The sequence below is a fragment of the Anaerobacillus sp. MEB173 genome, assembly GCF_052119505.1.
Taxonomy (GTDB): domain Bacteria; phylum Bacillota; class Bacilli; order Bacillales; family JBJMAU01; genus JBJMAU01.
In genome coordinates, this window is record NZ_JBJMAU010000001.1 from 230474 (window position 1) to 288144 (window position 57671).

Sequence of the window (57671 nt, forward strand, 5' to 3'; positions counted from 1 at the left end):
GCCCCGGCATTAATTGGAAAAAACAGAAAGAAAACAGCAATCGCGGCACCGGCACCAGCATTGATTCCGATGATTCCAGGATCAGCTAAATCATTTCGGGTTAAACCTTGTAAAATTGCACCAGATAAAGCGAGGGCCATTCCTGCTAATAATGTAATAATCATCCGCGGCAAGCGAATCGAAAACAATACAAATTCTTCCTTAAACGTACCTTGTCCTAATATAGTAGGGAGCAGTCGGTCATAGGAGAGAGAGGAATAACCTAAACCCATCCCAATTACACTAGTAACGACAATTAATAAAAATAAAATAATAAGAACAATGCGCTGTTTTCTTAGTATAGCTGGATGAATCATGAGAATGCCTTCCCTCCTTTACGAACAATGAATAAAAAGAACGGCAGCCCCATTACTGCAACTATGGCTACGACTGGCGTTTCATAAGGAGCATTAATTGTACGTCCAACTGTATCAGCGAGCAGCATAAATGTGGCACCAGCAATGACTGACATCGGAATGATAAAACGATAATCCGTTCCAACAATTGCCCGTACGATATGAGGAATCATTAGGCCAACAAATGCAATATTTCCAACAAGCGCAACAGAGGCACCAGCCAGCAAAATAATAACTAGAAAGAGAATGACCTTTATTACTGTTGTATTTTGTCCTAACCCAACCGCAACCTCTTCATTTAAGCTGAGAATGGTCAGCTGTCTGGAAAGGAAGAGTGCAACAACAATCCCTATTACAATAAATGGGACAATGATTTGAAGCTGTCCCCATGATGTACCGATCATACCACCAGCTGTCCACATCGAGATATCCTTTGATACTTTAAAATAAATACCTATGGCTTCGGCAATTGCATAAAGAAAGGCAGACACAGCAGCACCGGCTAAAACAATCCGGAGTGGCGAAAAGCCGCCTTTTTTCATGGCACCAATTCCAAAAACCATAATGGCACCAACTGCAGCACCAAGAAAACAGGCGAGCATAATACCGAAATAATTCGTTGATGGGAAAAAGGCAATCGTAATTGCAAGTGCAACATTTGCTCCAGCTGTTAAACCTAATAAACCTGGATCTGCTAGTGGATTTCGTGTTATTCCTTGCATGACAGCACCAGAAACAGCAAGTGCTGCACCAACAAAAACTGCAGCCACTTCCCGAGGTAAACGGATTTCCCGCACGATCGATATTTTTTCCCCTGATGCATTTGTTGTCAGTGCAAGCCACACATCTTTTACGGATATATCAGCTGCTCCAAATACACATGCAGTAATAAACATAGTAATAAAAAGCAAGAATCCAATAGTTAATTTAAGTGCAAATTGAGTTGAATGTAGGTTTTGTTTTGTCATTAGCCATCATCTTTTCTTTCTTAAAATAGTAGAAGAGGATATCTCAAAAGTGACCGCTCTCCTCAAACGTTTGGTAAATATAGAGGTTACCTTCTATATTTTTAAAGTCGAGGTGACTGTTACTTTTTGCTTTGAGACATCCTCTTCACATCATTAGTTACCTAGAAAATTTTCAATAAAGAATTCTAGTTGGGATTCCAGCGTGATTGGGTCACTGAAAGATGCCCCATTTCCATTAAGTTCAAATACTCGATTGTTTTTAACGGCAGGAATATTTTTGTATGTTTCCGTTTCTTGGAAAGCAGTGTCAGCGTCAGCGTATTTACTAAGAATGATATAATCGCCAGCATATTCAGGTAAAACTTCCGTAGAAAGAGCATAGTACCCTGATTCTAAAGCCATTTCTTGTACTTTTTCAGGCATTTTTAACTTCATTGCTTGATATAAGATTTCAGTTCCTCGAGCCCAGTTATCCCCGAAAACATATAACTGCTTATCGTAGCTTTCAATGACTGTTACAGTAGCATCTTCACCAATTTTTGCACGAATTTCTTCTCCAGCCGCTTCGGCACGTTGTTGGAAGTCCTCAACCCAAGCAACCGCTTCAGCTTCTTTGTTCAAAAGCTTTCCAATTTCGATATGTTGAGTTAAATAATCGACTTGTCCCCAAGTAAATGTTACTGTAGGAGCAATTTCATTTAATTTATCAATGTTGTTAATATTTGATAATCCAATGATTAAATCTGGCTCCAGTTCAAGTATTTTTTCTAAGCTTTCATCTGAAACTTCTTCAACATCTTTTAGCTCCTGCTCAAAAGTTGCACTATTTTTTGACCAAACATCAACACCTACAACATTTACTCCCAGCGAAAGTACATTACCTGTAAATCCAGATAATAAAATAACACGTTGCGGGTCAGCAGGAACCTCGACTGGTCCGTTTTCAGATTCATAAGTAATCGTATCAGAATTACCTTCATCTGTTGGTGCATTTTCCTCTGTTGATGTTGTTGTTCCATTACTGCAGGCACTAATAATCAGAACTAGCACGAGCATGAAGGGTAGGAATAGTTTTTTCTTCATTGTTATTTTCTCCTTTAACTAAGTTGTATGTGATGCACATTGGTTTGTTTGTCCTTGGATCTCGTCCAATTTCTGCATCAATATGAAATACTTTTTTTAGTACGTCATGCGTCATGACTTCCTCACAGCTGCCTGCTTTGACAATCTCACCATCCTTAAGAGCGATAATATAGTCGGCAAAACGCGCTGCTTGGTTTAAATCATGAAGAACCATGACAATTGTTCGTTCTTGTTCAACATTAAGCTTTTGCAGTAGCTCTAATACTTCTAACTGATGAGCCATATCTAGGTAAGTTGTCGGTTCATCAAGAAATATAATCTCCGTTTCCTGCGCTAACGCCATTGCAATCCAGACTCTTTGCCGTTGTCCACCAGAAAGAGCATCAACAGGCCGGTATTTAAAATCGGCTGTTCCAGTTACCTCAAGCGCCCACTCAATGACCTCGAGATCTTTCTTTGTTAAGCGGCCAAACCCTTTTTGATAAGGGAAGCGCCCATACGATACAAGCTCACCAACTGTTAATCCACTTGCACTTTCAGGTGTTTGAGGGAGAATGGCCATTTTTTTGGCAAGTATTTTTGTGTTTTCCTTAGAAATATTTTCGCCGTCCAAAATAACTGCCCCAGATTGGTGAGTAATGATCCGCGTAATGGCTTTGAGTAGTGTTGATTTTCCACAGCCATTTGAACCGATAATTGTCGTCACTTTTTTATCCGGTATTTTTACACTTAGGTTTTTCACAATAAAACGTTCACCGTAACTTATACAAATGTCATCGGTATATAAGCGGACCATTCGTATCCCTCCAAGTTGTATTGGTATGTACTTCCATTCAATTGATACCGATTATCAATATCGCTTCTAAATTTACTATAATTTGAACCTTTCAACCTGTCAATAATAATTTATAAATATTTTTATTGAATAATAAATTTGGTTCATATAAACTATTGCTATTATTATATAGTTAGAATAATAGGGAATTTTCGAATTTAATAGGGGGAGCGGTATTATATATGAAAACAATTAACTTTGCTGATCAATCCATTACAACTGAAGAGGAGTTAAGAGAGATCGTTGGAACTCCGCATAAACTTGTCGAGAAGAAAAGCATTTCGATACTTGATGAGCATTGTAAAGCGTTTATCAAGATGTCACCACTCCTGTTTCTTGCAACTGCAGATGCTGCAGGGAAATGTGATGTGTCACCGAGGGGAGACCAACCAGGGACCGTTCACGTCTTAAATGAAACACAGTTAGTCATTCCTGACCGTCCCGGGAACCGTCGATTAGATTCTATTCTTAATATCCTTTCAAACCCGCATGTTGGACTTGTATTTCTGATTCCAGGTTTAGAAGAGGTGCTCCGAATTAATGGGCGTGCAACGATCATTAAGGACAAGCAAATTCTTAGTGAGATGAAGTTGAAGAATCAAGCGCCTTCAATAGGTATCGGGGTTGATGTTGAGGAATGCTTTATTCATTGTCCTAGAGCATTAAAGGAGTCAAACGTATGGAATCGTGACACATGGGAAAACGAAGAAAATCTTCCTACTTTGATGGAAATTTTTCAAGCACATCTTAAGATTAACGGGATTGAAATGACTAAAGAAGCGACGAAATAGAATTCTTGGCGAAATTTGTTGTCGATAATTTACGAACGAAAACAGTAGTAATCCTTAGGCGATTGTGGGATTATATTACATAGCATAATACATAAATGGAGGGACCTTTTTTGTTTGGTTTTATTAATATCGAAGCTGTACAAATAGCATTTTTTGATGGTTTTTTACCAGTTATCATGATGTTCTTAGTTCCTTTATTGCTGTGGGTTGTATTACCTGGGATCGTTGCACAGTTAATATTCAAACGGAGAATTGCTTATAGTTACGGTGCATTACTAGGATTATTAGGATTATTTACAATTGGACCATTATAAAATAACAATGAAAAGACCACTGCTGACAGTGGTCTTTTTTGTGTTAGCATCGGTAAAGATTGTTGTAGTACTGAAGTACTGCCAAGCATAATCAGTTAACATTAGGTTAAAATAGAGGTACTTTATTATGAAGTATTTTTTGAAAAGAGTGTGACATTGATCACAGTCTTTTCTATATAATAATCTGATAATATAATAACATACATAGTAGAATGTCTCAGAATCACGCTTCTAGGAAGATTTTTCACACAACAAAGGAGGCAAGTAGATGGATAGGATGATCGATGATGAAGACCGGCATAATTCAAAACCTCATGTGCGTTTTGAAGAAGGTGCAACATATTGTCACGTAGACTTTTCTAAGTTCCAAATTCGGCAAGGGGACTTTATAAAAGAGAACTTTGAACGGAAATTCCACGATCCACTTAAGAATTTATCAGATGTTCGGCTTGCATTGGATACAATTGCCTTTATTTCGATTGCTGATATTAGCGGGAACATTACGTATGTTAACGATAAATTTTGTGAGATTACTAGATTTAGTCGAGATGAGCTTATCGGACGTAATCATCGCCTCATTAACTCCGGCTATCACAGCAAAACGTTCTTCGGAGAATTATGGAAAACAGTAAAAGAAGGCCAAGTATGGGAAGGGGAAGTCAAAAATAAAACGAAGGATGGTCGCTTCTTTTGGGCTCAAACAACAGTTGTCCCCCTTTATGAAAATGGTGCTGTTACCCAGTTTGTTGCATTACGAACAGATATTACGGAAAAAAAGGAAATTGAGGAAGAGGCACTTCTGCGAAACGAAGAACTAAAAAATAGTAAGGAACTTATTAAGATCCTTACTGATTATGATTATTTAACAGGCATAAGTAACCGCAGGCAACTTGAAATTCGTTTAAAAAGTGAAATAAAAAGAGCGCAAAGTAATGCCCGTCAATTTGCATTTATTTATTTGGATTTAGATAATTTCAAGTTTGTTAATGATTCTTTAGGTTATGAACAAGGAGACAAGCTAATCAAATTGGTAGCAGCACGGTTAATTGACTACATTGGTGATAAGGGACTTGTTTCACGAATTGGCGGCGATGAGTTTGGATTACTTCTTCCCACTGTGACAAATGAGAAGGAGCTTGAAAAGGAAGCGGAGAGTCTGCTCTCTATATTTATAACACCATTTGTCATCCAAAAACATGAATTATATATCAGTGTCAGTCTCGGAATAACACTCTACCCGTATGGGGGAGAAACGATAAAAGCGATATTTCAAAATGCGGAATTGGCAATGTATCGGGCTAAGGAAGAAGGAAGAAATCAATATAAAGTCTTTCATTATACAATGTATGATGGGAGCTATAAAGCATTTTCACTGCAAAATGATTTAAAGAAAGCGAAATTAAAGGAAGAATTACTGCTCTATTATCAGCCAAAGATTGATGCCAATACGTATGAAATCGTTGGTGCTGAAGCTCTGATTCGCTGGAATCATCCAGAATGGGGTATGGTCCCGCCATTTGAGTTTATTACATTAGCCGAACGGTCCGGGCTTATTATTACCATTGACGAGTGGGTATTGGCTTCGGTTTGCAAACAATTGAAGGAATGGGAGAGACTTGGGATTCCATTAATTAAAGTTTCAATCAACTTTTCAGCGATTGAATTTTTACAAGCTGATCTTGTTCAAAGAGTGAAAGAAACACTAGAAAAATTTGATGTAGATCCGAGTTGGATTGAAATAGAAATTACAGAAAGTGCATTTCTTGATAATGAAATCCATTCCATCAAAATGATTGAAGATTTGAAAAAACTCGGAATCTCAATGGCATTAGATGACTTTGGTACAGGCTATTCTTCGTTATTTTATTTAAAGAGATTCAAATTAGATACGATTAAAATTGATCAATCGTTTGTTAAAGATATTGATTCAAGTACTGAAAGTATTGAGATCACTAAGGCAATCGTTCAACTAGCGAACAATCTAGGAATAAATGTCGTCGCTGAAGGTATCGAAACATATAATCAATTACAGCTACTAAAAGATATTGGCTGTTACCGTACACAAGGGTATTTATTCAGCAAACCAATTCCACTAAATAAATTCGAACAATTATTAGTTGCTAGAAGATGTCCTCCTGAACGAGATATCATAAATTAGATCAAAATTTTAAATAAAAAGCACGGATAAAGAGTGGAGACGAAAAACTCCGCTCTTTTCTATTTTTTTGATATAGTATGAGTACGAAAAAATAGAAAAGGAAGTAATGTTAATGAATAAAAAAACAGCACTGATTGCAGGTGCAACTGGTTTAGTCGGAAAAGAGCTTCTAGCAGAATTATTATTTGGTGGAGATTATGAGAAGGTATATGTACTTGTAAGAAGACCACTTGAATTACACCATCCAAAACTAAGTGAAATCATTTGTGATTTTGACAAACTGGAGGAGGTTCACGAAGTCTTTGATGTTGATGATGTGTTCTGTTGCTTGGGGACAACGATTAAGAAAGCTAAGTCAAAGGAAGCAATGTATAAGGTAGATGTCGAGTACCCAATAACTATGGCTAATCTCTCAAAACAAAAGGGAGTGAAGCATTTTTTAATCATTAGTTCGGTGAATGCCAATGCAAGTTCAAAGTTATGGTACCCAAGAATGAAAGGCTTGCTAGAAGAGCAGTTAAAAAATTTCGAGCTTCACACTTTATCTATTTTTCAACCATCTTTGTTACTTGGTAATCGTAATGAGTTTCGATTTGCCGAAAACATGGCAGCTAAACTGTACGGTGGATTATCATCATTGATGAAAGATTCTTGGAAAAGTCGTTTCGCAATCGAAGCAAAAACCGTTGCCAAAGCAATGTATGAAGTTGCTCAACAAGATATAAAAGGAATTAAGGTATACTCAGCCAACGAAATGGACTATATTGTAAGAGAAAACCGAACAGACGCTATTGAGAACTAAAAGGTTATCCTATCGTAACCATTCAAATCGAAGTTATGGTCAATCAGTCACTGATCGAAATAGATCACAAAATCAAAACCGGCCTCCATTATACGAGGCCGGCTTTTCTTTCATTGTATCTTAAATTGTCATTATTACGCTAACTGTTGGGCTGGTCCAAAGAATTCAAAATGAATTTTTTCTTCAGGTACATTCCATTCAATTAATGCTTGCTTGATCGATTTCATAAATGGTACTGGACCACAGAAGTAGAAGTCAGCACTATTATCCTTTAGGATCGATTGTAAATAAGCGAGGTCAATATAACCTTCTTTATCAAACACATTGTTCGCTCGATCTTCTTCAGTCGGATAATCGTAACAAACATAATAGTTCACATTGTCATGATTGTTAGCTAGCTCTTTGACATGATCATGCATCGCATGGAAGTTGCTGTTAATTGCTGCATGGATAAATGTAACTTGGCGTTCTGGCTGTTTTTCAACTAATGTGTTTAACATGCTGATCATTGGTGTTAAACCAACACCACCACTAATTAAGACAACCGGTTCAGTTTGGTCCATATTTAAGACAAAGTCACCTGCTGGTGCAGTAAGTTCAACAACATCACCTTCATTTATAGAATCATGTAAATAATTTGACACAACACCATCCGGTACGTCTTTATTTGCTTCACGCTTTGTACTGATTCGGTAATAGTCTTTGCCCGGTGCATCAGATAAACTATATTGTCTGATGTGTGTGTATTCTTCACCAGGAATTGTTAGACGAATGCTAATATATTGACCAGGCTTAAAGTCTGAAATTGTTTTACCATCTTTTGCTTTTAAGTAGAAAGATGTAATGACATCACTTTCTTTTACTTTCTTCTCAACAACAAAGTCTCTAAATCCATTCCATCCACCATTTAGGCCTGCGGCTTCCTCATACATTTCTCTTTCAACTTGAATAAATACATCAGCAATTACGCCATATGCTTTGCCCCAGGCATCAATAATCTCATCTGTTGCCGCATCACCAAGGACTTCTTTAATAGCAATTAGTAAATACTTTCCAACGATAGGGTATTGCTCTGGTTTAATTTCTAAACTTCTATGCTTATGTGCAATTTGTTTCACAACAGGGATAATTGCTTCTAAGTTGTCTATGTATTGTGCAGCAGCGTAAACAGTATTAGCTAAAGCTTTTGGTTGGCTCCCTTGTTTTTGATTTGATTGGTTAAACACATTTAATAATTCAGGATGTGCAGCAAACATTCTTTTATAAAAGTGTTTCGTAATCGCTTCACCATGTTGTGCTAATACCGGAACTGTCGCCTTCACCGTTTCAATTGTCTTTGCATCTAATTGTAATGTAGTCGTTGCCATTTTATAAAACTCCTTTTCTAATATATTCACCGTGTAAACATTTATTTTTAATACATGTTTTATTATAAATACACTAATCTGCTAAAAGCAATATTTAAAATACACCTTTAACAAAATAGTCACAATTCAAAATATTTCTTTCATTTTCCTCTTTGTGGTATAGTTAAACGTAATTATTTTACTTCTCTATCTGAAGATGATGGAATTAGGTGATGTTTATGCAATTAACAGCTTTTACTGACTATACATTGCGCGTTCTTATTTATTTAGGAGTACAACCTGAAAACAAACGGTCGAATATAAAGGAAATCTCAGACTTATATAACATTTCATTTAATCATGTAAGTAAAGTTGTATTTGAGTTAGGAAAAATAGGATTAATTAAAACCATTCGAGGGCGTAACGGAGGGATTATGCTTGGTAAAGACCCTTCAGAAATAAATCTTGGCGCATTAGTTCGTCATACTGAAAGTCCGCTGACGATTGTTGAATGCTTTGATGATGAAAACAATATGTGTAAGCTAAGTCCGGCTTGTCGATTAAAAGGAGTTCTGCATCAAGCACTTCAAGCTTATTTTCAAGTCCTTGATTCGTATACATTAAGTGATCTGCTGGTAAATAAAGATGGTTTACATCAACTGCTGAATAGCTGACACAGTAACGAGTACTCATATAGAGTACTCGTCGTTTTGCGTAACTACCACTTAAAAGAGGACAATAGCTTTCGTATCTGCTGCTGGTTATCGTCTGATATTCCCCAGTTTTCAACTTCTTTTTTTATGTCATTAAGTGTTCCTAGACCACGAACAAAAGCATTCAACCTGGCTGCTAACGTAGAATCTACAAAATCTTTGTCAGTTTGGAAACAGCCCCTTATTATTTTGTAAGCAGCATGATACCGTTTCAGATAATATTTTTGATGCTTTTCTTCAGCCAAAAAAAATCTGCGATAGCTGCTTACCTCTGTTTCAATTTCGTAGCCTCGATTTTCCGACCACCTCTTTCTAGATTCGTGTGCAATCATACGTTGCTCCTCACTGTGGTAAAGGAGTAATGATAAATATTGACGGCCGCGATAACCGCTTTGTCTTGCATGGTGTTGCTCCCAAAAGTGATTGACTACAGCTTCATAAGTAATCTGCTCACGGTTAAAATCGATTTGAACCGTTTCAGTATGATCACCCATTTGTCGGTAAGTAGGATTTTCCAATGTTCCCCCGGCATACCCTACACGTGTCCGGATTACACCAGGAAGATGCCCGAACCGAGCATCACTACCCCAAAATCAGCCCATCCCAAATGTTGCTGTTTCTATATGACCTGCCTGTTGCGAATAAATTGAAACCTTTTGTAGTTGTTGTTCGTAACTCATTATAACTACCACCTTAAAAATAAAATGTAAAGAAATAATATCATGAAACGGGAGCCTCAAAAAGCTAAGGACAGAGCTAATGATGAAAAGAGAGGAGAGATGTGTATTGTTTACGGATTTAAATAAAAGCTTACAGGAAATTAAAGAAAGACAATGGAAAAAACGGAAGTATGAAGAACACATCGCAAGAGCGAAGGACTACTTACGGGGAATGCAAAGCAAGGTGTCCGTATTATCAAAACAGCTAGAAAAAGAGCAAGCAGATGTCGCAAAATTAGAACGAGTGTCACTGACAAATATTTTCTATACAATCACTGGTAAGAAACTTGAAAAAATGAATAAAGAACAGCAGGAAGCACTTTCGGCCCAGCTGAAGTATGAGGAAGCGCTTGAAGTGGCTTCTGAATTAGAGGAAGAGATTGCCGAACTTTCACAAAGGCTAAATAAAGTCATCAATGCTGATACAGAATATAAGGAACTGCTCAAAGAAAAGGAACGGCTCATTCAAGATCAAGATTCGATATGGACGGAACAATTGTATGAACTCTCTGAACAACAATCAGAGCTTGCCGCTGTAGTACAGGAATACAATGAAGCGATCGATACAGGAAAACAAGCGTCAAAGGCATTAGCTGCAGCAATCTCATCACTAGAAAGTGCAAAAGGCTGGTCAACATGGGATATGTTTGGCGGCGGAATGATCACAACGGCAATTAAGCACAGCCGTCTCGATGATGCGAAAAGCCAAGTACATATCGCACAAACAAAATTGCGGCTTTTTCAAGAGGAATTGGCTGATGTGACGAACCATGACAAAATTGAACTTCAATTCAGTGGATTGCTTACATTTGCTGATTATTTTTTCGATGGGATTATATTTGATTGGATGGTACACGGAAAAATCACCGATTCCCTGCAGCAAGTGAAAGAAACAAAAGAAAAGGTAGATCAATTGATTGCCAGATTAAATGAACAACACAAGAAACGCCAACATCAATTAGAGGAAACAAAGATAAAGAGAGTTGAATTGATAGAGAGTATGTAACATAAAAAGAATCAAGCAAGTGGCATTTCGTGCTACTTGCTTTTTACATTTCAAACAAAACGGACAATCTTCCTTTTCCTATCTATTGACATAACGTAAAACAGGAAGAGCGTATACATGGTTAACTTTTTGTGAGGTAATGAGGTGATGAGATGAACGATAATCAAAATACACAGTACTGTCCTTGCTGTGAACAACCTTTTTGTGCGCAAACGACTGATGCAGCACCTACGTTTACAGCTGAAGCTTGGGATAATCGAAATAAAAAAATAAAAAAGGTACATCTGGATCAATACAAAGGCAAATGGGTGATCTTATTTTTCTATCCAAGTGACTTTACGTTTGTTTGACCGACGGAATTAGCGGCGGTCGCCGCTATACATCACCAATTAACATACTTAAATACCGACATACTAGCAATTAGCACGGATAGTGTGTATGCGCATAAAGCATTTACGGAAGTAACGCCTGCAGTATCTAATATTGCATTCCCGCTTATCAGTGATCGAACACATGAAATAAGTAAAAGCTATCGGGTTTTTAATGAAAAAACTGGAGCGGCATATCGTGGAACAATTATTATTGACCCAGATGGAATGATCGTATCAAAACAGGTGTATCCATTAGAAATTGGCCGCAATACGTTTGAAATAGTCAGATTAATTCAAGCACTACAACATGGCCGCAAGACAGGAAAGGGTGTACCAGCGAATTGGATGCCAACGGAATTAAGGTATTATTAATATATTTTGCACGTCCTACTTTTTTAGCAAATATTTATAAATAGATTGGATTTGATAGAGGAAAAGTCAATGGTGTTGTCGAAGTTATTATTCAGAATTATAAGCATATTGATATAGTAGTAAAAAATACTAGTAAGCTAGGTGATAATCTCTTAGTCAAAATTTAATTAGCAACTGATGTGAGAAGCAGGTAAATGGCGGATTTAGTGATTTATTGTAAGGAGTAGTACATTTTAAAACAAAAGGGTGATCTTCGTGAAAGGTAAGATGTACGGCATTTCAGAGGCAGCTGACCAACTCGGCATGCAGAAATCAATACTTCGAAACTACGTGAGATTATTAAAAGAACAAGGCTATTCCATTGCAGTGAACGAAAAGGGATATCACAAGTTGAGTGATACCGATTTAGAAGTTATTAAAAAAGTACAAAAAGAATATGAAAGTTCGATGGTAAGTGTTTATGCAAGTGTAGAAAAAGTAATAGGGGACCAAGATAATTCTTGTGTTTCATAATAATGTTGTAATCCCCATGGAAGCATCTGTCTTAACAAATGCTTCCATGGGATTTTTTTGCGAAAAAGTGAGATAAAATGAGGAAAGCATTGATGTCATACGCTTTCATCAATAATGTTGTCGTTTTCATTAACGAAAACCGCTTTTGTTAATTATTAGAAAGAGGATCATAATAAGGATACATTCAATTTAATTATTAATGAAAGAAGGAATTCGAAATGAAAAGATTACTTCGATACTTTGAAGAAATTATTCACGATTACCGCGAACTACGTGATCAGGCAGAAAAGATTATGAAGCGTAGCATGTTTAGATAATATATATTCAAAACGAGCAACCAATAATGATTGCTCGTTTTTTTGTTTTTTTACTTCAAAAATTCTCTCATTTCATTGACATCGAACACAACATATGTAAAATAAAAAATAGAAATTAGCACTCAGTATGGTTGAGTGCTAATTGGTATGTTATGCAAATTTGAAAGGAGATGCACAGTATGACGACAAAGCAATTTAAAGCAGAATCAAAACGTTTGTTAGAGATGATGATCAATTCAATTTATACACAGCGGGAAATCTTTTTAAGAGAATTAATTTCAAACTCAAGTGATGCCATTGATAAAATTTACTATAAGGCGTTAACGGATGAAAATTTACGCTTCGACAACGAGAGCTACTACATAAAGATTAAAGCAGATAAGGAAAACCGGACGTTAACGATTACTGATACTGGAATTGGAATGACTGAGGAAGAGCTGGAAAATAACTTAGGTGTAATTGCAAAAAGTGGTTCCCTTGCATTTAAGACGGAAAATGAAAGCAAAGACGGTCATGATATCATCGGGCAATTTGGTGTTGGGTTCTACTCAGCGTTCATGGTTGCTGATGTCGTAACAGTGATTAGTAAAGCTCTTGGCAGTGACCAAGCTTACAAATGGGAATCAAGAGGAACGGATGGCTACACAATTGAGCCGGCAGAAAAAGAAGACGTTGGTACTGAGATTATTTTACAAATCAAAGAGAATACAGAAGAAGAAAGCTATGATGAATTTCTTGAGGAATATCGTCTCAAATCTATTATTAAAAAATACTCTGATTTCATTCGTTATCCGATCAAAATGGACGTATCGGTTAAGAAAGCAAAAGAAGACAGTGACAATGAGTTTGAGGATGTAATTGAAGAAGAAATCATCAATAGTATGGTTCCAATTTGGAAAAAGAACAAAAACGAGCTAACTACCGAGGACTATGAGAACTTTTATCAAGAAAAGCATTACGGTTTTGACAAGCCGCTTAAGCATATTCACATTACAGTTGATGGTGCGGTACGCTATCATTCGATACTTTATATTCCGGAAAATATTCCATTTGATTACTATTCAAAGGAATTTGAAAAAGGCTTAGAACTTTACTCAAATGGCGTACTCATCATGGAAAAATGTGCGGATCTACTTCCTGATTACTTCAGTTTTGTAAAAGGGATGGTCGACTCTGAAGACCTTTCATTAAACATTTCTCGTGAGATGCTTCAGCACGACCGTCAATTAAAGCTGATTGCCAAAAACATTAAGAAGAAAATTAAGAGCCAGCTGCAAAGCATACTGAAGGAAGAAAGGGAAAAATATGAGCAATTTTACAAATCTTTCGGCCGTCAGCTAAAATACGGCGTGTATAGTGATTTTGGTGCAAATAAAGAGGAATTGCAAGACCTGCTTATGTTCTATTCATCTAAGGAGAAGAAGCTCGTAACATTGGCTGAATATGTGGAAAGAATGCCTGAGGAGCAAAAATACATTTACTATGCTTCAGGGGAATCGAATGACCGCATTGCCAAGATGCCACAGACAGAGCTTGTTGTTGATAAAGGATTTGAAGTACTGTATTTCAGTGAAGATATTGATGAGTTTGCGATCAAAATGCTCATGAATTACAAAGAGAAAGAATTCAAATCCGTTTCAAGCGGTGACTTAGGAATCGAATCTGATGAAGACAAGAAAGAGATCGATGAAAAAGAAACGGAAAACAAAGAGCTGTTTACGCAAATGAAAGAGATTCTAGCTGGAAAAGTGAAGGATGTCAGAGTTTCTAAACGCTTGAAGACACACCCTGTATGTTTGGCAACAGAAGGGGAAGTCACAATTGAAATGGAAAAAATCCTTCAAGCGATGCCAGATAATCAAAATATTAAAGCAGACAAAATCCTTGAAATTAACGTCAATCACGATGTGTTTACAGCTTTAAAACAATGTTTCGAGAACGATAAAGAGAAGCTAAACCTTTATACAAATCTATTATACAACCAAGCGCTTCTGATTGAAGGATTGCCACTTGAGGATCCTGTTCAATTTACAAAGGACATGTGTAAGGTAATGATTTAGTTATCAAACAAGCCGAATTCACAAACATGTGAGTTCGGCTTTCTTATTTTAATTATTATAAAATTCAGAAAGTATATTTTAAATTGATATCGATAGAAACCGGGAAAATAATGGTAGACATTAAAGGTATGGTAATGTAATATAAAAAAATAATTATATACATATTCTAGACAGGTTGTTGTGCATTGAAGAATGTATAGCTTAAAAGGGAAGTTCGGTGAAATTCCGACACGGTTCCCGCCACTGTAATCCGGAGTAACTTGCACGAAGTCACTGCTTTAATAGCGGGAAGACGCAAGAAGCGACGATGGTAAGTCAGGAGACCTGCCTGTTTAGAGAACACAATGTGACCTGCGGGATATAGGGAGGTGTTTGCGAAGACGAAAGTAATGTATGCATTTTTTAAGGCAGAACATACCATTGTTTTTTGTGAGCATTTAAACCTAATAGGTTTAAATGCTCTTTTTAGTATGTAAAAAGAGGGGGAGAAGGTTTTGGAAAATGTTTATTTCAGAAAATACTATGATGCATTAGGAGCAACTCTGTTAATCTACGCTTCGAAGCGAAAGGTAGAAAAAGAATACATCGAATTAAAATCAAAAATTATCGATGATAAAAGTAATAGAGTAGATCGAGAAGAAGAATTGCAGGCGCTTAATAAAGCTTATCAATCGATTGTGTGCTTTTTCTCTTAATGCTTTAAAAAGCATATAAGGATGTGGTTCAATGTCGTATACGATTATAACGAATCAGAGGGAAATTTTAAAAATATTACAGAAACTTCATTTTCATTCTAATCTAAATCGTTTTCGTGATTCAGATAAACAACAAGAGGCGATGCTCATTGCGATGGAGAGTGATGATGTATTAATGGCCCTGGCATTAAATAATGAAAACATTATTGGATACGCGATTATACTTTCACCAGAAAGTGATGAGAGGTGGATACGATTAAATTATCTGAAGATGTTAGGCGTAATTGAAGTAGCACCAGAATTCCGAAATCAAAAAGTGGGACAGAAATTGTTACAGGCTTTGTTTAGATTAGCTGAAACAGAAAACTACATTATTATTTCATTGGAATATTGTTGGCATTGGGACCTAGACATGACAAATGGGGATCCCATTCTATATAAAAACATGCTTAAACATGTTCTGGAGTCAGTTGGATTTGAGGAATTTCATACAAATGAACCAGACATCGCCTGTTATGATGTGAATTTCATGATGGCCAGAGTGGGTTCTAAAATAACACTTAGTCAATTGTACGATTTTGCTAATCTAGCCATTCAATCGAATGTTGACTTATAAAATAATTAAGTAAGAGGAGAGGGGAATTAATTTGGCGACTTGGGATTTATCAACAACTAAGCATCATGTATTAATTTGTAATGGAAGCAGTTGCAAGAAAGCAGGAGCTGAAGACTTGACACTGGCTATTCGTAAAGAAATTTCAAATCAAGGGCTTGATCAGATGATCCATACAACAAGAACACTTTGTAACGGTCGTTGTCAGGATAAATGTGTATTAATAACTTACCCTGATGGAAAATGGTATAAAAATATTTCGGCAGAAGATGCTCCGCAATTCATTGAATCATTAATGTCAGGACATGACATTGAAAGTTATATCAGTCATTGTTTTAATGGGACTGGATTTCAAGCGTTAGGTGAAACGGTGAAAGGAACAATAAAAGACGAACATATTGTTAAAAAAGTTTCTAAAGGGTTATAGCCACTTAATGCACAAAGGTTTTACATTCCCCCACATCCATGAGTCGTAAATCCTTGACTTGCTGAATATGATGTACAAGCGACTGGTTGTCTCATGGAGGTGTTTTATGGCTGTATTTTTCAGTTACATATTACTTGGATTATCTTTGGCTGCACCGATCGGGCCGGTCAATGCAGCGCAAATTGACAAAGGCATTAAAGGTGGTTTTTTTCATGCATGGCTCGTTGGATTAGGTGCGACAATTGCTGATGGATTCTTTATGCTACTTGTTTTTTTAGGACTTGTTCATTTGATCGAGATTCCTTTTGTTCAGGCTTTTCTATGGTTATTTGGCTTTTTTGTTTTAGTATATACAGGCTATGAGAGTTTATTTAGTGCAAAACAGCTTTCAACAGATATGATGAGAGGCGGACAAGAATCACATCTGAAATCATTTCTCACTGGTTTTATTATGTCGTTATTTAATCCTATCACGATTCTATTTTGGCTTGGGATCTTTGGTTCGATTTTAGCAAAAACAATAACATCATATGACACGAACACATTAATTATCTACTGTTCAGCCATTTTTATCGGCATTTGTCTTTGGGATGTAACTATGGCAGTACTAGCGAGTGGAATGCGCCGATTCTTAACAACTAAGCTTTTAACAACGGTTTCTGTTATATCAGGAATATCGTTAATTGGTTTTGGGATTTATTTTGGAATCCAAGCGTGTAAATTACTATTCTAATCTCGTAAATAAAGTACTTTTATCTTCATTTCCTTTATTCTTTTTCCAAAAGTGCTGCATGATAAGCGTAATTAGTCCAACAACGACTATAAATATTAGGCTAACAAAAAATCCTGGTCGACTTGTATGATGAAAAGTCGTTCCAATGACCGCAATGAGAACAAGGAAAAACCCGATGAACCGTTTTACGTTGTCTTTTGCTGTTAGTTTTGAGAGCCGTCCGTATGAACCGATAATGAAACACCAGTTATACAAAAGCATTAGTCCAGCAGCAGTTGTCACATATTCATAAATACGACCGGGCATGACCCGGGATAAGATAATCGAAATAATAATTCCTCCTGCTGTAAGGGTAATCGCTGGCAAGGCGATTTTCTTTTTCGTTTGTTTTGCAAAAATTGCTGGGGCATCCTTATCCTCGGCTAACGTAACAAGTATGCGAATAATCGCAAACAATGAAGCGACCATCGTAGAGAACCCGGCAATAATGAATACGCCATTAAAAATATGCTGGACGTACTGAATATTATAATTGTTTAACGCGGTAACAAAAGGACTTTCATCGGTTGTTATGTTATTCCAAGATACAATTAGTAAGGCAAGAGCAACTGATGTAATATAGATAAGTGCTAACACAAACAGCATCACTTTTCCCGATTTCATTGCATCTTTCTTTTCTTTCAATCGAACTGCAAGTAACCCCATAATTTCAATTCCGGCAAACCCATAAAATCCGTAAATTAATGCTGGCATAAAGCCGCCTAATCCATTTGGAAAAATTTGTCCATATGTCCGGGGTATCGTTATTTGTTCATTTCCATTACCAAACACGCCAAATAAAGCAATGATTGCAAGTATGATAAACATCAGAATGGCGGCAATTTTTAATACTGCTAACAGGTTCTCAACTCGATCAAATCCTTTAGGCCCAATTACGATTACCAAAATACCTAGTGCTCCATAAATACTCGCAAATATCCATAATGGGATACCAGGAAACCAAATACGGGTGAAAATGGACAATGCCGTCAATTGACTGCCTGTGATTAGCATTTCTGACATAAAGTAAACCCAGCCGCTTGCAAAACCAGCCCAGCGTCCATAGGCTTTTTTTGCATATGTACGGAAGGAGCCTTTTTGTGGATCGGCAATTGTCATCTTCGCAAGTGCTTCATAAACGATATATGTCCCAATCGCTGCAATAGCAAAGGCAAAAACAACAGAAGGTCCTGCCATACCAATGGCAATGCTAGACCCAAGAAAAAAACCAGTTCCAATCGTACCAGCTACTCCTAAAAGAGACAGCTCCCACCAGCGTAAGAGCTTTTCTGTTTTCTCGCCTGAATTTGCTGCCATCGATCTGTCACGCTCCTTATTTTCTCTTCATTATTGTTTGAAAAAATAGGTTGTTTATGTAAGATGTTTCATCACAAAAAAATAAGAAAGGATCTGTTCCTTTCTTATTTTTCATGTTCGCTTTCTTCACGAACGAGTGGAAGAGTACAGCAGCGAAATGATCCGCCGGATTTAATAATTTCAGTGATATCAACTTCAATGACATTAAAACCACGCTGACGAAGCTGAGCGTTAACATTTATATTAACTGGAAGGCTGAGTATTCTTTTGTCCCCAAGAGAGAGGACGTTTGTTCCTAATGTAAATTGTTCTTCTTCCGATACCTCAATTAAATCATAATGATATTTAAGGATTTCCTGTTCTTTATTTGTAAATGCAGCAGGAAAATAGAGAGCTTCATGTGGTGAGATGATATTAAAGACACAATCAAGATGTAAGTATTTTTCTGTAAATGGAATCGTAATCACTTCATAACTAGGTAGAAGAGAACGCATATGTTCTATGGCCTTTTTGTTTGTTCGATCACTTTCACCGATAAAAATTTTGTTGCGATCAATGATGACATCGCCACCTTCGATCTCATCACCAACTAAGTTATAATAGGAAATTTTTTCTTCCTCAAGCCATTCCTTTAAGACATCTTCCTCTCCTTGTCTTATGTCAGCAGCCATATCGGCAACAAATATCGTTTGGCCGAGTGTGAAGCCGATATCTCGTGTGAACACTTGCTCTGGGAAACGTTGTTGAGCTGGTAATAATATTACTTCAACATCATGAGAACGAAGTGTTGAAACGAGTTGTTTGTGCTGCTCCATTGCAAGCTTAATATGAATTCCTTCATCCTTAAAATGTTTTTGTGTTTCATTAATCATATCTTTTATTGTCATGTATTGAGGTTCACAGAGAATGACACGCTTAAGTTTATCGTACTCACTTGAGCAAAATGTTTTGGGTTTATCCTTCAAAAAAGAAAACATATAGCTTCCTCCTGTTTGTTGTCTTACATCATAGAATGTCCTAAATAGGATTGATCTGAGCATGTAAAAGTTGGATAAATAAGCGTTATTTCACGATCCTCTAATGCGAAAAAAACAAGTCATCCAAGAAGAATAACTTGTTTTCCTAATAATATCATTTTCCATTTTCTATCAGCCGGTCATTTTCCCATCTTGATTTTCCCTCAGCCAATGGCGATGTTCAGCAATAGCGACAATAAACTCATTGTTAAATGCCTCAAAGTCTGACGGATTACGAACAGTGACAACTCCTAGATGAGTTGTGACTTCTCCTTTAGATTCAGTCAATGCAAGATTTATGTTCTTAACTTCAGCATTAGTAAGAAGGTCGATACCTTCATTTATCGCACCGATTGGTTTAGCGTGGGCAAATGCATCATTAATAAAATCTTTTGCTTCCTTATGCATCATCATATTGTTAATTGACTGCTGACCTCCGGGGATAAAGAGGGCATCATACATAATTGATGAACTAATCGAATAGCTTTTGTTTACTTCAATTTGCTGCCCTTCAACACTTGCGATAATTCCTAAGGTTCGGCTAATAATGTCAACATGTACACCAGCACCTTCTAACGCCGTCTTTACTTGCATGAGCTCATCAAATGTAAATCCATGATCAGCAAGAACCGCTACTTTTCTCGTTCGTGCATCTTTGATTGTATTATCCTGGCTAACAGCAGGAGAGCTTTCAGTAACCCCTGTTCCGCCTGGATTAGCAGGTGGCATGACACCAATTCCTTTGGAAATCTCAGCTGCAAGAAAACCGTCCACATTATTAAACATTTCAACAACCTGCTGTTTAATCGTTTTGTCTTTTACATTGCCAACTTCAAAATGAAAGGCCTTAATGATATGTCTCTTTTCAGCATTTGACATACTGTTCCAAAAGAGTGTTGCTTGACGGTAATGGTCATGGAAGCTTTCACTGCGTTTTCGTATTTTTTGTCCTTCCACCTTTTCAGCGTAGTGAACATAACCATTTTCTTTGTCAGAGGCAGGCTGAGGCGAATTACCTCTTAATGTATTTGGTGAATAGCTTACTTGTCCTTTGTCAATCGTCATCCGGTGGAAGCCATCACGTTGATTATTGTTAACAGGTGCGATTGGACGATTTATCGGTATTTCATGAAAGTTAGGTCCTCCCAAGCGCAGAAGCTGTGTATCTGTATAGGAAAACAGCCGTCCTTGTAAGAGAGGATCATTACTAAAGTCAATGCCGGGAACAACATGACCGGGATGAAATGCAGCTTGTTCCGTTTCAGCAAAAAAGTTATCCTGATTACGGTTCAATGTCATTTTCCCGATAATTTTTACTGGGACGATTTCTTCCGGCCAGAATTTTGTAGGATCAAGAATATCAAAATCAAACATAAATTCATCTTCTTCATCAATCATTTGTACACCAAGTTCAAATTCAGGATACTCTCCCATATTGATTGCTTCCCACAGGTCTTTACGATGAAAATCCGGGTCCTTCCCAGCTAATTTTTGGGCTTCGTCCCAAACGAGAGAATGGACACCCAGCTTTGGTTTCCAATGAAATTTTACAAAGCGGGCTTTCCCTTGATCATTAACAAACCGAAATGTATTCACTCCAAAACCTTCCATCATACGAAAGCTTCTCGGAATGGCTCGATCAGAGAGTAACCACATAATCATATGAGCGGTTTCTGTATTGCTCACGACAAAGTCCCAAAACGTATCGTGGGCAGCTGAAGCCTGTGGAATTTCATTATGAGGCTCTGGTTTAATCGCATGAACGACATCAGGAAACTTAATCGCATCCTGAATAAAAAAGATTGGAATGTTATTAGCAACTAAGTCATAATTTCCATCCTCAGTATAGAATTTTGTTGCAAAACCGCGTACATCACGAACAGTATCAGCAGAACCACGTGAACCGACAACCGTCGAGAAACGAACAAATACAGGGGTTTGTACAGATGGGTCCTGCAGGAACTTTGCTTTTGTAAACTCTGTCATCGATTCATATACTTGAAAGTAACCGTGTGCCCCAAAGCCACGGGCATGAACAACCCGTTCAGGAATTCGTTCATGATCAAAGTGTGTCATTTTTTCACGAAAATGAAAATCCTCCATTAACGTTGGACCGCGATCACCAGCCTTAAGTGAATCATCCGTATCCGAAACACGCACTCCTTGATTGGTTGTTAGCTTCGTATTATTGTGATCAACTCGAAAGCTCTCCAATTGCTGATATTTTTTACCATTTAAATTCATCGGATCATTTTGTTTCTGTTCATCATTCATCTTTTTTCACCTCATCTATCAAAATTAATTTACTATTTTTTGTTATATAGGTAAAAGTTAATTCTTATGGAATAGTCTGCTTATAGCAATACGATTTATACACGAATAAGCATAGAAAAGAGCAGATACTTTAAGATCCGCTCTTTTCTATGCTGCAATATTCAGAGGCTGTATTATTGCATATTCATATTGTTGTTCATTGAAGTAGAGTTCATTTGATTCATTGTGTTCACAGTATTCATTGTATTCATAGGTTGATACATGCCCATCATTTGGTTTGTCTGAGTGGCAGAGAAGGTTGGCGGCTGGTAGTATCCATTTTGATTCATCCAATTCCAAAGCTCATAGGCCATTTCTTGACATTGGTTAGCCCCGTTTACGTGATACATTCGAATCTGTGGATCGACACATTCATTTGCCCACTGCATTCCCATAACCGCACCGGATTTATGCGTATTTAATAATAATGTTGCAATCGTTTGATCTGAAAGGGATTGTGTATTTGCCATAGGTGAGGCCATTTGCATTTGATTTTCCATGCCAATCGTTGGATTTGCTTGTTGGAAATTAGGAATTTGATGTGTGATTTGTACTCCTTTTCCTTGCATAAGGTTAATCCCTTGCTGATATGATGTTACCATAAGCTGTTGGTGCTTTTTAATGATTGCTTTTAATTGCTGATCATTACATTGATAAGCTAAAGCTCCATGCTGTTCTATTTCGGCTGCTTTTGTTCGTAATGCTTCTGATGTTTCTAATAGTTCATGTGCTGCAAAATTCATCCTGTATCGCCTCCAATTCGTGTATTGGGATTGTCCCATGGAGTAGTTTATCTAAAAATTTTTTTTACATACTTAAAATTATTGTTCAGATTTTCAAATCGTACATTTGTGTTAATAATCTATGAATTACTTGAGGGGGACAAGTTGTTACAGTATAATTCATGTACAACAATACTTTAGACATGGGGATTATAGATGAATCTCGATTATATTATTTTTAGCAGTAGTGCAATAACTATTTTGTTAATTATTCAGTCCTTTGTAAAACAAAATGGAAATAAAAAATATATGGGTACATTGCCATTATTGATGTATGTATTAATTTTTGCCTTATTAGTTACCGGTTGGTTTTTAGTAGAAAATGAAACAACTAAAGTCAAACAGGATATTATTACACAATTAAGTCAACTTGCGCCAACGCTTGCTTATGAGTTACAACACAATGGTCATGACAAACTTTCCCTAAATACAAAGGAAGATGATCATCACTATATTGCCATGATAAATAAAATGGTCGATTGGATGAACATTAATCCAGCGATTGATAGTTTATATACGTTTCGAAAACTTACAAATGGGGATATCGTCTTCGTCCTTGGACCTGAAACCGATTATAATCGCAACGGGATCATTGATCATGAATTAGAAGAACGGGTTCCACTTGGTGAACGATATGATGAAGATATTCCTGAATTACACGATGCATTTGAAGGAACAGCCACTTATCAAACACAAACAGAGGCTTATACCGATAAATGGGGAACTACAATTAGTGCATTTTCGCCAATTTTTAACGAGCAAGGGGAAGTTGATGGTGTTTTAGGTATAGATTTATTAGAAGAGACTTGGAATGATCAAATTGGTCTTGTTAGATTTAAAGCGTTCGGTTTACTAAGTGCGATTTATTTTCTATTTGTTTCTACATACTGGGGTATGTTCCATTTTCGTCGGGCCGAGAGTCGAGTGCGAATGAAAGAACAACAACTCGTTGAAAGTGAAGAACGTTACAAAAGTCTCGTAGAATACTCTCCAGAAGCTATTATTGTTATTCAGAATAATATCATTAAATATGTAAATCCTGCAGCAATCACTTTACTCGGGGCAACAAAGAAAGATGATTTAATTGAACAGGATGTCTTCCAATTTTTAAGCAGACGAGATCATACGAAGCTCAAACAAATGCTGGATTTCATACAGGTGGAAGGGAAAGAAATGAAATCGGTAGAAGAGAGCTTTATTATTGAAGGAGTTCAACAGATTATTGTTGAAGTTACAGGCTCACCTATCATTTATTTAGGAAGACTATCAGCACAATTTATAATTAGAGATATTACAGAAAAGATTGAGCATGAGAAAGCTCTTCATTATCAAGCATACTTCGATCATTTGACAGGACTTCCAAATGGATTACTTCGAAATGAAAGGTTATCAGAAGCCATTGCACAGGCAAGAGCAATTGAAGATACAGTATCAGTCATCATGCTTGATCTTGATGGTTTTAAATATATCAATGGTTCAGTCGGTCATGATATTGGTGATGAACTATTAAAACTCGTCGGTCAACGGTTACAGTATGCATTATCTCCTGAAGATACTGTAGCACGATATAGCGGTGATGAGTTTTCAATTATTCTTCCTCAAAAAGGAAAAGCGGAAACAACGCAAATTATTGAGGAACTTTTGGATGTTTTGAATAAGCCATTTTATATTGGTCGTCATGAAATTTATGTTACGACAAGTATGGGAATCAGCTTCTACCCGCAAGATGGGGAAGATGTAACAATGCTTATTAAAAATGCAAACATAGCCCTTGACCAAGCCAAAACCAATGGAGATAATAATGTTCAATATTATCATCCAAATATGAGTGTTAAATCAGAAAGAAGACTCGAACTTCAAGCGATGCTTCATAGAGCATTGGAGCGGGATGAATTTGTGATCTTTTATCAACCGCAAGTGGGTATGACAACGGAAAAAATAATTGGCGTAGAAGTGTTAATTCGCTGGCTGCACCCTGAGAGAGGGTTAATTTCACCGGCAGAGTTTATTCCCGTTGCCGAAGAGACAGGTCTCATTATTCCAATGGGGGAATGGATTTTACGAACAGCCTGTCAGCAAATTTTACAATGGAACACCTTTTTCGATACTCCGTTGCGATTAGCGGTAAACCTATCTGCCGTTCAATTTAGAGATAAAAATATCGTGAACACCATTATTTTAATTCTTAAAGAAACGTCTTACCCGCCTGAACGATTAGAGCTTGAAATTACCGAAAGCATGGCAATGGATGTTGAGAACACGTTACTGAAGCTAGAACAGTTTAAAAATATCGGTGTTCAAATTTCGATTGACGATTTTGGCACAGGTTATAGTTCACTAAACTATTTAAAGAAATTTCCAATTGATCGACTTAAAATTGACCAATCATTCGTCCGTGATATCCTCGATGAATCAGATGATTGCTCGATTGTATCAACCATTATTTCAATGGCTCATAACCTTGGACTAGCAGTAACCGCTGAAGGAGTGGAGACAAAACAACAAGTGAATGTTTTGAGGAAGCTTTCATGTGATGAAGCACAAGGGTATTTTTTTAACAAACCGTTATCTGTTAACGAATTTGAAACAAAATACGTAAAGATCTAGGAGGGGATGTCTCAAAGGAACAGTCACCTCGAACACAAATACGGTAGCCGATCGATGATCTAACCTCTGTATTTTGTATTCGTTCGAGGAGAGCTGTCACTTATGTGACATCCCTTTTTCGTTATTTTATAACCAACCTATGAGATAGAAACTGTACAGAACAGATGTCAAGACAATTGCCAATATAGCCGAAAAGCTTAAGTTTTCTTTGATAAGCACCTTTGCCGGTTGCTCCATTAATTTTGAAGCCATTAGTACTTGGCCGGAGAATGGTGAGATTTGTGTGCTTGTTGTCCAGGCTATAAGGAGGACCAGAGCCATATATTCCGGACTCACGCCAAATTTCATTGGTGATAAGGCGCTTCCAATCCCTGTTACAATAATAATCGGATGAATTCCAATTTGAGCTAATAGAATTGCAATAATCACAATGAAAATCGTCAATAAATAGACTGAGCCAAATGAAGCCGTAAATAAAAGGCTTGAGATTTGGACCCCAATATCCGTTTGTGAGATCGCCATCCCAAAGTATCCTGCACTAATAAAGACAGCAAATTCATTTTTTAAGCGAAGAAATGAATGCTCAACAAGCTCAACTACATCGTGGATGTATGAACGTATCATCTTCGTTGCACAAGCCCAGATAATTGGGAGAACAACCGCCATTAGTGAGACAATTGTAATCATATCTAATGTTAGGTTGTAGTAGAGTAAAAATGACATAAAAACAAGCACAAAGCTAAATAGAAAAAAAGGAAGTAGCGATTGATTATAGTACGATTGTTTATTGATCTGTTTTTCATTTTCAACAATTGGATCATTAAAAAACGAAATCCTTTTAAACATGAGCCATGCTATCATCAAATAGAAGAGTGCTAGCAAAATGCTATAACCGGCAATGTCGAACCATGATAAGTTAAAAATAACGAGCACAAGACCAACATTGACGAAATAGGGGGACCAGAGTAAACAGAATCCAAACGCCCGCATAATGTTCAATGTTATTCTTTTATCCTTGTAAGATGAGAAACTTTCTTCAGAAATCCGTTTCACTAATGCCATCGCCCCGAAATTTAAAATGGCGCCGATCGAAGCTGTTAAAAAGAAGCTTAGGCGATACGGATGCTGACCTCCTTGCCGCTCTTTTTCCTGTACTTTTTCTTTTAAAGCTGATAAGTATCCAGCTGTTGACATAAATGTACCGATAAGTGGGATTAATAAGAATAGCGCTAGAAGATTGGCATTTTTACCAAAGCCACTTAACGCAGTATTCAAAGATACCCCTTCGAAATAAAAACAAACGCTACCGACGATTAATAGTATCGAAACAACGAAACGGTTCACATTGGAAATAAACAAAAAGGCACTAATGAGTAAAATCGCTCCAAATACGCTATACGTTGTAACGAGCAAGTCACTCGGGTAAAAACGCTCAATTAAAAATAAAATTGTCGTTAAGTAGCTTAACGCGCCAATCATTCGAAGTATTGGATGAAGTTCTTCTCCTGTAGTCACCTTAAAAACTCCCTTTTATTGATTTGCCCGACATAGATTGTAAGACTTAAAGATTTCCTCTTTTTGCTATTTTACCACACCTAAATTTAAAATATTGAATACTACTCATATAACGTAAAAATAATACGGAAGAAAAGAAATGTTGACATGTAACCAAAAGGTTTCGTATACTGATTACGAAACCTTTTGGTTACATAAAAATATGGAGGTAATCTTTAATGAGTAATAATGCAGTTACACCGGATATTCGAAAACAGGTTGTATTTAATGCAACAATAGAAAAAGTATGGAATGCTGTAGCTACCTCGGAAGGCATTGATTCTTGGTTCATGCCAAATAATTTTAAACAAGAGCTTGGCAATGAGTTTACAATACAGTCACCGTTTGGACCAACTCCTTGTAAAGTTGTAGAGCTTGAACCACCATACCGTCTTGCCTTTTCATGGGGAGGAGCTGGCTGGAAAGTCACTTTTGAACTTAAAGATGTGCAAGGTAAGACCGAATTTACGCTCATCCACTCTGGATGGGGTGAGCCTGACGCAGTGTTACCTGGACAAGGTCCTGGAAAAACAAATGCTGAGATTAGGGATACGATGAATAATGGTTGGGAGTCGATCGTTAACGAAAGATTACGTAAAGTAGTTGAGGAATAATGTCTGCTGCCCAAAAGCATGATGTTTTTCAAGCAATTTCCGATCCGAATCGCCGAAAAATTTTACGAATGTTAGCTGATCAAGAACTACCCGTGACCATGATCAGCAGTCATTTTCCGATCAGTCGCACTGCGGTCTCGAAACATCTACACATCCTATCAGAGGCTAAGCTTGTGACTGCAAAGAAAGTAGGCAGAGAGAATCGCTATAAGCTTCAGCCGGAAGCTTTACTCGAGCTTAAGGAGTGGCTTTCTTTTTACGAACAATTTTGGGACAATAAGCTCGCGATGCTAAAGCATGTAGTCGAGAATGAGGAATGATGGAAGCGAAGCACCTTTTGTAAGGTGCTTTTATTTGACAGTTTTTGTCGAAGAATCATAAATCGTCAATGAGTGAAAAGAAAAAAATATTGAAGTCATAATTATTTCATATTACTATTACTAAGTAGATTCAAAGTTGAAAGTGAGTGGTAGTATGGGACGTAAATGGAACAACATTAAAGAGAAAAAAGCGTCAAAGGATGCAAATACGAGTCGTATTTATGCAAAGTTTGGTCGTGAAATTTATGTTGCTGCAAAGCAAGGTGAGCCTGATCCGGTAGCGAACCAAGCGTTAAAGGTTGTCCTTGAACGCGCGAAAACGTACAGTGTACCAAAAGCGATTATTGACCGCGCGATTGAAAAGGCGAAGGGTGGATCAGAGGAAAACTATGATGAGCTTCGCTATGAAGGTTTTGGTCCAAATGGGTCAATGATCATTGTCGATGCTCTTACAAATAACGTGAACCGTACGGCAGCAGAAGTACGGGCAGCCTTCAATAAAAATGGAGGGAACATGGGTGTAAGTGGGTCAGTGACATATATGTTTGATACGACAGCAGTTTTCGGTATTGAAGGGAAATCAGAGGAAGAAGTGCTCGAGCTTTTAATGGAAGCAGATGTTGACGTACGTGACATTATTGCAGAGGACGATTCTGTGATTGTCTATGCAGAGCCAGATCAATATCATGCGGTACAAGAAGCATTTAAGAATAACGGAATTACAGAATTTACTTTGGCAGAACTGACGATGCTTGCTCAAAATGAAATTACACTCTCTGAAGATGCTCAAGTACAATTCGAAAAATTAGTTGATGCGCTAGATGACTTAGAGGATGTGCAACAGGTTTACCATAACGTAGATTTAGGTGAATAAGTGGATAAACGGGGATGTTTCATAAGTAAAATAACAGTCACCTCGACCACAAAATCTAAAAGGTAATTCGTATGTAACCTTAAGATTTTGTAAGTTCGAGGAAAGCTGTCACTTATGAGACATCCTATTTTATTATTTTCGAAAAATCATTCTGTTTTGTCATTATTAAAAAAAATGGTAAAGTATTACTTAGACAATTCAAAAATAGGACGGCGGAGCTAGATGAAGAATAATTGGAGTGTAAAAAAATGAATGCTTACCAAAAAGTAAATCATCAATTGTTCTTAGAGAAAATTATCAATTGTATTAATGACTATATTTTTGTAATGGAGGTTGGGGAAGGACCAACTTTTACGTTTATTACAGTTAATGAACGTGCCAAAATAGCGTTAGGTGTTAATGATGAAGTACTGGGAAAGAAAATTGAAGAGGTAGTATCAAATGAAAAAGCTGAATTTTTAACAAATATTTATAAAGAAGTACTTACAAAAAATGACAAAGTGATATTTGAGTTTAGTGATAAAGAAGGACGATTCGAGGAAACATCTTTAAACCCGTATTTAAATGAGAACGGTGACATTACACATATCGTTGCGGTTGTCCGTGACATTTCAGAACGAAAACGTATTGAAAGAGCTTATGGTATTGTTAAAGATCATACTGTTGAACAAGAGATTTTTGAAAATGTTAAATCTAATGAGCTCTATTATCGAACATTAATTGATCGTTCTCCAGATCCAACTGTCATTCATCAGGACGGCTATATTCGTTATGTGAATTATGCCTATGCCACCTTACTTGAATCATCAAGCCGTGAAAAGCTAATTGGCAAGGCTATTGAAGACTTTTCACCCATTTCACAGCGTGAGTATTTACGTGAAAAAATTCAATATTTTTATGAAGAACAGGATAGTATGTCGATGGAGGATAAAATTATTACATTAACCGGTAAAACAAGAGAAGTCGAAGTATTCGCTACAAAAACAACTTATAAAAATAAGGAAGCTGTTTATGCTGTGTTACGTGATGTTACTGATAGAAAAAAGATTGAGAGAAAAATCGAAAATATGGCTTTTTACGATTACTTAACTGAGCTGCCGAATCGACAATTGTTCAAAGAGTTACTCGAAAAAGCGATTGAAGATGCAAAACGCTATAAAAAGAATTTTGCCTTATTGTATATTGATGGAGACAAATTTAAAGATGTTAATGATACAATCGGTCATCAAGGTGGCGATGAATTCATTAAAGCATTTGCAAAACGTATTCAAGATAGTGTTCGAAAAGTAGATACCGTTGCCCGTGTTGGTGGCGATGAATTTAATGTATTGCTGATGAACATACAAAATAATAAAGAAATCCTTCATGTCATTAAACGAATTTATCAGAATTTGGAAAAAGAATGGAGCTATGATGAGCAAGTTTTGCCAATGTTAATGAGTGTAGGTGTTGCCGTCTATCCAGAAGATGGCGAGGATTTTAAAACACTTGTAAAAAATGCGGATGAAGCTTTATATGCGGCTAAGGAAAATGGAGGGAATATTTATCAATTTTTTCATGAAATTAAGTAAATCGGGTGTTTGTCTCAATAACACAATAATTACCCACCTTGTTGAGTGGATAATTATTGTGTTATTTTCTAGTTACGACCTGCACTTTTTGATAAAGAATCAGCATTTTTACTATCAATGTGGCCATTTTTACTCATGCTTTTTAAGGATTGAATATTACTTTCAATTTTTTGCAGCTCTTGGTCTAGCTCTTGAGGACTGTTTACAAATTTCTGTATACGTTGTCCAGACGTCTCGATCTCCTGTGCAACTCTGTTGATTAAATCGATATCCATTTTTCTACTCCCTCCTTACATTAACATTCATTATTTAGTATGTCCTGATTAGCGTCTTTTTTTGTATGATCGAAAATTGACGATTAAAATTTCAGAATATATAGACGAAACAGTTGCTTTCATTAGTGATTTTGGATTATGATAGATGTATAGATGGTATACAAAATACCGAACTTTTTTTTCTGAAACTTATTCTGTATCCTAAACAATTTATTAAATAAAGCTTGTAAGAAAGGTGTTGAAAGTATGAAATGTCTCGATATTCAAGCATTTAACAATAACAATAAAGAATTTACTGTAAATCCCGAACCAGGATTGTCTATACTCGAACTAGTGAATAGTAACTTTCAAGACCCTAAGCGTGAAGGAATCCCATTTATTTGCAAAAAGGGATCATGTCGCAGCTGTGTAGTAAAAGTTGTAGATAATAATGAACTATTAGAAGAAGCAAATAGAGCCGAAAATTTATCATTAGCTGTAGGGAAGACAACGATTAAAACTGGTTATCGTTTAGCCTGTTTAGCTAAATTTAAATAACTGTGCTCCTCGATCAAGCAACAGATATTACATAACCTGCCGGAAAATCGACGGGTTTATTTTTTATGCTTTTTTATTTGGAAACATTTCATTGTTATAAGAGTGACGATTACCGCACAATCCTAAATTATCGAACTTTTACCGGTAATGAGGTGATGAATAATTAGAATTCGTGCGTTATTATGTGTACTCCTTGTCGTATTACTATCTGCTTGTACACAGTCTGATCAACTTGAGCAAAAATATGACGGACAAGCTATTCCTGAATTCAGTCAGCAAGAATCGGAGTTTATACGGGATCGCTTAATGAATCATGGTAGTAAATTTCAGGATAATAGGAATTCATCAAGCGGTAATAATGCATTAAGTGAAAATCCATTGATGAAAGTAAAACTCATCAATTATGTCGGGAATGTGAAAGAGCTCTCCGTATCATTTTCAGGATCATATCGTGTAGAGGGTGCTGGGACAATCCTTCCAAACCAAACATATCGTGTAAGTAATGAAAATGGTTTAATTGTCTTATATAATGGTCAATCCAAATTACATGAAGGCAGCTCGATTACATTTACCACCGCTGAATTCAGCGAGAAAAATCAGATTCGTCTTAATAATCGGCCATATCTAGGATCGATGCAATTTATTAATGAAAACGGCTTTGTAAGACCAATCAACACGTTACCAGTAGAAGATTATTTAAAAGGAGTGATTGCTCATGAAATGCCGGCTTCATGGGCGATTGAAGCATTAAAAGTTCAAGCAGTTGCTGCAAGAACATATGCGTTGTCACATGGTACGAAGCTGATTGATGACAGTATAAATTACCAAGTTTATGCTGGTTACGTATGGCATCCTAACAGTACAAGAGCTGTTAATGAAACGGCAGGACAAGCCTTGCATCACAATGATAATCTAGCGTTAACCGTGTACTCATCAAGTAATGGTGGTCAAACAGAGTCTAACTCAAATATTTGGGGAGGAACAAGTTTGCCGTATCTCCCGGTCAAAGATGACCCCTATGATCCTGTCCATCCTTGGAGTTTTTCTTTTCATAAGCATCAGATGGATCTAAGTAGTCTAGACATGACTAACCCTGATAGTTGGTGGGTACAAACGAAGGAAGCAGATGCTACGATTACGAATAATATAAAAGCTTGGCTTTCTAGAAACGGCTATCCAAATAGTGAGCTTAAAATTGTTTCCGTTCCTCATCTCACCTTTTCTGCTCAGCGTACGAGCGGTGGGCGTGTAACAAGAGGAGACATAACAATTCAATTTCTTGTAAAGTCACTTACAAATCATACCTATAGTAGAAATGGGGATGGCTCCATCCGGATTCATACTCTTGAGCTTAAAGATACAACAGCTTCACAGATCCGTTCAATTATCGGTATTAACTTAGTTCGAACCTTTCTAGTTGATAATATAGATGATAACGGAGTAAGCTTCACTGTTTCAGGAAGAGGATTCGGGCATGGCGTTGGCATGAGTCAATGGGGAGCAAAACGGATGGCCGATCTAGGTTTTTCCTACCGTGATATTTTGCAATTTTACTATCCAGGAACCACAATCGTTAATATACAAGGAATCCAACCGGTCGAATTAGATAGAGAACCCTCTTATCATATTCTATTAACCGTTGAGAGCAAACGAGCAACTGTTGATGGAACAGAAATACAACTAACGGAGGCCCCTTTTATCCGAAATTCGAGAACACTAGTCCCACTCCGTTTTGTCAGTGAACAATTAGGCTCTACTGTTCATTGGGATAGCAACACGCATGTAATTACAATTAATTCCCCAAATAGAGTATTGCTATTAAAAGGGGGAAGTCGCACAGTTTCAGTAAATGGAACAAATATGACAATTGATGTCGCACCTGAAATCATTAGAGGAACAACGTTTGTCCCGTTGCGTTTTATCTCTGAACAAATCGGTGCCCAAGTTGACTGGAACTCGGCAAACCGGACAGTTACGATTAAAAGATAATTGCGAAAAGGCAGCGATATCACGCTGTCTTTTCTCTTTAATAATTTACGTTTAAGACATAAGTAAAGTAAAATAGACAAATAATGTAACATATTGATTGTCAAAAGGGAGAGAGGTACATGAGTTACCAAAAACAATTAGAGGTAATTTTTGAGGAAAATCGCAATGAAGATTTAGCAATTCCAATGAGTAAATATATGAGAGAACTGTTCCCTTTTCTCGGAATCAAAACTCCACAAAGAAGGGAGCTGTTGAAGCGTTTTTTTAACGAGAGCAACATTATCAATGAACCTTTTCAATCAGACTTTGTTCGAGGTTTGTGGGCAAAGGAAGAAAGAGAGTACCAATATGCCGCATTGGATTATATGGTAAAAATACATAAAAGGCTGGAAAAGCAAGATCTCCCATTACTTGGGCAATTAATTATAACAAAATCATGGTGGGATACCGTCGATGTTCTCTCACCAAAGCTAGTCGCAACGATTGCCAAGCAGTATCCAGAAGTAATTGGTGAAACAATCGAGGGCTGGGCATATGGAGAAAACTTATGGCTTCAACGTTCAGCTATTTTGTTCCAACTGAAATATAAAGATAAAACGGATGAAACCCTGTTATTTCGCTACATCTTGCAAAATGCTACGAGCACCGAATTTTTTATCCAAAAAGCAATTGGCTGGGCATTACGTGAATATTCAAAAACGAATTCAGCATCAGTGAAACAATTTATTGAAACGAATACTTTGCCAAAGCTAAGCATTCGTGAAGGAAGCAAGTATTTGACTTAAAACACACAAGTACACTGACTAAAAATTTGATGTCAGCCAACTGTACAAAAAATTGAAATTAAGAAAAACACTTGCTGCTAAAAAATCAGCCCGACATGTCTTCTAATTTGAAGACATGTCGGGCTTTCGTTTTATATTTACATGTGTGATTGATATCATATCACTTGTTTTCCTAAAGGAGCAAAGGATACAACCGCTAATTTAAAGTGAGCCAAGCCAAAAGGGATCCCGATGATCGTAAGACAACTCGTAATTCCAGCACAAAGGTGAGCAAAAAATAACCAAATTCCTGCAAGAACTATCCATAAAAAATTTGCCAAAGCCGTTCCGAAGATTCGTTCCTTTCCAACTGAACGTTTGTCAACTAATTCTTGACCGAAAGGAAACGCCGCAAAACGGGCAATTCTAAAGGCAGCATGGGCGAATGGAATACCGATAATTGTTATCATCATAATCAAACCAAACAAAAACCATAAGATACAAGCAACGATCCCCCCACCTAAAAAGAACCACAAAAGATTTCCGATTAATTTCATCCCATCACCTCCATAACTATATATTGAATCCAAAACACATCTATAACCAATAAATTTCTGAATATAGTGAAAATTTCACGTACCGTATTCTTTTTAGATTAAATAATTAAAAAAAACAATAAAGAAAGCCTACCATATTAATATGTAGGCCCTCAATAACAATCTGTTTATTTTATAATTTTTCACTTAGTTGTAACGCTGTTTCTGTAATTTTCATATCCGTTGCTATTTGTTCGCCTAAGTCATGAGGGTGGTATGTTCCTTTCTCAATCATATAATTGGTTATTCTTTCATGTGTCTGTACAGCATGTTTTAATTCTTCCCGTAACAATGCTCTTACCTCTGGAGAAGCACTTTCGGTGATTGCAAAGGCGATATTACGGATACCGGCTTTTGCGGAAATTAGAAAGTCGGTCGCTATCACCTGGTCGGTCATTCCACCCATACCAACTAGGCTTTTGATAATGTTATTCATAACTTGCTCCCCCCTTTATTGACCATATCCTGTAAAGCTCGAACAAATTTCACACTAGCTTGTGCATCATTCAAGAGAATTGTTTTTAGTTCTTCATCTTGAACTAATCCGCCCATTAGCAATGACTTCGTTAAGCATAAATTTTTAAACACTAACAACTCATGCATTTCCAACGTTTCATGTAACCCATTATATGTGGTCATCATTCATTCCTCCATAAGTATTGTTATAGTTACATTTTGTACAACCTCACTCGTAAAAAAGGTGGTAGTTATTGTAATTATCCATATGATGAAATTCTGCATAAAGGCGATAAAACAAGGTAAATTAACACTAGAATTTTTTGTTTAATGCTCAGTTAAAGTAGGAGGTAGGAAATATGGGACATGAAAGCTTAGGATTCCATGAAACAATGGATACCCATGAGATGCTAAACTTCAAAACAGCATGCTTAATGAAATCAAAAATGATCCAAGGAATATGTTTTGATAATGACCTTAAAGCACTCTTAGAAAAGGATATAAAACAGTCGGTAAAGGACCTTGAGGAGCTGCAAACCCTTTATAAAAAAGCGCAAACAAATTAGAAAGAGGTGTAATTCATGAATGAGGATTACTTGGATCCGAAATACGCAGAAGGGATGCCGAAAATGGCAGATGCGGCGTTTGCCTTAGATTTCTTGTTATCCGTAAAAACAGGTATCCGCTATTATGCAGTGGCATTAACCGAAACAGCTACATCTGAGCTGAGGGAAGCATTATATCGGCAAATGGATGCGGCAATTGATTTGCATGGTGAGCTGACCGAACTAATGATGAACAAAGGCTGGTTATATCCGAACGATATCGGCAAACAAATTGAGTTGGATTTGAAGTCAGCAGATATGGCGATTGCCATCGCTAATATGAATCTTTTCCCATTAGATACAGACCGACTTGGAACGTTTGCAACCCCTTTTAAATAGTAAATGAGGAGGAAATTATATGAAAGCAGTTACATACCAGGGCATTAAAGATGTTGCTGTCAAGGAAGTGTCAGATCCTAAAATTGAAAAAGCAGATGATATTATCGTCAAAATAACCACTTCTGCGATTTGCGGATCTGATCTCCATTTAATTCATGGAATGATTCCAAATACGCCTGAGAACTTTGTTATTGGTCATGAACCGATGGGAATTGTTGAAGAAGTTGGTACAGAAGTCACAAACCTGAAAAAAGGGGATCGGGTAATTATTCCTTTTAATGTAAGCTGTGGCGAATGTATCTATTGCAAAACAGATTTAACGAGTCAATGTGATAACTCCAATCCTCATGGTGAAATGGGAGGATTCTTTGGCTATTCGGAAACAACTGGTGGCTATCCAGGTGGCCAGGCAGAATACATGCGTGTCCCATATGGCAATTTTACCCCTTTTAAACTCCCTGATGATTGTGAGGTTGAGGATGAAAAATTAGTATTAATTGCTGATGTTGTCCCAACAGCTTATTGGTCCGTCGATAATGCAGGTGTTAAGGATGGCGATACGGTCGTTGTGCTAGGATGTGGTCCAGTTGGACTTCTTGTGCAAAAATTCGCTTGGCTTAAGGGAGCAAAACGAGTCATTGCGGTTGATTACATTGATTATCGTCTTCAGCACGCCAAACAAACAAATCATGTGGAAATCGTCAATTTCGAACAAGAAAAGAACGTCGGTGAGTATTTAAAAGAAATCACACAGGGTGGGGCGGATGTTGTTATTGACTGTGTTGGAATGGATGGAAAAATGTCTCCTCTTGAATTTTTAGCTACAGGATTAAAACTTCACGGCGGCTCAATGGGTGCAATTGTGACGGCAACACAAGCGGTTCGAAAGGGTGGGATGATTCAACTTACAGGTGTATATGGAATGAGATATAATGCCTTCCCACTTGGTGACATCTTCGAGCGGAATGTGAACATTCGTTCTGGTCAGGCTCCAGTTATTCCGTATATGCCTCATTTATACAAGCTGATTGCTGAAGAAAAAATTGATCCAAGCGATATCGTGACTCATGTTATTCCATTGGATCAAGCAAAACAAGGTTATGAAGTATTTGATACAAAAACGGACGGTTGTATAAAAGTCCTGTTAAAGCCGTAACCGTTACGAATTAGCCCACAGTAAACTACGAATGATTTAGTGGGCTATTTGATATTCTCTTTTCAAATCCAAAATGGGTAAAATTCTAACTTGAATAGCTTACTTTTAACAGCCAGATAAAATCGTTATAAACAACAATATTTTAAATCTTGGTTCATGATGAAATATACTTATTATCGTATAGATTATGTTTGGAGGGATGATGATGATCGATTCTCGTTTAGACAAATTAGCAGATGTTCTAGTTAATTACTCCACTAAGGTACAAAAAGGAGAAAATGTTCTTATTGAAGCATTTGGAATTGATAATGCATTAGTGAAAGCGATCGTTCAACAAGTACATAACGCTGGCGGACACCCTTTTGTAAATGTTCGTGATCACCAAATTACTAGAGAATTATTATTAAATGCTACAGAAGAACAAATTGCAACATGGGCTGAATATGATGCAAAACAAATGGAAATGATGCAAGCTTATATTGGCATTCGCGGCGGCCATAATATTTATGAAACATCCGATGTTCCTGAGGAAAAAATGAAGATTTACAATACATTATATAATCATAAAGTACACTCTACGATCCGCGTGAAGAAAACGAAGTGGGTTGTTTTAAGATACCCGAATCCATCAATGGCACAGCTTTCGAAAATGAGCACTGCTGCGTTTGAGGATTTCTATTTCAATGTTTGTACAATGGATTATCAAAAAATGTCCAATGCCATGGATGCTTTAGTCGAGCTTATGAACAAAACTGACAAAGTAAGACTAACTGGAAAAGATACAGATTTAACATTCTCTATTAAAGATATCCCGGCGATTAAATGTGATGGTGAGATGAATATCCCAGATGGGGAGATCTATACGGCACCAGTTCGTGATTCAGTTAATGGTGTCATTACATATAATACTCCAAGCCCGTACAACGGTTTTGTATATGAAAATGTAATATTACGGTTTGAGAATGGAAAAATCATCGAAGCAACAGCAAATGACAGCGAGCGAATTAATAAAAATTTTGATACGGATGAAGGAGCAAGGTATGTTGGTGAGTTCGCAATCGGAGTAAACCCCTTTATCGAAAAAGCATTTGGGGACATCCTGTTCGATGAAAAGATACATGGAAGTATTCATTTTACACCTGGGCAATGTTATGACGAAGCGTACAATGGCAACCAATCGGCTATTCATTGGGACATGGTGCTAATTCAACGTCCTGAGCATGGTGGGGGAGACATTTATTTTGACGATGTTTTAATTAGAAAAGAAGGGCGGTTTATTCTACCTGAACTTGAGCCGTTAAACCCAGAGAATTTAAAATGATGTTATGAAAATAAGCTGCTTTTCATAGCCAAATAGATACAGCCTTATCCTCAAAAAGTACGGGGATAAGGCTGTCACTCATAGTTATGATGGGTCAACGATTGTTCCCATAAACAGAATCGTTTCTGTTGCTTCATCATAAACCATAATGAAAAAGGGACGATTAACCGTCATTTGAAAATCATACACCGGTGCCGATTCCTCAACAATTTCCACGGAGGTAACTCCAGCAGCTTCCGTTCCTTCTTCATTTACTTCTAGAAATGTTTTATGCTTTACATTTGCAATATAAAGGTTCGGTGGAATTTCTCCCATTTGCCCGAAGTTCGCCTGTTGATCATCAAAAGCTATTTCCATCCCTAAATCTTTAAGTAGTTCATTTAAAAGTTTTTCATATTCCAATTTAAATTTTGGCAGTTGAATTTCACCTGCTATTGTTTCATATTGACCTAACCAAGTTCGCCAATTCTCCTCGGTAAATTCGTGATGGAACTCTTCAAGAGTAATAGACTCACTTGGAAGAAAGACGTACATGCCAATCTGTTCATCACCATATGGAAGGCGAATCGATTGAAACAAATGATTCTTAAAGTAATCATAGTCCCCAACAGAGGACATAAGAGGAATTTGAACCGAACTCCCATCTAACAAATGAAAGGTATCTGGTCTCGTTCTACTTTCTTCAAACGGTTTGCTCCAATCACCTTTAAAATAGATAGCATTAATGAGAAACATAACTGTGTTCGGGTCTATATATTCATCAACAATCTCTTCGATTTTTCCTTCTGTTTTCTCTTTTACCCAAGAATTAATAATATCTGAAGCTTCATCATCATTAAAATTTAAAGTAGTAATCATCGCGTCAAAATACTCTTCGTTTCTCTGAAGAAAACCTTTGTGAAAGATACGACCTTCCCGTCCCCATAGGGAATTAGCAATATTTAATTGAACACTTGGATCCCCAAATTCCAAGATATTTTGCAGCACTTTAAAGGATTGATTTACATCTTCCAAAGACAGCTGCTGAAACGACAACGTTTCAGCCATCGCTTCTTTTGTTTCTTTGTCGGCACCGTTATACGTCATTGCCAGTGCTGCTGAAATACTATACGGAGAAATAAACACATTTTTTTCCCCGTCTTCTTCAACTAATTTTTTGTACAGTGAAAAAGCAAAGTTTATGTTGGCAGCCGCTAAGCGAGGATCAAGGTCATCATTACTGTAATGTAGCTGACCATCAGAGTGTGAATTCGACTGATCATGATTTCCTTTTTGAGAGCAGCCAACTATTAAGAGCAGTATTACAGCGATGAAGATTGGTAACAATATTTTTGAATCTCTATACATAATGAAACCCCCTCATTTGAGTTATGACGTCTTTACTAAATTAGACGTATAAGCCCACAGTTTCGTTTCACCAAATGAGGGGCATTGAATACTATTTTTTTAAAAAATATCATCCAATTCAGTATCAGAATAAACCGAGATTAAAATTACAGCTTTGCCCTCGCCAATGTTTTTTACGTAATGGGGGACACTCGCATTCCAGCTAAAGGAATCACCTTCTTCAACGATATAGGAATCTTCACCTTGCTCAGCGAGAATTCTGCCTTCCAATACTAAGTGACATTCTTCGCCTTCATGTGAATGTGGTTCGCCAATGGATGCCCCTGGGGGCGCTTCAACAATCATCATCCTTAAGCCGCCCTTTGAGGTTAAGTGCTCAATTTTTAAATTGTTAAACGTAGAATTTGTTCTTTCATTTTTACGAACAACCTTCATATGTTGTTTTTTTTCGAGTAGTAAATAAGGGAGGGGAACACCGAGAAACTTTGCTATCGTATTTAATGTACTAATTGATGGTGACGTATTATTATTTTCAACGTTACTAATAAAACCTTTTGAAAGCCCAGTTGCTTCACACATCTGTGCAATTGTTATTTTTTTTCTATTTCTTATCGCGCGAATTTTTGTACCAATATCCAATTTGATCACCTCGTAAGTTTCCTAATATAGAACTTAATTATATATTAGCAAATAATTCATTGACATACTATCATTATATTGTTATCTTATAAGTATATAATATTCATATTACAAAACTTATTGATATTCTATTAGTTATCCTTATGGTTACGAAATTCGAAGACTTTATATAAAAAAATATACAAATAATAATAAAAAATGGATACAGGAGGCAAAAAATTATGATACCAACACTGTTTATTGCACACGGAGCACCGTTACTTGCCATTGAGAATAATGAGTACACACAGTTTTTAGAATCGTTAGGTACGACGTTACCAAAACCAAAAGCGATTGTTTTGTTTTCGGCACATTATGAATCAGCTGCGCAAAAAGTGAGCAATGTTGAAGAATTTGAGACGATCTATGATTTTGGCGGATTTCCAAAAGCATTATATGAAATAAAATATCCTGCAAAAGGCGACGAAACAGTAACAAACGAAATTATAGAATTGTTTACAAAACAAGGGATTCCTTATGATATTGATACAAGACGCGGTTTAGATCATGGCGCATGGGTGGTTCTCAAAATGCTTTATTCTAACGCTGATATTCCAGTGATTTCAATGTCTGTTAATCCTAAACTTACACCTGATAAACAATATGAGATTGGAAAAGCATTAGCACCATTACGAAAGAAAGACGTTTTGATCATCGCAAGTGGAGGAACTGTTCATAATCTAATGGCATTAAAGATGGGGAATGATGATGGCAGAATTGATGAGTGGGCACTTGGTTTTGATCAATGGTTAGAACGGCATATTACAAGTTGGGATCTTGATTCATTATTCAACTATGACACTCTGGCACCAGCGGCAGAACTAGCAGTACCGCCATATGGAAATGAGCACTTTATCCCACTATTTTATGCAATGGGTGCTGCAGATCAAGAAAAAAGCGCAACATTAGTGCATCGCAGTTATCGTTATGGAAATCTTAGCCACAGTGTATGGCAATTTGGGAGCACAGAATAAAAAACTTATCATGAATAGGTTAATGATAAAATGGAACGACTTACTGTTAAATCAATAGATTTGTCCAAAGTACGAACATTTTAATGTTAAAATAGCATAATACACTGCTTTTTACGAAAAATCAGTAAAAAAAACGTAATTTTTTTAAAAAGAAAGTTGAAGTTTACAGATTAATTTGATAATATAGAAACAAATCAAAAGGCTATGTGTAACTGGCGAGACACGGATCACCGTGAGGGAGCACATAGTGTCGAAGCCGTTCGCCTGGGCAGAGGTAAAGGAATTTAACCTTTACCTCTTTCTGTCTACTAGGAGGGGATACCTAAAGGCGAGAATATTTATCTAGTAATATAGTTAAGTTAGATTTATAATAATAAAAATAATCTAAATTTTTATTACTTAAGCAATTTTTAAAAAGAATAAATATATACAAAGAGGAGAGAACGATATGAGCACAGTAGCCTTAGACAAAGTGAAGACAATCAAAACGTTAAACAACATTGCAGAAAGAGGACTAAATGTTTTCAATAATGAAAACTTTACAATCAACAACGACAGTGAAAATCCAGATGCGATTGTTTTACGTAGCTTTAACATGCATGCAATGGAATTTGGGGATAATCTAAAAGCAATTGCACGTGCCGGAGCAGGGACAAACAACATTCCGGTTGACAAATGCACAGAGCAGGGAATTGTTGTATTTAATACGCCTGGTGCAAATGCTAATGCGGTAAAAGAAATGGTCCTTACAACATTAATGGCATCTTCACGTAATCTTTTTGCTGGTATCGCTTGGACGAAGACTTTAGAGGGTGAAGGTGATCAAGTTCCTAAGCTTGTTGAAGCGGGGAAAAAGCAATTTGTCGGAAAAGAAATTAAAGGTAAAACGCTCGGTGTAATCGGCTTAGGAGCTATCGGTGCCCTTGTTGCAAATGATGCACTTGACCTGGATATGGATGTTATTGGATTTGACCCATTCATCTCAGTTGATACGGCTTGGAATTTATCTCGTAATGTTCAACGAGCAATGACAATTGAGGAATTATTTGCAAACTCTGATTATATTACAGTACACGTTCCACTAACAGATGACACAAGAGGAATGTTCAACCAAGAAACATTCGGCATTATGAAAGAAGGCGTTCATATTCTGAACTTCTCTCGTGGAGAACTTGTGAACGAAGATGATATGGCTGTTGCACTTGAAAATGGCAAAGTAGGTAAGTATATCACTGACTTCCCGAATGAAAATACGTTAAAAATGAAAAATACAGTGTCAATCCCTCACCTTGGTGCATCTACTAATGAATCAGAGGAAAATTGTGCGGTAATGGCTGCTCGTCAAGTGAAGGATTTCTTGGAAACAGGAAACATCAAAAACTCAGTCAACTTCCCGAACGCTTCTCTTCCTTATACTGGGAAGCGCCGTGTTGCTGTATTCCATAAAAACGTACCAAACATGGTTGGTCAAATTACTCAAGCAATTTCTAGCTATCACTTAAATATCGCTGACATGGTAAACAGAAGCCGTGGTGAATATGCATATACAATGGTAGACATTGACAATGAAGTAAATGGTGACATTATTCCTGGCTTGTCTGAAAAAATAGCACAAATTAACGGAATCGTTACATCTCGCGTTATTTAAATCCCTTTGATAACAAATGCCAGCCCCTGTTTTAAAGTAGGGGCTGGCATATTTATTTTAAAATGAGAGAGCAGGGCTACAATCTTCTTTTATGAAAAGAGACCTTCCATGAATTTGGAAGGTCTCTTTTCTTTGCATTGCAAGATAATAACACGCTCTGTTCATTAGTGTGTGTAGCTTATTTCTATTTTGGTTAGATAGATGAAGATAGTTATATACTAATTATGAAAAGAAAGCGAGGTTGTATCATGGCAAATAAATTTTTTTTCCTTATTCTCTTGATAGGTTTACCTTTATCAATAATCGGGAGTTTGTTACACTGGCCAACCGTGTTAATGTTCGTCGTTTACTGTATAACAATTGTCGCGTTAGCAGGTTATATGGGCAGAGCAACGGAAAGCCTGGCCATCGTTTCAGGTCCACAAATTGGTGGTTTATTAAATGCAACATTCGGAAATGCAGTTGAGCTAATCATCTCCATATTTGCATTGAAAGCTGGTTTAGTAGGTGTTGTTTTAGCTTCCTTAACAGGATCAGTGCTTGGAAACTTATTGTTAGTTGCAGGACTCTCTTTCTTCGTAGGCGGAATAAAATTTAAGCGTCAAAGTTTTAATGTTTATGATGCTCGTCATAATTCAGGACTGCTTATGTTTTCGGTCATTGTTGCATTTGTTATTCCAGAGGTTTTTTCGATGACTATGAATGAAACGAAGACTTTTGCTTTAAGTATCGGAATCTCAATCATTTTAATTTTACTTTATCTTGCTGCTTTAATGTTCCGGTTAGTAACACACCGTGGTGTGTATCAGCATAAAAATAAGGAAACTGTAGAACATGAGGAGCCTGAATGGGGAAAATGGAAGGCCGTTATCATATTAGCACTTGCAACAGCTGCGGTGGCCTATGTTTCAGAAGCACTTGTACATACGTTTGAAGAAGTAGCAGAAACATTTGGTTGGACTGAATTATTTATTGGTGTCATCATCGTAGCTATCGTTGGGAATGCTGCAGAACACGCTTCAGCTATTATTTTTGCATTTAAAGATAAGATGGATATAGCCGTAGAAATTGCTATAGGCTCTACACTTCAGATTGCTATGTTCGTTGCACCTGTATTAGTGATCATTTCACTATTGTTTCCTGTGAGTATGCCGCTCGTGTTTACTTTACCTGAATTAATCGCAATGGCTTCAGCCGTCTTATTAACTACTGTCATTGCAAATGACGGAGAAACGAACTGGTTTGAAGGTGCAACCTTATTGGCTGCTTACTTTATAATGGGAATTGGTTTTTACTTGCTGTGATATAATACGAAACCTGCCCGCTTAGAGTCACTAATTCTAAGCGGGCAGGTTTCATCTCATTTCAGTTTATTTTTGCTATTCCCTTACTTTAAAAAGATAAAGTAGGAAAGGAAAACAAAAAACAACACATACATAATAGGGTGAACGTCTTTCGCTTTTCCTTTTACAAGCATCGTCACTGGGTACATGATAAAACCGATGGCAATACCTGTAGCAATACTAAAAGTTAAAGGCATTGTAATAACCGTTAAAAATGCAGGTACAGCAATTTCAAACCGTTTCCAATCAATAAGTGCTAATGATGAAGCCATCATTACACCAACAATAATTAACGCAGGTGCTGTGACTTCTGCCGTTACGACAGCAAGTAAAGGTGAAAAGAATAGAGCAACAATGAAAAGACCGGCTGTAATGATTGAAGTAAATCCAGTTCTCCCCCCAGCAGAAATTCCTGCAGCTGATTCGATATAAGACGTTGTCGTTGACGTTCCAAGAATCGCCCCAATCGATGTCGCAGTTGAATCTGCAATCAATGCTTTGCCCGCACGAGGGAGCTTATTATTTTTTATAAATCCAGCCTGGTTTGCTACCGCATAGAGAGTTCCTGCTGTATCAAAAAAGTCTACAAATAAAAATGTTAAAACAACGATGAGTAATTGAAACGTTAAGATTTGATCAAAAGTAACTTCTGTAAACAAGACACCAAATGTAGGGGCTAAACTAGGTACTGCCCCAACGATGGCTGTAGGCATAGGGATGATTTGAGTCATGATTCCAGCAATCGATGTTAAAATCATTCCATAAAAAATGCCACCTACAAATCCACGTAACATAAAAATAAAGGTAACAACCAAACCAAAAACGGTTAACAATGTTGGACCAGCGGTCAGATTACCTAACGTGACAAATGTTGCTTCATCTCCTACGATGATTCCAGAGTTCTTAAAGCCAATAAAGGCAATAAATAATCCAATACCGGCTGCTGCAGCATATTTTAATTCAGCAGGTATTGCATTAATAATCGTTTCACGAATCTTAAAAATAGTAATGAGGATAAAAATAATCCCTGATATAAATACACCTAATAATGCCACTTGCCAGTCAATACCCATCCCTAAGACAACTGAATAGGCAAAAAAGGCATTTAATCCCATCCCAGGAGCTAATGCAATTGGATATTTAGCTAATAGCCCCATTATTAATGTCCCGATTGCAGCCGCCAACGCTGTTGCGGTAAAAACAGCTCCCAAGTCCATTCCTGCATCAGCAAGGATGAGCGGGTTTACAAATAAAATATAAGCCATCGATAAAAACGTTGTCACACCAGCAATTGTCTCTTGACGATAATTTGTTCCATGTGCTTTAAAATCGAAATATCTTTCCATTTTTTGTGACCCCCATGAATGTGATAGTAAATAATGAAAGTAACAAACAAGCTAGCAACCTTTAAACCTTTCTTCAAAAAAACGCAGCAACACTTGTTTACAGCAATTCATTGTAAAGCCACATTAAACATCGTCTTAATGATCATTTAAACGTTTTAGAGACAGTAGCGACAAATTCACATTCATTATATTCAAAGGAATTTTTTTATATAACTAGTAAAGAAAGTAGTGGTTGATACATTTAAGTGTTTAGATTGATGAATTAATCACTTCTTGGTAGTTTGCTAAAAATCACCCCAAAATGTTCAATCTTTAGAAAATGTAAACAAAACGATAAATTAATAAATAAAGCCTCTCTCACAGTAGAGAAAGGCTCGAGGATCTGAATCACAATACTTGAATTTTTTTAGGTTTCCTGTTTATGCTATTCAAGTAGGTTTGTTAATAATAGGAAGGAGATCAAAAAAATTGACAACAATCGCTGAACACCTAAGTGTCGATGACCAGCTATCCAAATCCGAAAAAAAGAAGATCATTTTTCTGATTTGTTCTGTCTTATTATTTTCTGTTATGAATGGCACAATGTTCATGATTGCGGTCCCAGACATAGCTCTTTCATTTTCTCTTACACCCTCACAAGTAAGCTGGGTGGTCACAGGGTATATTATCCTTTATGCCATCGGAGCATTAATGTACGGAAAGCTTGCTGATATTTACCCTTTAAAAACATTGCTGACTATTGGACTTAGCTTGTTTGCGGCAGGGTCAATTTTGGGGTTCTTTTCACCAAATTATTTAATGGTCATTCTATCACGAATGATTCAAGCTACAGGGGCATCCTCTATCGTCGCATTGGTTTTTATTGTACCAACAAGGTATTTTCCTGAAGAGAGAGGGAAAGTATTAGGGATTGTTTCAAGCACAATGGCCTTTGCCTCTGGAATTGGACCGGTTATTGGTGGATTTATTGCAGGTACGCTAAACTGGCAATATTTATTTTTAATTTCTGGGCTTGTATTACTTACGATACCGTTTTTTCGAAAATGGATGCCTGAAGAGAAAAAGAAGGAAGGGCAAGTTGATATACTAGGAGCTGTCTACATTGCCATTGCAGTCGCTACTCTCATGCTCTTCATTACAATGGTAAATTGGTGGTATATCTTCTTTAGCATTATATTCTTTAGTTTGTTTACGAGGAGAATATTCACAGTCGATAACCCGTTTATTCATCCAAATTTATTTCGTAATACCTCATATCGAACAACGATTATTGCTGGATTTTTAGCCATCATGACAATGTTTGGAATGATGTTTATGATGCCTTTAATGTTAAGTGAGATCAATGGATTGAGTTCATTGTATGTAGGTCTTACACTGTTCCCTGGAGCAATGGCTGCTGCTTTTACTGGTAAATGGGCAGGAATATTAACTGATTCACGCGGTGGAAGGCAAGTAATCTTTATAGCGTTTGCACTTATGATCATTGGCTTATTTTTAATATCGACCTTTATCGGTAGCGCTGCTTGGATCATAAGTATAATGATTATTGTTACATATGTTGCTTTTCCATTTCTTCAAACCGGAACAGCAAGTCTAATCGCAACAGCTCTCCCAAGAAATGAAATCGGGGTTGGGATGGGAATTTATAACCTCTTCAATTTCATGTCAGGTGCATTCGGGGGAGCCATTATCGGAAAAATTTTAGATTACAACAGTTCCGTCGTGTTAAATCCAATGGCTATTGCCTCTGGAAATGCAATCATCTATAGTAATGTATTTTTTGGTTTAGTCGTACTGACTATTTTAAACGGCTGCTACTTTTATGTTGCATTTAAAAATTCAGATACTCTTTTAAATAAACGTAGTAGTTAGTGCAAGATTGTTGCAAAACAAAAAACTGGCTTAGAGATGTGTTCTTTAGGCCAGTTTTCATTAAAAAATTGATTTAGTACCGTACATCATTAAATGATGAAAAATGTAATGATTGAAAGTAGTATAGACGTGATCCCCATCGCAAACAAAGGACGTAAAGCCTTTGTCCGTACATCTTTCAAATTCACATTCAAACCAAGTCCTACCATAGCTGCTGTCAAACACCATGTTGAAAATGTCGCTACACCGTCCATAAAGCCATCAGGCACTGGAATTGAAGCCCCAAAGACATAGCTTCCTAAAATACTCATGACAATAAAGCCAATTAAAAAGTAAGGAAAAGGAACTTTTGACTGTGCTGATTCTTTGCCATCACTTTTACGCTTCATCCAGTACATCAAGATAAAGCAGAGGGGCACAAGTAGAAACACCCTGCCAAGTTTGGCTAACAGACCCATCGCTAAGGCATCTTCCCCGCCGGGAGCAGCTGCAAGTGCGACGTGAGCGATTTCGTGTAAGCTAATTCCAGACCATATTCCATATTCAACATCAGCCATTGGTAAAATTGGTCGTAATATCGTGTACGTAATCGCAAAAATCGTACCGACAAGTGCAATAATACCAACACTTAATGCTGTATCCTCATCCTTTGCTTTAACAATCGGTGCGACCGCTGCAATTGCCGCTGCCCCGCATACTCCAGTACCAACTCCAAGAAGAAGGGAAATATTTTTATCAGCTTTAAACCGTTTTGCGAGCCACAATGTTAGTAAAATAGCAAAAATGATCACACCAACATCTCGAATCAGTAATCCAAGTCCGTCGGAAATGACGATGCCAATATTTAATTTGAGACCGTAAAGGATAATGGCCAACCGCAGGATTTTCTTTGCTGAAAAATCAATACCCGAACGAATCTTTTCTGGATAATCAAAGAGCTGGCGATACAAGATCGCGATCAAAATCGCTGATGCTAACAGACCAACTTGATTAAAACCAGGTAGCTTTGCCAGGAAAAAGCCGAGCAATGCAATAAAAAAAGTAAATGCCACTCCACCTAGAAATAGGAGCCATTCCGATGACTTTGGTTTAGGTTCTTGTTCTGGTTCTATATTACTAAACTGTTCATCATATTGCCTCGCTTCGTACGGTGACATGTAATCCCTCCTGAAATTGTAGTGGTAATGTAAGAATAAGGGATTTTCTATAATAAGAAAAATAAATATTTATGATGCTTATCATAAGTAAACCCGTATAATAGAAGATAAGATAACAAAGCGAGGTGAGTGAAATGGACCAACAATTGCAAGTATTTGTTGCCGTAGCAGAGAAGGAGAATTTTTCACGTGCAGCTGAAGAACTGCACATGACACAGCCAGCAGTCAGTCAATATATCCGACAATTAGAACAAACGATGGGAACTAAATTGCTTGAGCGAACAAATAAATATGTCCGTTTGAATAAGGCTGGGGAAATTGTTTACCATCATGCGAAGGAGATACTAGGTCTTTACACAAAAATGCATTATCTAATCGACGATCTGACGAATAATGCGAATGGACCTCTTTCGATTGGAGCAAGTTACACATTTGGTGAATACGTTCTTCCCCACATTATTGCAAAAATGGAGAAGGAGTACCCGCTTATTACACCAAATGTGACGATCGGGAACACTAAGGACATTGCTGAATTAGTGTTAGGTCACCAGTTAGATGTCGGCATCGTAGAAGGGCAGTATGAGAACAAACATTTAATCATCGAACCTTTTTCTGAAGATTCCATGTACATTATCGCAGCAAATGATCATCACCTTTCTCAACAACAAAATGTTGAATGGGAAGACCTCATTAATGAAACATGGATCATCAGGGAGAAAGGCTCCGGAACAAGAGCAGCTGCAGAAAAAATGTTTCAACAATACGATTTCTCACCTAAGAAGACATTGGATTTTGGCAGCACACAATTAATTAAGGAGTCTGTTGAAGCGGGGCTTGGTATTACACTTCTTTCCGATTGGACTGTACATAAAGAAATTGCCTCAGGAACACTTTGTATCATACCTGTGAAAGGAATCGAGATTAAACGGCAATTTTCTACGGTACTTCAATCACCATTCCAAACGAAAGCATTACGGGTGTTTCTTGACATTGTTACGAACAATCAAGCACTCACCGAAGTGAAATGGAAAAATCAATAACAAAATAATTATTTATAATAGTCAGAATTGCTTTTCCGTGATAACATATGCAGAAAAGAGGTAAAGGAGGAATTTATTTGAATATTTTAGTACATGGTGCAGGTGCATTAGGTGTTTATTTTGGCGGGAGACTGCTTGAAACAGGGGAAAACGTATCCTTTTTTGTCAGAGAAAGACGAGCAGCTCAACTGCAACAAGAAGGTCTAAAAATCAACAGCCCTGAAGGAAACTTTGAGCAACAAGACATTACCGTCTACACAAAACCTGAAGAAGTCAATGATATTGATTTGCTGATCCTAGCGGTCAAAGGCTACCATCTTGCTGATGCTCTCCCACAAGTTCAAACGATTGCAGAACGAACAGGAGCATATGTAATGCCGCTATTAAATGGGATCGAGCATGTAGAGGCTTTAAAACAAGCCGTTGGTGAAGAAAAGGTGTTAGGGGGGTTTGCTTCCATTATCGCAACGCTGAATGAACGGGGACATGTCGTGCATTCGAACGCGAATAGTTTGTTAAAATTCGGTGCCCTGCATCCCGAACAACATAACATTTGTGATCAGCTAGAAGCAGTACAAGCAAATATCAAAACTAAACTCAAAAGAGAAGAACACATTTTAAAGCATATGTGGAAAAAATACATATTCATCACAGCCTTCTCTGGAGTCACTTCAGCCATGCAGCTTCCATCTGGATACATGGCAAGTAATGATGCGACATTTACCACTGCTAAAAAGGTAGTCTTTGAAATGGGCATGCTGGCTGAAAAAGAGGGAATTGCTTTATCTACAGAGGAAAAAGAAGCGATCGCAAACAGCTTAATCAGCTTTCCAAAGGAATCAACCTCTTCTATGCATCAGGATATGCGAAAAGGACTTCCATTAGAAGTTGAGCATTTACACGGCGGGGCACTTCGTATTGCACGCAAACACGGTGTAACAACCCCTGTAATTGAAACGATCTATGGAATTTTGAAGCCATATGAAAACGGAAGACCTGAGTGAAGAGAGTACTTTTTATCAGGTTAAATGACTTACCATGTCAACATGGAGAAAATATTGACAAAATTGAGAGGACCGAAACAAAAAATGGGAAGGTGTTAGCAAAAGCACCTTCTCATTTTTCTTAATCATTTATTTTGTATACGATCAATAAGTTTCCTGCGATCGAAGTTTTTTAGAGATGGTTCAGACGAAGCATGAACAAAATCCTCATCATCTTGATAATCAGATGGCTTAGATTTTCCTACAGATTGATATCTGATGTGAACCTCCTCAGTATATTCTGGGATTAATTCGGATGAAGATGACTTTTTCATACCTGCGATCCAGTTCTCAAGCTTATATGTTCCTCTGTCAATAATTTGAGACAAATCTTCAAGAGATTGAACCAGTTCATTTAAACAATCTAATCCATTACGTAACACGACTCTTCCTTTTTTGGCTGCTTTTTGAACGGAGTGTTCTAGTTTATAAATCTCATTCTTGTACTGAAATTCAATATAACAGCTGGTGCGATCATAGTTAAACGTAAAGTCTTCAATCTTCAAACGTCTCATGATTCTGACAAGTTTTCTTTCACAAGTTTCTTCTTCCTTATATGGCATCCATTTGAACATATTAATCCACCCCTTCTTAATTATGTCGAGTTCTGTAATGCCTTTTACTATGTATCTTGATTTCTACAAAATCCATCATTCCCCTTTTGTTATCGTTTTACATTAATCGACTTCTCTTACAAAAAAATACTAATTATATTTTTATTAAAACAGCCAGCACCTATGACATATCTAGACTCATCGTTATCTTGCACCCGAAAAAATCCTGTCCTAATTTGTGGCGTCATGTCGATAAAAATATAGCGATTGCGGTCAATAATTGAAACGGAACATGTTCATAAATAAATAAGCATCGCTAGAATGATAGAAAGTCAAAAGGACTACATCTAACTAAGATGCAGGCCTTTTTTATGGTGATGATTGATAGGAATTGAGTACTTGTTCTTTACTTGTTTCAGTAGCAATCATTTCTTTTAACCGCTGCAATCGCTTTTCCTCCGTTGAACCTGTTTCCCGATTTTCAAAGTATTTCGAAACCTGACCGTAGAAAAGGTGAGGGAATAAGAGACCGGCGACTAACACAGTATGCTGATCCTTTGTCAATGGAAAGACAGTCTCATACTCATGCAGCATCTTCTTTAAAAGCTTAAGGTCCCATTTTGTTTGTTTTTTCATCACTTTATTTAATATTTTTCTTATGTCACGCACTGGCAAATCAATCGTCAAGGAATCCATATCAAACACATGGAGGTTGTTGTTGCGATCTAAGGCTAAATTACCGGCTGCAAAATCCTGGTGACAAACGTTATGATTTGTTGTTGTTAGTTCTACCCAATCGTCGTAGCAGGAGTCCTTCAACATCTGCAGCGATTTCCGACATTGATTCAAAAATTGATCAACATGGAGGAGGAACAACGAATCAAATTTACTTTTTTTACGATAAGTTGAACACAAATTTTTCCATTTTATTAATTGCTGATAACGTTTTTCGTACTCTTCCTTCCATGTTCCAAGTAAGTAGGAAGGCTTGCTGTTTACTGGTATCTCAATCCCTGTTGATGCTTTATGAAAGTTCGCCAACCCACGCATAATCGAAGCCAGCTCTTTGCCCTTCTTATAATTAGGCTTTCTCCCTGTAATCGCTTCAAATAAAATGTAATACTCACCATTAAACAACACATATGGCTCATTACTGTTTGTATACATGACTTCTGGTGTGAGGACACCGTTTTTTCTTAAAAATCCGATCGCATGGGCCATGAAATTTAGGCGCTCTTTCTGCATTGGTACTTTTTTTAATATGAATTCACCCGAATCCGTTTTAATCAACCAAACAGCTTTTTTTCCTTTATCGGATAGTAAAGACATTGTTTTTATTGTTATTGGATAATTGAGTAACACTTTGTTAGCACCGTTCATCATGATTCTCCTTTTTTACTAAGCTATGAGGAAGATGAAAAAAATGTATAGGTGAATGTAGGGGATAGGGATAGATCCTTTTAAACATATTCATAGTTTTATAGGAATAAAAATGAGTAAAAATAGTAAAGGATGGGGTACAATTGAACAGGTAATATGCCGACAACAGTGAAAGATATGCTTGGAGAATATGAAATTAAAAATAATCAACGCCACGTGCTGAGCTTATCACTTTCCAATTATACGTATCATGACAAGGCAGCACACGGCATGACATATATAAAGTCATTAACGTTCGATCTGAAAGAAGGAAAGCGTTGTGGGCTGAAAGATTTGTTTATGCCTAATAGCGACTATATTAAAAAACTTTCAAGCTTAATTGACCTGCAAATCAAAGAGAGAAATATCCAGTTAATTAGTGACTTTACAGCCATAAAGCCAAACCAAGACTATTATATAGCCGATAAAGTGATCGTTATTTATTTTCAGCTCTATGATATTACTCCATATGTGTTTGGATTCCCACTGTTTCCAATTTCAGTATATGATGTAGTGGACATTATAAATGAAAACTGTCCCCTCGGTCGAATGGCAGTTAATAATTGACTTTCATTCGGATAGTATTGTGAAAAATAGGTAACGAATATAAGATAATAGTAAATATATGAACCCGATTTTCAAAGCGTTAATATAGTAGAGGTGTTTTACGGTGAAAAAATGGACAAAAGACATTGAAATAGATGCTTCAATTGAACAGGTTTGGACTTTTCTCGATAGTTCTTTAGAAAATATGCAACAAATCATGCCTCAAGTCGTTGAACATAAGCCAGTTAACGTTACGGAAGAAGTAGTTGGAAGTGTATATCGCCAGAAATATAAAGAAGGGAAGCGTACAGAAGAATATGATGTAGAAACATTAGAATATATAAATGGAACTGACGAGAAAAAACTAAAGGTAGGATTTACACTTGCTAATATGTTTGAAATAACAGCACTTTATGAATTAAAAAAAATTAATGATACAAAAACTTTCTTTAGATATACAGTGACAAATCGACCATTAAAGTGGTTTGTGAAATTATTTTTATTATTTGCAACTGAAAAGGTAGTCGTTCAGTTTTTAGAACGTGTCAAACATGTAGCTGAAACACAAAAGAGGTAGATGATCATTGTTTTTCTATTTCAAGCTTGGTTACTCTATGAAAAAAAATCACCCAGTTCTAATTAAAGGCAACTGAAAAGTCCCTAAAAAGCAAAAAAGTATAGTTCCTCATATTAATTTTAGGGAACTATACTTTTTTGCTGTATAATTTCAGTATCAACTTCAAGTGGTTGAATACGATGACTCAACATCAACAATCAATGAACATAAGTCCTTAATTCGATGTTCCAAAAGATAACCTATTAAATGCTTAAAAAATTACATTCATCTTTAAGTCTAGCAATTACAATTGGTCTCACACTTATTTCAGGGCGCTGCAAGAAATTGAAGAGGGAGACTTTTCACCTAAAATGATTAAAAAGTTGAATATTGGGAGAGGGTTTCATTGCTGTACTGGGTAATAGTATGGTTGAAAGAATGGCTTAGAAAGAAAGAGAACATCAGATTATTATTTATTATCAATTTAGTAGGTACTATATATGGGTATATATGGTATTTGCCTCAGTTTGTCCAAACAACTAAGTGGTTATGGCCATTTGTACCGGATAGTCCTACAGCCAGTTTCTTTTTTACAATCACTTTATTAAGCTTTTTATTTGGTAGAAGATGGCCAATCATTGAAGCACTTGGCGCCGTAGCTTTATTTAAATATGGAGTATGGGCCGTAGTAATGATTGTGTTAACGGATGCGGCTGGCGGAAGCCTTAACTGGACAAGTTATATGCTGATCATTTCTCATTTAGGGATGGCGGCACAAGCAGTATTATTCAGCAATGTTTTTAGCTTTAACGTAAAGCATCTTGCCATTGTTACAGTATGGACAATTGCAAATGATGCATTGGATTATTCGTTAGGTATATTTCCGTTACTTTATCAAGGGTTACACCCATACTTAGGATATATTTGTACATTTACGGTTAGTTTGAGCTTGCTTAGCATATTACTTTTCTATTTCCTAGTCGTGCGTGGGAAACGGCATAATTTTAACTATAATTGTTAAGGACGTTTTAGAGGGAAGACGTATGAACAATGGAGTTAAACTTCAATGGGTTTAATGTAATATTTTCATAGAATAGTTATTTTGAGCACAAATGAAAAAAATCCCGAGGTTTAACTCTAAATTTGTTATATAGAAATAGCATTTCAATTCAATTAATCCTAATTTACGATGATCAATCATTATGGTACGTAAAGGCGTACCATATAACAAAATTCAGTTAAACAGATTGGTAAAGCATTTAGATGTATGATTAATCATTATATGAATTCGAAGTAAGAGGAAGATGTGAAATCGTTTTTTGAAGTAACTCCAAGAAAAAAGATTATTACGTAAAATAATAATTTGATGTAATAAAATAGAGGAATATTTAGTTTCATCTAGAATAATACCTATTGAGGTGATTTTTTTGACAAACGATGCACAAAAACAACATTATCTTAAACTTCAGCAATTACTTATGGAATTACCATGGTATGTAGATGAATACATTACATTTAAAAAACGAAAACTTTCTGCAGCTTCATTATTGAATTATGCTCATGATTATAAAATCTTTTTTTCATGGCTTCAAACAAATAACTCACATTCTGGTCACATTAAAGACATTTCATTAGATCTGTTAGAAACGCTAACCGTTCAGCAGGTCGAGGAATTTCTAAGCTATCTTCAGTATGAATTAGACAATAAACCCGTTACTGTAAATCGAAAATTATCAGCATTAAAGTCCCTATTTAACTACTTACAAAACATTGCCGAAACCCGTGATTTAAAGCCCTATCTCAACCGAAATGTGATGGCAAAAATAGAATTTAATGACTTGAAAGAAAGTATGGAGACGATCGCCAATAAGATGGAAGGCAAAATTCTTCTTGGTGATGAATATGAAAAATTTCGGATGTTTATTGCTCATGAATACGGTCAACTAAATAAGGATAACAAAAAATTATCCAATTTTCACACGCTAAATCGCGAACGAGATACAGCAATTGTTTCGTTGATCCTCGGTTCTGGACTTCGTCTATCAGAGATCGTTAATTTAGATTTAGAAGATATAGATACGAATAAATACTGTGTGCGAGTGATTCGTAAAGGAAATAAAGAACAATATGTTTTTTTTAGTAAATTAGCAATGGATGATCTTAAGGAGTATCTCGCAATACGCTCAAGTAGATATCATGTTGAAGCAAACAATAAAGCATTGTTCGTATCTGCACCAATGGGCCCAAAAGGAAAATCACGAAGATTAACCGCTAGAGCCATCGAAAAACTGATCGAAAAATATGCCACAGCATTTGGGAAACCATCATTATCAGTACATAAGCTGCGACATTCATTTGCAACAAGATATCACGCAGAAATTAACGATGTACCAAAATTACGACGCCAACTCGGTCATTCATCCATTCAAACAACAATGATCTATACACATATCCGAAATGATGATTTAAAAAGCGCTGTAGACAGAATGGATATACCAAAGGATGACATTGAATGATGTCATCCTTTTTAAAAGGAAGTAAAAATTCTCCTCCTTCTAGTTTACATAATATTAATTATGTAAACTAGATAAAAACAAACAAAAATCGTCTCAATTGCTAAGTATACTTTAGAAAATGAGACGAAATAAATTTTTTCTTATTAAATAAACTTACATTTGCTGTTGATTGTATAATAATGCCTGCGCAATCCCGACAAAGTATTCGGATTCACGGATAATATGATCAATAACCACTTTTGCTGTAGGATTTGCGCTAATCACGGCACTTTCAGTTTTAATCGTTTGACAAAGCTTTATAAATTGTAAGCTCTGCTCTAAACAATATGCGACTAACTGGATCACCTGTTGCCATAATGCCGGTGTAATCATATAGCCTGACCTTACTACTGTCTGAATATATCGTAATACTTGCTGGTGTGTCTCGCTAAGTGCTGCCTCCCACTGTTGTAAAGCTTCGACATATTCTGCTTCCAAATTTGGCACAAGCTCCCTAATGACAACCGTATGTTCTTCCTCCTGATGCTTCCAAAACTCTGCTTCATCCAAAATTCGTAATGGCATTTGTTGCCCGTAATAAAATTGCAACCTTCTCCCTCCCCTTTCGTTTCTCTTATCAATATATGGGAGGGTTATCCAATTTATGTTAGGTCGGCTATATGATATAACTGGTGCATTCATCACTTGTTCTAGCTTTGTGTAGCGTTGCTTTTCTCCAATTCATTGTATTAATACGTTTATATCATCTAATATAACACTCTTATTAATTGGTTTATTTGAATTTGCCATGTCATAGGTTGCACGAATATTATTATTTTCATCTACTAAATACATCGTTATCGAGTGATACAATACTGTACCACCTTCTTCTATTTGATATTGCATTTGAAACTCATTCGCAATTTGCTTTGTTTCTTCTGGTGTTCCTCTTAACCACTTCCACCCATAAGGATCTGCATGGAACGAATTTGCATAGTTTTTTATGATTTCCGGTTGATCATTTTCAGGATCTAATGAAATCGCGATTAGTTCCACTCTATCGCCAAATAAATTTTTCTTCTTCAATTCTGACTGTAAATCTTTAAAATCCAACATTGTTAATGGACAAATATCAGGACATTGTGTGAAAAAAAACGTAACTAATTTTACTTTTTTATTATTGGATTCGTATCTGTCCCCATGAATTTCCTCTAATGAAAAGGCATCTGTGATATTTAAGATCGGTAATCTTTCATTTTCAGGCCATAACCAGTTTACGAGCATAAATCCACCTAAGATAATGCAAAGAATTAACCATTTACTTGGTTTATTCATTTACCCCACACCTGACATTATTTAAGTTTTCCTTTCTTATTT

General features: G+C 36.7%; 57 protein-coding genes, 2 pseudogenes and 2 riboswitches (2 of these 61 running past the window's edge). Of the genes and pseudogenes, 35 read left to right on the forward strand and 24 right to left on the reverse strand.

The genetic code is table 11. The features are described 5' to 3' along the window. The 4 genes from ACJ2A9_RS01125 to ACJ2A9_RS01140 form a co-directional block, all read right to left on the reverse strand. Window positions 1-356 carry the start of a FecCD family ABC transporter permease gene (locus ACJ2A9_RS01125; RefSeq protein WP_441419762.1) on the reverse strand. Its footprint begins 652 nt before the window's first position, so 356 of the gene's 1008 nt are visible here — the first part of the coding sequence; its start codon is at window positions 354-356; its stop codon lies beyond the left edge, outside the window. Then, a complete protein-coding gene (locus tag ACJ2A9_RS01130) occupies window positions 353-1363 on the reverse strand; it encodes a FecCD family ABC transporter permease (protein ID WP_441419763.1) in 1011 nt (336 codons plus the stop codon). The genes ACJ2A9_RS01125 and ACJ2A9_RS01130 overlap by 4 nt, the downstream gene beginning before the upstream one ends. A gap of 153 nt (window positions 1364-1516) precedes the next feature. Continuing rightward, on the reverse strand, window positions 1517-2446 hold the full coding sequence (locus ACJ2A9_RS01135; RefSeq protein WP_441419764.1) for an iron-hydroxamate ABC transporter substrate-binding protein: 930 nt from the start codon (window positions 2444-2446) through the stop codon (window positions 1517-1519). Continuing rightward, on the reverse strand, window positions 2394-3242 hold the full coding sequence (locus ACJ2A9_RS01140; protein ID WP_441419765.1) for an ABC transporter ATP-binding protein: 849 nt from the start codon (window positions 3240-3242) through the stop codon (window positions 2394-2396). The genes ACJ2A9_RS01135 and ACJ2A9_RS01140 overlap by 53 nt, the downstream gene beginning before the upstream one ends. A 221-nt stretch (window positions 3243-3463) precedes the next feature. Here ACJ2A9_RS01140 and ACJ2A9_RS01145 point away from each other — a divergent pair, with 221 nt between their 5' ends. The 4 genes from ACJ2A9_RS01145 to ACJ2A9_RS01160 all read left to right on the forward strand — a co-directional run bounded on the left by ACJ2A9_RS01145 (window position 3464) and on the right by ACJ2A9_RS01160 (window position 7346). Then, window positions 3464-4072 carry an MSMEG_1061 family FMN-dependent PPOX-type flavoprotein gene (locus ACJ2A9_RS01145; protein ID WP_441419766.1) on the forward strand — a complete coding sequence of 203 codons (609 nt, stop codon included), beginning with the start codon at window positions 3464-3466 and terminating at the stop codon, window positions 4070-4072. 110 nt (window positions 4073-4182) lie between these two features. Then, entirely contained in the window at window positions 4183-4386 is a 204-nt protein-coding gene (locus ACJ2A9_RS01150) for a hypothetical protein (RefSeq protein ID WP_441419767.1), read from the forward strand. Between the two features lie 268 nt (window positions 4387-4654). Continuing rightward, entirely contained in the window at window positions 4655-6544 is a 1890-nt protein-coding gene (locus ACJ2A9_RS01155) for a putative bifunctional diguanylate cyclase/phosphodiesterase (protein ID WP_441419768.1), read from the forward strand. A gap of 112 nt (window positions 6545-6656) precedes the next feature. Continuing rightward, window positions 6657-7346: an oxidoreductase gene (locus ACJ2A9_RS01160; RefSeq protein WP_441419769.1), complete on the forward strand. Its 690-nt coding sequence runs from the start codon at window positions 6657-6659 to the stop codon at window positions 7344-7346. Between the two features lie 134 nt (window positions 7347-7480). Here ACJ2A9_RS01160 and hmpA read toward each other — a convergent pair whose 3' ends face one another. Beyond that, the gene (gene hmpA / locus ACJ2A9_RS01165) at window positions 7481-8713 is read right to left on the reverse strand and encodes an NO-inducible flavohemoprotein (protein WP_441419770.1); all 1233 of its coding nucleotides are present in this window, start codon (window positions 8711-8713) and stop codon (window positions 7481-7483) included. A gap of 218 nt (window positions 8714-8931) precedes the next feature. Here hmpA and ACJ2A9_RS01170 point away from each other — a divergent pair, with 218 nt between their 5' ends. Next, window positions 8932-9366 (forward strand): Rrf2 family transcriptional regulator, encoded by a 435-nt coding sequence (locus ACJ2A9_RS01170; protein ID WP_441419771.1) that lies wholly within the window; start codon window positions 8932-8934, stop codon window positions 9364-9366. A gap of 44 nt (window positions 9367-9410) precedes the next feature. Here the strand turns inward: ACJ2A9_RS01170 and ACJ2A9_RS01175 are convergent. Then, window positions 9411-9986 (reverse strand): annotated as a pseudogene (locus ACJ2A9_RS01175) (peptide-methionine (S)-S-oxide reductase MsrA); the annotation flags it as partial. Between the two features lie 205 nt (window positions 9987-10191). Between ACJ2A9_RS01175 and ACJ2A9_RS01180 the strand changes: the two are divergent. The 8 genes from ACJ2A9_RS01180 (at window position 10192) to ACJ2A9_RS01215 (ending at window position 17231) form a co-directional block, all read left to right on the forward strand. Beyond that, window positions 10192-11130, forward strand: a complete 939-nt coding sequence (locus ACJ2A9_RS01180) for a hypothetical protein (RefSeq protein ID WP_441419772.1) — start codon at window positions 10192-10194, stop codon at window positions 11128-11130. A gap of 152 nt (window positions 11131-11282) precedes the next feature. Then, window positions 11283-11873 carry a peroxiredoxin gene (locus ACJ2A9_RS01185; RefSeq protein WP_441419773.1) on the forward strand — a complete coding sequence of 197 codons (591 nt, stop codon included), beginning with the start codon at window positions 11283-11285 and terminating at the stop codon, window positions 11871-11873. Between the two features lie 255 nt (window positions 11874-12128). Then, complete coding sequence (locus ACJ2A9_RS01190; RefSeq protein WP_441419774.1) at window positions 12129-12386, forward strand: hypothetical protein; 258 nt, start codon at window positions 12129-12131, stop codon at window positions 12384-12386. A 496-nt stretch (window positions 12387-12882) separates the two neighbouring features. After that, on the forward strand, window positions 12883-14763 hold the full coding sequence (gene htpG, locus ACJ2A9_RS01195; RefSeq protein ID WP_441419775.1) for a molecular chaperone HtpG: 1881 nt from the start codon (window positions 12883-12885) through the stop codon (window positions 14761-14763). Window positions 14764-14918: 155 nt separating this feature from the next. Further along, window positions 14919-15109: riboswitch (cobalamin riboswitch) on the forward strand. Window positions 15110-15257: 148 nt separating this feature from the next. Further along, a complete protein-coding gene (locus tag ACJ2A9_RS01200; protein WP_441419776.1) occupies window positions 15258-15458 on the forward strand; it encodes a hypothetical protein in 201 nt (66 codons plus the stop codon). 31 nt (window positions 15459-15489) lie between these two features. Further along, window positions 15490-16074 (forward strand): GNAT family N-acetyltransferase, encoded by a 585-nt coding sequence (locus ACJ2A9_RS01205; RefSeq protein ID WP_441419777.1) that lies wholly within the window; start codon window positions 15490-15492, stop codon window positions 16072-16074. 31 nt (window positions 16075-16105) lie between these two features. Next, a complete protein-coding gene (locus tag ACJ2A9_RS01210) occupies window positions 16106-16498 on the forward strand; it encodes a (2Fe-2S) ferredoxin domain-containing protein (RefSeq protein WP_441419778.1) in 393 nt (130 codons plus the stop codon). Between the two features lie 106 nt (window positions 16499-16604). Then, window positions 16605-17231 carry a LysE family transporter gene (locus ACJ2A9_RS01215; protein WP_441419779.1) on the forward strand — a complete coding sequence of 209 codons (627 nt, stop codon included), beginning with the start codon at window positions 16605-16607 and terminating at the stop codon, window positions 17229-17231. Here the strand turns inward: ACJ2A9_RS01215 and ACJ2A9_RS01220 are convergent. The 4 genes from ACJ2A9_RS01220 to ACJ2A9_RS01235 form a co-directional block, all read right to left on the reverse strand. Further along, on the reverse strand, window positions 17223-18587 hold the full coding sequence (locus ACJ2A9_RS01220; RefSeq protein WP_441419780.1) for an amino acid permease: 1365 nt from the start codon (window positions 18585-18587) through the stop codon (window positions 17223-17225). The two genes, ACJ2A9_RS01215 and ACJ2A9_RS01220, sit on opposite strands and share 9 nt — an antisense overlap. A 104-nt stretch (window positions 18588-18691) precedes the next feature. Then, complete coding sequence (locus ACJ2A9_RS01225) at window positions 18692-19564, reverse strand: dimethylarginine dimethylaminohydrolase family protein (protein ID WP_441419781.1); 873 nt, start codon at window positions 19562-19564, stop codon at window positions 18692-18694. Window positions 19565-19735: 171 nt separating this feature from the next. Then, window positions 19736-21877, reverse strand: coding sequence for a catalase (locus tag ACJ2A9_RS01230; RefSeq protein ID WP_441419782.1), 2142 nt, complete (start codon window positions 21875-21877; stop codon window positions 19736-19738). Window positions 21878-22050: 173 nt separating this feature from the next. Continuing rightward, window positions 22051-22659: a spore coat protein gene (locus tag ACJ2A9_RS01235; protein ID WP_441419783.1), complete on the reverse strand. Its 609-nt coding sequence runs from the start codon at window positions 22657-22659 to the stop codon at window positions 22051-22053. Between the two features lie 195 nt (window positions 22660-22854). On the opposite strand from ACJ2A9_RS01235, the gene ACJ2A9_RS01240 reads away from it, so the two are divergent. After that, on the forward strand, window positions 22855-25305 hold the full coding sequence (locus ACJ2A9_RS01240; protein WP_441419784.1) for a putative bifunctional diguanylate cyclase/phosphodiesterase: 2451 nt from the start codon (window positions 22855-22857) through the stop codon (window positions 25303-25305). A 126-nt stretch (window positions 25306-25431) separates the two neighbouring features. On the opposite strand, the gene ACJ2A9_RS01245 is transcribed toward ACJ2A9_RS01240, so the two are convergent. After that, complete coding sequence (locus ACJ2A9_RS01245) at window positions 25432-26820, reverse strand: hypothetical protein (protein WP_441419785.1); 1389 nt, start codon at window positions 26818-26820, stop codon at window positions 25432-25434. Between the two features lie 218 nt (window positions 26821-27038). Here ACJ2A9_RS01245 and ACJ2A9_RS01250 point away from each other — a divergent pair, with 218 nt between their 5' ends. The 4 genes from ACJ2A9_RS01250 to ACJ2A9_RS01265 all read left to right on the forward strand — a co-directional run bounded on the left by ACJ2A9_RS01250 (window position 27039) and on the right by ACJ2A9_RS01265 (window position 30238). Beyond that, entirely contained in the window at window positions 27039-27473 is a 435-nt protein-coding gene (locus ACJ2A9_RS01250) for an SRPBCC family protein (protein WP_441419786.1), read from the forward strand. After that, a complete protein-coding gene (locus ACJ2A9_RS01255; RefSeq protein WP_441420378.1) occupies window positions 27470-27793 on the forward strand; it encodes an ArsR/SmtB family transcription factor in 324 nt (107 codons plus the stop codon). Before ACJ2A9_RS01250 ends, ACJ2A9_RS01255 begins: the two co-directional genes overlap by 4 nt. Window positions 27794-27947: 154 nt before the next feature. Further along, complete coding sequence (locus tag ACJ2A9_RS01260; protein ID WP_441419787.1) at window positions 27948-28667, forward strand: YebC/PmpR family DNA-binding transcriptional regulator; 720 nt, start codon at window positions 27948-27950, stop codon at window positions 28665-28667. Between the two features lie 248 nt (window positions 28668-28915). Then, on the forward strand, window positions 28916-30238 hold the full coding sequence (locus ACJ2A9_RS01265) for a diguanylate cyclase domain-containing protein (RefSeq protein ID WP_441419788.1): 1323 nt from the start codon (window positions 28916-28918) through the stop codon (window positions 30236-30238). 68 nt (window positions 30239-30306) lie between these two features. On the opposite strand, the gene ACJ2A9_RS01270 is transcribed toward ACJ2A9_RS01265, so the two are convergent. Next, window positions 30307-30513: a hypothetical protein gene (locus tag ACJ2A9_RS01270; protein WP_441419789.1), complete on the reverse strand. Its 207-nt coding sequence runs from the start codon at window positions 30511-30513 to the stop codon at window positions 30307-30309. A gap of 246 nt (window positions 30514-30759) precedes the next feature. On the opposite strand from ACJ2A9_RS01270, the gene ACJ2A9_RS01275 reads away from it, so the two are divergent. The 3 genes from ACJ2A9_RS01275 to ACJ2A9_RS01285 all read left to right on the forward strand — a co-directional run bounded on the left by ACJ2A9_RS01275 (window position 30760) and on the right by ACJ2A9_RS01285 (window position 33824). Beyond that, a complete protein-coding gene (locus ACJ2A9_RS01275) occupies window positions 30760-31050 on the forward strand; it encodes a 2Fe-2S iron-sulfur cluster-binding protein (protein ID WP_441419790.1) in 291 nt (96 codons plus the stop codon). Between the two features lie 306 nt (window positions 31051-31356). After that, complete coding sequence (locus ACJ2A9_RS01280) at window positions 31357-33039, forward strand: SpoIID/LytB domain-containing protein (protein ID WP_441419791.1); 1683 nt, start codon at window positions 31357-31359, stop codon at window positions 33037-33039. 119 nt (window positions 33040-33158) lie between these two features. After that, complete coding sequence (locus ACJ2A9_RS01285) at window positions 33159-33824, forward strand: DNA alkylation repair protein (RefSeq protein ID WP_441419792.1); 666 nt, start codon at window positions 33159-33161, stop codon at window positions 33822-33824. Window positions 33825-33979: 155 nt separating this feature from the next. On the opposite strand, the gene ACJ2A9_RS01290 is transcribed toward ACJ2A9_RS01285, so the two are convergent. From ACJ2A9_RS01290 to ACJ2A9_RS01300, 3 genes are all read right to left on the reverse strand, one after another. Beyond that, entirely contained in the window at window positions 33980-34360 is a 381-nt protein-coding gene (locus ACJ2A9_RS01290; RefSeq protein ID WP_441419793.1) for a YccF domain-containing protein, read from the reverse strand. A gap of 172 nt (window positions 34361-34532) precedes the next feature. Next, on the reverse strand, window positions 34533-34835 hold the full coding sequence (locus ACJ2A9_RS01295; RefSeq protein ID WP_441419794.1) for a spore coat protein: 303 nt from the start codon (window positions 34833-34835) through the stop codon (window positions 34533-34535). Then, window positions 34832-35038: a hypothetical protein gene (locus ACJ2A9_RS01300; protein ID WP_441419795.1), complete on the reverse strand. Its 207-nt coding sequence runs from the start codon at window positions 35036-35038 to the stop codon at window positions 34832-34834. The genes ACJ2A9_RS01295 and ACJ2A9_RS01300 overlap by 4 nt, the downstream gene beginning before the upstream one ends. A gap of 176 nt (window positions 35039-35214) precedes the next feature. Here ACJ2A9_RS01300 and ACJ2A9_RS01305 point away from each other — a divergent pair, with 176 nt between their 5' ends. The 4 genes from ACJ2A9_RS01305 to ACJ2A9_RS01320 all read left to right on the forward strand — a co-directional run bounded on the left by ACJ2A9_RS01305 (window position 35215) and on the right by ACJ2A9_RS01320 (window position 38276). Beyond that, entirely contained in the window at window positions 35215-35421 is a 207-nt protein-coding gene (locus ACJ2A9_RS01305) for a spore coat protein (RefSeq protein WP_441419796.1), read from the forward strand. A gap of 15 nt (window positions 35422-35436) precedes the next feature. Continuing rightward, on the forward strand, window positions 35437-35799 hold the full coding sequence (locus ACJ2A9_RS01310; RefSeq protein ID WP_441419797.1) for a spore coat protein: 363 nt from the start codon (window positions 35437-35439) through the stop codon (window positions 35797-35799). A gap of 19 nt (window positions 35800-35818) precedes the next feature. Continuing rightward, window positions 35819-36955, forward strand: a complete 1137-nt coding sequence (locus tag ACJ2A9_RS01315) for a zinc-dependent alcohol dehydrogenase (RefSeq protein ID WP_441419798.1) — start codon at window positions 35819-35821, stop codon at window positions 36953-36955. 205 nt (window positions 36956-37160) lie between these two features. Next, window positions 37161-38276 carry an aminopeptidase gene (locus tag ACJ2A9_RS01320; RefSeq protein WP_441419799.1) on the forward strand — a complete coding sequence of 372 codons (1116 nt, stop codon included), beginning with the start codon at window positions 37161-37163 and terminating at the stop codon, window positions 38274-38276. A gap of 84 nt (window positions 38277-38360) precedes the next feature. Here ACJ2A9_RS01320 and ACJ2A9_RS01325 read toward each other — a convergent pair whose 3' ends face one another. After that, complete coding sequence (locus ACJ2A9_RS01325; RefSeq protein ID WP_441419800.1) at window positions 38361-39623, reverse strand: serpin family protein; 1263 nt, start codon at window positions 39621-39623, stop codon at window positions 38361-38363. A gap of 99 nt (window positions 39624-39722) precedes the next feature. Further along, complete coding sequence (locus tag ACJ2A9_RS01330; protein WP_441419801.1) at window positions 39723-40262, reverse strand: helix-turn-helix domain-containing protein; 540 nt, start codon at window positions 40260-40262, stop codon at window positions 39723-39725. A 221-nt stretch (window positions 40263-40483) separates the two neighbouring features. On the opposite strand from ACJ2A9_RS01330, the gene ACJ2A9_RS01335 reads away from it, so the two are divergent. From ACJ2A9_RS01335 to cax, 3 genes are all read left to right on the forward strand, one after another. Next, entirely contained in the window at window positions 40484-41275 is a 792-nt protein-coding gene (locus ACJ2A9_RS01335) for a dioxygenase family protein (protein ID WP_441419802.1), read from the forward strand. Window positions 41276-41473: 198 nt separating this feature from the next. Then, window positions 41474-41552: riboswitch (ZMP/ZTP riboswitch) on the forward strand. 171 nt (window positions 41553-41723) lie between these two features. Beyond that, window positions 41724-42923 carry a phosphoglycerate dehydrogenase gene (locus ACJ2A9_RS01340; protein WP_441419803.1) on the forward strand — a complete coding sequence of 400 codons (1200 nt, stop codon included), beginning with the start codon at window positions 41724-41726 and terminating at the stop codon, window positions 42921-42923. Window positions 42924-43147: 224 nt separating this feature from the next. Further along, window positions 43148-44227, forward strand: a complete 1080-nt coding sequence (cax, locus tag ACJ2A9_RS01345; protein WP_441419804.1) for a calcium/proton exchanger — start codon at window positions 43148-43150, stop codon at window positions 44225-44227. An 83-nt stretch (window positions 44228-44310) separates the two neighbouring features. Here the strand turns inward: cax and ACJ2A9_RS01350 are convergent, their stop codons facing one another. After that, window positions 44311-45612 carry an NCS2 family permease gene (locus tag ACJ2A9_RS01350; protein WP_441419805.1) on the reverse strand — a complete coding sequence of 434 codons (1302 nt, stop codon included), beginning with the start codon at window positions 45610-45612 and terminating at the stop codon, window positions 44311-44313. A 468-nt stretch (window positions 45613-46080) separates the two neighbouring features. Between ACJ2A9_RS01350 and ACJ2A9_RS01355 the strand changes: the two genes are divergently transcribed. Continuing rightward, a complete protein-coding gene (locus tag ACJ2A9_RS01355) occupies window positions 46081-47484 on the forward strand; it encodes an MFS transporter (RefSeq protein WP_441419806.1) in 1404 nt (467 codons plus the stop codon). An 89-nt stretch (window positions 47485-47573) separates the two neighbouring features. Here the strand turns inward: ACJ2A9_RS01355 and ACJ2A9_RS01360 are convergent, their stop codons facing one another. Further along, window positions 47574-48641 carry a YeiH family protein gene (locus ACJ2A9_RS01360; protein WP_441419807.1) on the reverse strand — a complete coding sequence of 356 codons (1068 nt, stop codon included), beginning with the start codon at window positions 48639-48641 and terminating at the stop codon, window positions 47574-47576. Window positions 48642-48775: 134 nt separating this feature from the next. Here ACJ2A9_RS01360 and ACJ2A9_RS01365 point away from each other — a divergent pair, with 134 nt between their 5' ends. Together ACJ2A9_RS01365 and ACJ2A9_RS01370 are read left to right on the forward strand one after the other, a co-directional pair. Then, window positions 48776-49681 (forward strand): LysR family transcriptional regulator, encoded by a 906-nt coding sequence (locus ACJ2A9_RS01365; RefSeq protein WP_441419808.1) that lies wholly within the window; start codon window positions 48776-48778, stop codon window positions 49679-49681. Window positions 49682-49758: 77 nt separating this feature from the next. Then, entirely contained in the window at window positions 49759-50685 is a 927-nt protein-coding gene (locus tag ACJ2A9_RS01370; protein ID WP_441419809.1) for a ketopantoate reductase family protein, read from the forward strand. Between the two features lie 125 nt (window positions 50686-50810). Here the strand turns inward: ACJ2A9_RS01370 and ACJ2A9_RS01375 are convergent, their stop codons facing one another. Both ACJ2A9_RS01375 and ACJ2A9_RS01380 read right to left on the reverse strand, forming a co-directional pair. Further along, window positions 50811-51299: a hypothetical protein gene (locus ACJ2A9_RS01375; RefSeq protein WP_441419810.1), complete on the reverse strand. Its 489-nt coding sequence runs from the start codon at window positions 51297-51299 to the stop codon at window positions 50811-50813. A 348-nt stretch (window positions 51300-51647) separates the two neighbouring features. After that, window positions 51648-52658, reverse strand: coding sequence for a CotS family spore coat protein (locus ACJ2A9_RS01380; RefSeq protein WP_441419811.1), 1011 nt, complete (start codon window positions 52656-52658; stop codon window positions 51648-51650). Between the two features lie 150 nt (window positions 52659-52808). Here ACJ2A9_RS01380 and ACJ2A9_RS01385 point away from each other — a divergent pair. The 4 genes and pseudogenes from ACJ2A9_RS01385 to xerS all read left to right on the forward strand — a co-directional run. Continuing rightward, window positions 52809-53264 (forward strand): annotated as a pseudogene (locus tag ACJ2A9_RS01385) (DUF3298 domain-containing protein); the annotation flags it as partial. A gap of 103 nt (window positions 53265-53367) precedes the next feature. After that, window positions 53368-53820 carry an SRPBCC family protein gene (locus ACJ2A9_RS01390; RefSeq protein ID WP_441419812.1) on the forward strand — a complete coding sequence of 151 codons (453 nt, stop codon included), beginning with the start codon at window positions 53368-53370 and terminating at the stop codon, window positions 53818-53820. A gap of 385 nt (window positions 53821-54205) precedes the next feature. Further along, entirely contained in the window at window positions 54206-54820 is a 615-nt protein-coding gene (locus tag ACJ2A9_RS01395) for a DUF1405 domain-containing protein (RefSeq protein WP_441419813.1), read from the forward strand. 406 nt (window positions 54821-55226) lie between these two features. Beyond that, entirely contained in the window at window positions 55227-56315 is a 1089-nt protein-coding gene (gene xerS / locus ACJ2A9_RS01400) for a tyrosine recombinase XerS (protein ID WP_441419814.1), read from the forward strand. Window positions 56316-56468: 153 nt separating this feature from the next. Here the strand turns inward: xerS and ACJ2A9_RS01405 are convergent, their stop codons facing one another. The 3 genes from ACJ2A9_RS01405 to ACJ2A9_RS01415 all read right to left on the reverse strand — a co-directional run. Next, a complete protein-coding gene (locus tag ACJ2A9_RS01405) occupies window positions 56469-56903 on the reverse strand; it encodes a DUF2935 domain-containing protein (protein ID WP_441419815.1) in 435 nt (144 codons plus the stop codon). 132 nt (window positions 56904-57035) lie between these two features. After that, window positions 57036-57629, reverse strand: coding sequence for an SCO family protein (locus ACJ2A9_RS01410; RefSeq protein ID WP_441419816.1), 594 nt, complete (start codon window positions 57627-57629; stop codon window positions 57036-57038). 17 nt (window positions 57630-57646) lie between these two features. Beyond that, window positions 57647-57671, reverse strand: partial view of a multicopper oxidase domain-containing protein gene (locus ACJ2A9_RS01415; RefSeq protein WP_441419817.1) — the final stretch only. 3647 nt of this gene lie beyond the right edge of the window; 25 of the gene's 3672 nt are visible here — the last part of the coding sequence; its start codon lies off the right edge, out of view; its stop codon occupies window positions 57647-57649.

Bases quoted from the DNA above. Each gene is read 5' to 3' on its own strand.
- htpG (WP_441419775.1), top strand. From the start codon at position 12,883: ATGACGACAAAGCAATTTAAAGCAGAATCAAAACGTTTGTTAGAGATG.
- ACJ2A9_RS01260 (WP_441419787.1), top strand. From the start codon at position 27,948: ATGGGACGTAAATGGAACAACATTAAAGAGAAAAAAGCGTCAAAGGAT.
- hmpA (WP_441419770.1), bottom strand. From the start codon at position 8,713: ATGGCAACGACTACATTACAATTAGATGCAAAGACAATTGAAACGGTG.
- ACJ2A9_RS01135 (WP_441419764.1), bottom strand. From the start codon at position 2,446: ATGAAGAAAAAACTATTCCTACCCTTCATGCTCGTGCTAGTTCTGATT.
- ACJ2A9_RS01305 (WP_441419796.1), top strand. From the start codon at position 35,215: ATGGGACATGAAAGCTTAGGATTCCATGAAACAATGGATACCCATGAG.
- ACJ2A9_RS01365 (WP_441419808.1), top strand. From the start codon at position 48,776: ATGGACCAACAATTGCAAGTATTTGTTGCCGTAGCAGAGAAGGAGAAT.
- ACJ2A9_RS01315 (WP_441419798.1), top strand. From the start codon at position 35,819: ATGAAAGCAGTTACATACCAGGGCATTAAAGATGTTGCTGTCAAGGAA.
- ACJ2A9_RS01145 (WP_441419766.1), top strand. From the start codon at position 3,464: ATGAAAACAATTAACTTTGCTGATCAATCCATTACAACTGAAGAGGAG.
- ACJ2A9_RS01240 (WP_441419784.1), top strand. From the start codon at position 22,855: ATGAATCTCGATTATATTATTTTTAGCAGTAGTGCAATAACTATTTTG.
- ACJ2A9_RS01410 (WP_441419816.1), bottom strand. From the start codon at position 57,629: ATGAATAAACCAAGTAAATGGTTAATTCTTTGCATTATCTTAGGTGGA.
- ACJ2A9_RS01215 (WP_441419779.1), top strand. From the start codon at position 16,605: ATGGCTGTATTTTTCAGTTACATATTACTTGGATTATCTTTGGCTGCA.
- ACJ2A9_RS01325 (WP_441419800.1), bottom strand. From the start codon at position 39,623: ATGTATAGAGATTCAAAAATATTGTTACCAATCTTCATCGCTGTAATA.
- ACJ2A9_RS01290 (WP_441419793.1), bottom strand. From the start codon at position 34,360: ATGAAATTAATCGGAAATCTTTTGTGGTTCTTTTTAGGTGGGGGGATC.
- ACJ2A9_RS01275 (WP_441419790.1), top strand. From the start codon at position 30,760: ATGAAATGTCTCGATATTCAAGCATTTAACAATAACAATAAAGAATTT.
- ACJ2A9_RS01320 (WP_441419799.1), top strand. From the start codon at position 37,161: ATGATCGATTCTCGTTTAGACAAATTAGCAGATGTTCTAGTTAATTAC.
- ACJ2A9_RS01205 (WP_441419777.1), top strand. From the start codon at position 15,490: ATGTCGTATACGATTATAACGAATCAGAGGGAAATTTTAAAAATATTA.
- ACJ2A9_RS01295 (WP_441419794.1), bottom strand. From the start codon at position 34,835: ATGAATAACATTATCAAAAGCCTAGTTGGTATGGGTGGAATGACCGAC.
- ACJ2A9_RS01285 (WP_441419792.1), top strand. From the start codon at position 33,159: ATGAGTTACCAAAAACAATTAGAGGTAATTTTTGAGGAAAATCGCAAT.
- ACJ2A9_RS01220 (WP_441419780.1), bottom strand. From the start codon at position 18,587: ATGGCAGCAAATTCAGGCGAGAAAACAGAAAAGCTCTTACGCTGGTGG.
- ACJ2A9_RS01235 (WP_441419783.1), bottom strand. From the start codon at position 22,659: ATGAATTTTGCAGCACATGAACTATTAGAAACATCAGAAGCATTACGA.
- ACJ2A9_RS01280 (WP_441419791.1), top strand. From the start codon at position 31,357: ATGAATCATGGTAGTAAATTTCAGGATAATAGGAATTCATCAAGCGGT.
- ACJ2A9_RS01335 (WP_441419802.1), top strand. From the start codon at position 40,484: ATGATACCAACACTGTTTATTGCACACGGAGCACCGTTACTTGCCATT.
- ACJ2A9_RS01130 (WP_441419763.1), bottom strand. From the start codon at position 1,363: ATGACAAAACAAAACCTACATTCAACTCAATTTGCACTTAAATTAACT.
- ACJ2A9_RS01310 (WP_441419797.1), top strand. From the start codon at position 35,437: ATGAATGAGGATTACTTGGATCCGAAATACGCAGAAGGGATGCCGAAA.
- ACJ2A9_RS01160 (WP_441419769.1), top strand. From the start codon at position 6,657: ATGAATAAAAAAACAGCACTGATTGCAGGTGCAACTGGTTTAGTCGGA.
- ACJ2A9_RS01225 (WP_441419781.1), bottom strand. From the start codon at position 19,564: ATGTTTTCTTTTTTGAAGGATAAACCCAAAACATTTTGCTCAAGTGAG.
- ACJ2A9_RS01250 (WP_441419786.1), top strand. From the start codon at position 27,039: ATGAGTAATAATGCAGTTACACCGGATATTCGAAAACAGGTTGTATTT.
- cax (WP_441419804.1), top strand. From the start codon at position 43,148: ATGAAAAGAAAGCGAGGTTGTATCATGGCAAATAAATTTTTTTTCCTT.
- ACJ2A9_RS01350 (WP_441419805.1), bottom strand. From the start codon at position 45,612: ATGGAAAGATATTTCGATTTTAAAGCACATGGAACAAATTATCGTCAA.
- ACJ2A9_RS01380 (WP_441419811.1), bottom strand. From the start codon at position 52,658: ATGAACGGTGCTAACAAAGTGTTACTCAATTATCCAATAACAATAAAA.
- ACJ2A9_RS01155 (WP_441419768.1), top strand. From the start codon at position 4,655: ATGGATAGGATGATCGATGATGAAGACCGGCATAATTCAAAACCTCAT.
- ACJ2A9_RS01140 (WP_441419765.1), bottom strand. From the start codon at position 3,242: ATGGTCCGCTTATATACCGATGACATTTGTATAAGTTACGGTGAACGT.
- ACJ2A9_RS01270 (WP_441419789.1), bottom strand. From the start codon at position 30,513: ATGGATATCGATTTAATCAACAGAGTTGCACAGGAGATCGAGACGTCT.
- ACJ2A9_RS01340 (WP_441419803.1), top strand. From the start codon at position 41,724: ATGAGCACAGTAGCCTTAGACAAAGTGAAGACAATCAAAACGTTAAAC.
- ACJ2A9_RS01375 (WP_441419810.1), bottom strand. From the start codon at position 51,299: ATGTTCAAATGGATGCCATATAAGGAAGAAGAAACTTGTGAAAGAAAA.
- ACJ2A9_RS01360 (WP_441419807.1), bottom strand. From the start codon at position 48,641: ATGTCACCGTACGAAGCGAGGCAATATGATGAACAGTTTAGTAATATA.
- ACJ2A9_RS01265 (WP_441419788.1), top strand. From the start codon at position 28,916: ATGAATGCTTACCAAAAAGTAAATCATCAATTGTTCTTAGAGAAAATT.
- ACJ2A9_RS01170 (WP_441419771.1), top strand. From the start codon at position 8,932: ATGCAATTAACAGCTTTTACTGACTATACATTGCGCGTTCTTATTTAT.
- ACJ2A9_RS01230 (WP_441419782.1), bottom strand. From the start codon at position 21,877: ATGAATGATGAACAGAAACAAAATGATCCGATGAATTTAAATGGTAAA.
- ACJ2A9_RS01300 (WP_441419795.1), bottom strand. From the start codon at position 35,038: ATGACCACATATAATGGGTTACATGAAACGTTGGAAATGCATGAGTTG.